Below are 57,671 nucleotides of genomic sequence, written 5' to 3' on the forward strand. Positions count from 1 at the left end.
TCAGTATTCATTCTTTATAAAAATTTAGAAATGATGGTCATTAACTCTTCCAGATATTTTTGATCAACTTCATCAAATGTATTAAGTTGATCGCTATCAATATCAAGAACAAGTGCAACCTCACCATCCTTAAAAGCCGGTAATACAATTTCTGATTTTGAAGCAGAGCTACATGCTATATGCCCTGGAAAGGCTTCAACATCTGGGACCACAATTGTTTTTTCATCTGCCCAAACTGAACCGCAAACTCCTTTTCCTTTCTGAATTCTAGTACATGCAATAGGACCCTGAAATGGTCCTAATACCAATTGATCATTTTTCACGATGTAAAACCCAATCCAGAAATAACCAAAAGTTTCTTTTAAAGCTGCAGTGATATTGGAAAGATTAGCTACTACATCCTCCTCGCCCTCAACTAAGGCTGATATTTGTGGAATTAATGCTTTATACTTTTCCTCTTTTGATGCATTAACATCAATTAATAATGATTCAGACATTCTTTAATTAATTTTTATTATTCTGGTAAATAAACAATTTATCTACCTGATTATGATCTTTAGTGTTTTGCTGTGAAACGAGCACGCCATCTTTAAGTTGAGGTGATTTAATACCACTACCAAATCGATTCGATGATTTAAACACTCTTGCCTCATCCCAAAGTTCAGCCTTTATAAAGCTTTCTAAAGTTTGTGCACCACCTTCAACTAGAACTGATTGAATTTTATTTTGGTATAGATATCCTAAAAGGTCAGATAGAAATTCCTTTTGACTTAATTGAATGAATTTACAAGATTGTGAATCCATAATTTCCTTTTCAGATGAATGGAAACAAATAGTGTTAAGACCATCTGAATACAAGAATTTTTCTTGGTCAACTTCAAGTTTATGACCAATTACAATTCTGATAGGATTCTTACCTGGCCAATCTCTAGCATTCAATTTAGGATTATCATAAATCACAGTATTCTTCCCTACTAAAATAGAATCTAATTCCGTTCTCCACTTATGTACCAATTGCCTTGATAAGCCATTACTGATCCATTTAGAATCAAAATTTTCTCTTGCTACAAAACCGTCAGCTGTTTCCGCCCATTTCAATACTATATAAGGTCGCTTCTTTTGAAAAAAGGTAAAGAACTGCTTATTAATATTGAGGCTTTCCTCTTTTAAAACATCACAAACGACTTCAATTCCTGCATCTTCCAGTATTTTGACTCCTTTTCCGGAAACTAAGGGATTAGGGTCCAGACAACCAATCACCACCTTTTTCAATTGCTTTTCAACTAGAAGTTCAGCACAAGGTGGCGTTTTACCATAGTGAGCACAGGGTTCAAGCGTAACATAGGCGGTTGCTCTTTTTAATAATTCATGATCTTTAACATTTCGTATTGCCAAAACTTCAGCATGAGGCTCACCCGCTTTTTGATGCCAACCTTCCCCGATAATTTTGCCCTCTAAAACAATCACACAACCTACCATAGGGTTAGGCGATACGGTTGGCCTTCCATAAGAGGCCAATTGTAAAGCTCGTTGCATGAAAATTTCATCTTGTTTACTCATCATTGGCAAAACTAAATAAAAAATCATGAACTTTGAGCAAAGCATTATGAAATGAACAGCAAAGCACTTTTTGATAAAATAAAGTCAGAACTAATAAAATTTGAAGCAGAAGCTGAAGCTGAAGCCATCAGTTATTTAATTCTAGAGAATATCTACCAAATATCACGAATGGATATTTTGATAGGAAAAGAAGTTGATGAAAACAGTGAATACTCAAAAAAATTAGAATCTTATTTAATGGAGCTTAAATCAGGAAAGCCCATTCAACATATTATGGGTAGAGTCGAATTTTATGGCCGCCAGTTTTTAGTAAATTCTAATGTATTAATTCCACGAAGAGAGACCGAGGAACTTGTGCATTTAATACTAGAACAAAATCCAGATTTATCAGAAAAAACTATAATTGATATTGGAACAGGAAGTGGAATTATTCCGATTACAATTGCTAAGGAAAGAAAAGAATCAATTTTATATGCGGTTGATATAAGTTCCGCAGCAATCGCCACTGCGAAAAGAAATGCCCAATTAAATCGTGCTGAAATTCAATTCATACATTCTGACATTTTAAGCGAAGATCTAAGCATACCAAAGTGCAGCATTTGGATTAGCAACCCTCCTTATGTAAGGGATATAGAAAAAAATGAAATGCACACGAAGGTACTGGATTATGAGCCTGATTTAGCTCTTTTTGTTGAAGACAACTCCCCACTTATCTTTTATAAAAGAATCACAAAAATGGCATTTGATAATTTATTAAATCATGGAAAGCTATATTTTGAAATTAATGAAGCATTTGGGTCTGAAGTGCAAGAAATATTGCATAATGCAGGATTTGGGGATGTAATTATAAAAAAAGATATGCAGGGTAAAGATCGATTTGTTTATGGAACAAAATCGATTGCATAAAACAATCAGGCAAGTTCATTACTTTTTTCCTAATAAAAATTAACTTTAAGAAGATCTCTCAATACTATCATTCTAAAAAAAATATACACTATGAAAAAAACAGCTTTTATCACGGGCGCAACTTCAGGTATAGGGCAAGCTACAGCAATACTTTTAGGTAAAAATGGTTTTAATATAATTGCCACTGGAAGAAGACAAGAAAGATTAGATGAGTTAAAGAAGGAATTAGAAAAACATACAGAAATCCATACATTAAATTTTGATGTAAGAAAACAGAAAGCTGTTTTAGAGGCAATTGATAGTTTACCAAAAGAATGGAACCAAATTGATGTACTAATTAATAATGCTGGTAATGCTCATGGCTTAGCTTCTATTGAAGATGGTGACATGAAAGATTGGGAAGCCATGATTGATATAAATGTGAAAGGATTATTATATGTTTCACAACCTATTATTCAAAAAATGATTAAACAAGGTGAGGGCCATATTATAAATATTGGTTCAGTTGCAGGAAAAGAAGCATATCCAAATGGAAATGTGTATTGTGCTTCCAAGCATGCAGTAGATGCATTGAACAGCTCAATGAGAATGGATCTAAACAAATATGGTATAAAAGTATCGCAAGTGGCACCAGGTTTGGTTGAAACCGAATTTTCATTAGTGAGATTTAAAGGAGATGAAGAAAGATCTCAATCAGTATATGAAGGCTTCGATGCTTTAAAGGCGGAAGATATTGCTGATTTAATTTTATATATGGCTACTCGACCAAAACATGTAAATCTCGCTGATGTATTGATTTTCCCTAATGCTCAAGCTTCATCCACTATGGTCAAAAAGTCTTAATGCAATTTCTATGAAAAGCAAGATCAAAGCTTACCCTTCTGTGCAATAATCTCATTGATCTTGTTTTTCAATTCTTCCTTTTGTTCCCAGCTTAAAATACTTCCATCTGAAAGTTGAGTACTCATGAGTCTAATAATTTCATCTAATTCTCCACAAGAGGTAAATAGTTTATTCATCAGATCTACTGTAATAGGGTCAGTACTTTCCCTTCTTATTATATCTGTTAATCCTAAAATCCTGGCTAGAGGAGCCCTTAATAAGTGTGAATTGATAAAAGCATATTCCGTTAGCTGATAGTTCCTTTCTTCTAATTCTGCAGTGCGGTTTTTCACCATTAAATCCAAACCGTTATTCATCGATGACAATTCTTCATTAGCATTGTGTAATTCCTCTACCGTTAACCTTAATTCTTCAGTTCTTTCATTTACAAGCTCCTCCAAGCTTGCTGAATACTTCTTCAATCTCCTGCTGTAATTTAACTGTACTAAAAAAAGAGTAACCACCAAAACAGAAGTAGTCAATTCAAAGTACAATGCCTGAGATAATGATGCATAAGAATTTGTAAAGGATAAATCAGTTAATCCTAGAAACTTATTCGAAACAACAAAAATTGGCATTAGAAAAATGTAGTAATACACTACAATACCAACTGCACAGTATGCAATACTTTTTAATACTTTTTCAGGAAAATGCTTTAACAATAAATGATAATAGATACCAAAAAAGGCTAATCCTCCTGCATGCATTAAAATAGTTGAATAAACCGACCCTTGTTCTGGAGTAGTAAGGCTAGAAATAATAACGGTAATAATCAAATAAAATGGGTTTACTATATAAAATACGCTAATTAGCAGAGGTATTTCATTTAAACTACTGATCGCACCGGAAAATCCAGGAATCTCAAATTGAACTAAACTTAAAAGTGCTGATAGCAGCCCGAAAATCACACTTAATATGATATCTTTAAATTCTTTGTTATTTAGTAATTCTTTTATCAAGCTGCTTAAATGTTAGGATAATGATTTTAAATTCAAGATATAATTTCTTACTCTTTAACGTATTCTATCGATACTAATTTATTTAATAAATATAACCTTAATAATTAAAATGTATAACTCATCTAATTTATGTACAAATATTAAGCTTATGAAATATAAGGAATTTTAAAATATTCTTGATAATAAGTGGATGAAACTAATGAAATAAGACTTAAACTTTGAAAAACTATTGAGGGTATCCTCTTGAAAAATGAACATAGTGGTTAAAAACAGATCAGAAATTTTATCAAAACTTAGAATTAAAAGACTGAATTCACTTCAAGAAGAAGTACTTAAAGTTTTCAATGTCTCTGAAGATATTCTAATTCTATCTCCTACTGGAACAGGCAAAACATTAGCCTATTTATTACCTATTTTGGAATCCTTAAATCCAAATTGCAAATATATTCAAGCACTAGTGGTCGTTCCCAGCAGAGAACTTGCCATTCAAATAGAACAAGTTTTTAGAACTATGGGAACTGGATATAAGGCTATTGCAATATATGGTGGTCGTTCTGGTAAAAAGGATACAATAGATTTACAACATCCTCCAGCCTTATTAATCGGTACTCCCGGAAGAATAGCAGATCATATCGAAAGAGAAAGCTTTTCTGTTCAAAACATCAGTATGTTAGTATTAGATGAATTTGACAAATCATTAGAAATAGGTTTTGAATACGAAATGAAATCCATCATTTGGGAACTGCCGCATATTGATAAAAAAATATTGACTTCAGCCACGCATTTAGATAATATACCTGAATTTGTAGGCTTTAGAGATCCATTTATCATTAATCACCTTCATCAAAACAAGCCTGAGATATCTATTAAAGTAATCAATACCCAAAAATCCGAAAAACTTACCGCTTTAATTGATTTAGTACAAAAATTAAGAAATCAAAAAGGTGTCATATTTTGTAATTTCAAAGAAAGCATCTCTTCAGTAAGTGAATACTTATCTAATGAAAATATATCTCACGAGGTCTTTTATGGAGGATTAGAACAAAAAGATAGAGAAAGAGCCCTAATTAAATTTAGAAATGGAAGTAATAACTTATTGCTTGCAACTGATCTGGCAGCAAGAGGAATAGATATAGATGATATCAACTTTATAATTCATCTGGAATTACCTTTAAAAGAACAGGAGTTTATTCATAGAAATGGACGAACAGCCAGAATGAATGAAAAAGGAGTTGTGTATATCCTCCATTCTGAAGAGCTCTATTTACCTGATTTTATTCCCTCCAACTACATTAGCCTTGAAGAAATAAAGGTGGAAAATTCAGAATCTAAAAACTTTACTACCTTATTCATTTCTGGTGGTAGAAGAGATAAAATTTCAAAAGGAGATATTGTAGGTTTATTCCTAAAAGAAGGAAAACTGAGTCAAGATGATTTAGGCTTAATTGAATTAAAACAAGATTGCGCATTTGTAGCCGTAGCTCAAGCTAAAGCTGAAAAACTAGCTAAACTGCTCAACAACTCTAAACTGAAAAAGAAAAAGGTTAGAATTAAGGTATTAGAATAAAAAAAGCCTCAAAATCATTTTGATATTTGAGGCTTTTACTTGTTTACCGTTGCCTTGGTATTTGATAAATTTCTTCTTGTCTTCCATCAATATAATAGATTTCTTCCCCATCGAAAAAGGCTTCTTCTTCCAACATGATACGAATTTCTTTGTTCCATTCTTCAATAAATACCGCTGCATTTAATTCAATTGAATAAGCAGTGTTAGGATATAATGGATAATCGCCACTGCCAGGCACTCCTCCTTGTGAATCCCACATACCGATGGTTGGCCCTGCAGCATGACCGTGATATCCTATGGGATGGGTATAAATAGTAGGCTTTAGTCCATCTGCTTTCGCATCTTTTAAAGCACCTAACAATAATTCATTTCCAGTTTTACCGGTTTTAAATTGATTTGTCAAATGATCTTGTACACGATTCCCTTCTTCAAATGCCTTTACTAAATAATTAGGAATCCCTAATTCTCCTGGTTTTAACACATAAGCATGTTGCTGTGTATCTGTATTCAATCTTAAATATGTAATCCCAAAATCCACATGTAATAAATCACCAGGTCGAATAATTTGCAAATCAGGTCTTTTGCTAAAACTTCTTAAATGATCAAAATTTTCAGGATCAGCTCTTTGAATATCTACTGTAGGATGAAACCAAGTCTTTAATCCTAGTTTATTGATTTCCTGTCTGTACCACCAAACTAAATCATCAGTAGTGCTTACTCCTGGAGTAATTGCTTCTAAGGAAAAGCCTTTCGCGATTATTTTATGCGCTATATTACACAATTGCTCATAGATAATTCTTTCCCGCTCCGTACGTGTTTCAAGCCAACCTACTGCCAGCTTTTCTGCTGAAACCACTTTCTTTTGCTGGTCTTTAGACAGTGATTCCATTAATAAATCATATTCGGATTTCACTAATCCATCCGCATGAGAAAAATCATTTGAAATATTTATGCCTATCTTTTGCGGGTTTCTTTCTTCGATGATTTCAGCTAATCTTTTCCATTGATTGTCCTGGGTATCTGGATTCCATGCTCTTTTAAAAGCTTCACCCACATCATATCTGGCGACCGCTAATGTTTCTAATTCAGCACCTTCTTCAGGCTGATAAATTACTAGCATGGTAGTCCTTCTGGCAGCCATCCAGGTTGACGGCAACATGGTTTTAATCACAGGATCTTCATTATATTCACTTGAAATAACCAACCACATGTCAATCCCTGTTCTTTCCATTATAGCAGGCAGTACGGTTTCAAATCGCTCTTTTAATATTTCATCTTCTAATTTTGCCTGCTCCTCAAGGCTTAATATTTCAGGATATTGCGCCTTTACAGCCATTGAACACAGTAAGGTGATGGCTAGTAGTACTAATCTTGATTTCTTCATATATATATGTTTTAAAACTTTATTTAATATTTATTCTATTTCAGTTAAAACCGTATAGCCACTTAACTTCCCTTTTTTATCATATTGCTCACTTCTCACCACACCAACTTTTTCAGCCACCCAATCAACCGTTTTAGTTTCTCGAGTCATCATGGCTTCAAATTTCACTATTGAATTAATTTTAAAAGCCTCATAGGAACCAGCTGGCACTTCAATTTTTTCTTTTGCCATCACTTTTCTGTCCTGTATTTTCACTGACATTTTAATCGGAATTGGACCATTTACCTTCATATCAATTCCACCGTCTTCTAAATATTGACCCACTTCTAATTCTTCAGGAATAGTAACCGCATCAAATTCGATTTCCACATCCATTTCTTTGAAGCTTTCCATGGTTTCTTGAGGCATATATTTTGTCATATCCATTTGTAAAACACCATCTTTACAAACAAACTCAACCTCCTCCTCCAGTACTATTTCATCTTTTTTATCGTAAGAGGTAAGCATCATTTTGGCTACTAACTTACCGCTTTCTTCTGAAACTTCTAATACCTCGTAATGCTGTTTACCTTGATATTTATCCTTCGCATTATAATTTGCAGTAGTCCATTTCCTTCCTTCTTCTAATAAATAATATGGATTACAATCTGACTGGGCAAAGTTTTTTAATGGCATTAGTATAATAAATGCCATAAGAGCGATTTGTATAAAGTTTTTCATTTTTAGGTATTTTAGTTCATACCCAAATTACAACTTTATCTTTATTTGAACAATGGATATATGAAATGCAAGAAAAAGCATTCAATCAATTCAATATTTCTTTCTGCATTTGATCTACTATTTTCGATTTTAATTCTGGTAAATCTTTCTGGCTTAAGCCTTCGGTAGATACAGGAGAAAGTACTTTTACGTGAATTTTACCAGGTCGCATTACAAAACTGCTTGGCTTCATTAATTTAGCCGCTCCTTTAATTACTACTGGCAGAATAGGTGCCTGAGCATCTATTGCAATTCTGAAAGCACCATCATAGAAATTTTGTAAAGGCTTGTCGGTTCTATTCATTGTTCCTTCCGGAAAAACCAGAATAGAATTTTCATTCTTCAATACCTCATTCAATCTATTTTTACTTTTTTGCCTACTTGCTGGATTTGATCGGTCTACCACTTCGGTTATCATTTTTAGCAAGAATCCGAATACAGGAATTTTTGTTAATTCCTTTTTTGCCAAAGCTTTAAAAGGCGCATCGATAGCTTGTGGAATAGCTGGAGTATCAAGAAATGAAGTGTGGTTTGAGATAATCACGTAGTTTTGTCCCCTTTTAAAATGTGATTTTCCTTCAACTTTATAAATAATACGATTAAAAAAGCTGAAAAGAAATGACCACAACCGAATTGCTTTAAAACTAATCCAAGTACCTTTTTTTGAAATTAGTGATGGTATGATAAAAACAGGAAAAAGGATAATCATAAAAACATGGAACACAATAAGTGCCCAAGCGGTGTAGATGAATTGGAAAAATTTCAACATTGAATCAATAAAATCTTTTCGATGAATGCAAAGATGCCAAAAATAATAGAATCAAGTCTCTTTTATAGTAATTTAAGCTTTTTACACAAAAAAAAGTTACTACTTTCAATTTTAAACTAATACCTTAAAATGAAAAACATCTACCTATTAATTTTACTCACAATTGCTACAATCGATTTTGCTGTTTCTCAAAATCAGAATAAAGAAACTATTTTAAAAGAATGGGAAAGGTTTTCTAATTCGGAAGCAGATCAGATTTTAAAAGAGGGATTAAATCTCAAACCCTATTTATACAAAGGCACTAATCTAAATCGCCAATCCATCAATAATTTTGAAGACTACCCTCAAAAAATCATATTTTACTGGACATCAGAATGCAGGTACTGTAAAAAAGAACTAGATGATTTAGAAAAAATCATTAGCGAGCAGCCTTATTTAAAAGATTCCATCCTTGTTGTCATGCGAGTTGATAAACAAAATAAAGAATGGAGTATTCAAAAAGGCAATGATTTTTATACTCTTTACAAAGAAAAGAAAGATTTTATGACGTTATCAATTCCAATCTTATTTGTATCAGAGAAGATTCTAGATGAATCTTCTCTGAAATCAGCCCCTAATACTTTATTCTTAGATGATAATCAGAAGATAGTATCTATGAAATCGGGTTACATTGTTACCACAAGAAAGTCCGAATTTGATGAAATGAATTATGAATTCTTAAAATGGAAAATAAATAAGCATCTTGATTCAAGAGATTCCGGATAATTTTATTCAAGCCCTATTAGTAGTTTCAATGCAATTTCACTTACTAAACATAATAAATGCACCCCAATAGTAGGGGTGTTTGTATTCATTCAACATCGCTAATTGAGCCGTTCTAAATGCGTCTGGGATGGCTTTCCCGTTTACATTTTCTTTATAAAAACTCGACATGAGCTTTTGAGTAGCAGCATCATCTACTTTCCATAAACTCATGACTAAAGACTGGGCGCCTGCTACAATAAATGCTCTTTGCAAACCATAAACGCCTTCCCCAGCTTTAACATCTCCTTTACCGGTTTCACATGCAGAAAGCACTACCATTTCAGTATTATTAAGATTTAAATTGATGGCTTCATAGGCTGAAAAGAATCCGTTATCACTTTGATTAAAGGATTGACTTGCTTCAGAATTTTCATCATTACCTATGCCAGATAGAATTAAACCTGATCGTAATAATGGATTCTGCCTAATGTATTGAAGTTGTACACCGAATAAATTATTGGAAGCCTTTTCATCCTGCAAAAAGTAACCATGACTCGCTAAATGCAAATATTTAGGTGATTTAACCTTCTTCAAATTCGATTCATTTGCCTCCTTATTGAGATATTTCTCCATTTTCATCTGATTTGAAAGGTATTTTGAAATATTCTCAATTTCTTGTCGGGTCCCAGGAAGTTGTGCAATGCTTGCACTATTAAAATCAGGATCTCCCATTAAAAAGGCAGTACTTTTAGTTTTTCCAGTTGATTTTTCTACCAATATATCATTAGGATGCCCTATATATCTGATGTCATAATCCTGTATTAAGTATCTCCCATTATTTTGTTTAAGAGTATTCATATTTATCTGATTATAAATACCATCAGGTGAAATATAAATGCGGTTAGCATCGCTAGTCTCTTTATTAACCAATTCCCAATATTGAGCAAAAGAATATTGGTCTTCCATTTTTTGGTTGATAACATTATTGTAATAGGCATAATATCTATTCTCTAGCAAATCCCCATCTTCATTTACTAATATTTCAGGTCTCTCATCTTTCTTGAAAATGATATAGGCATAAGCATTATTAGAAGTTAGTTTTTTATCAAAAATAGGATATTGAATAACTTCAACTAAAACTTGTCCATTTTCAAGTCTCTCTAAAATTGTTTTATAATCTGTATTTCTATCTTTATATACTGTCGAAAATGCATCTGACTTCAAAGACAATTCCTTTTCAGTTTGATTTGCGACATTTTGAAGTGAATCGATATTGATAGATTGTTCATCTATTTCCTCATCACTTAAAGTGTAAGCATTAGTCAGTTGCTGCTTTTGATCCAGCCATTGTTCGTATAGCTTTTCCAATTCAGGATCATTTTGATTATAAATTGAATTTCTTAGCGCTGTTGAGGCCGTTAATAATATCCCTTTAGTAGCCAATCTATATTTTATTAGATTATCCAATAATTCTGGATATTCATAATAATTTTCTAGTGCGTAATTATAATAGCGGAAGAATCTAGGCTTCAATTGTTCCCAGTATTTTGTCTTTTCTGCTTCACTTAAAGCAGGAAAATAATCTTTGACAAACTCAAGACTCGTATCCATAACTTTACCAAAGTAATTATTTGCTTGTTTTATTTGGCCCTTAGCCCAAAACCATAAAGCCATATCTTCCTGACTTTTAATTACTTTAGGATGGGTTTTAGATAAATTTCTTTCTCTGGTGTAAAGTGCGGATTGTAATAGTGGTTCAGCTTTATCCAACTCTCCAAGGTATCGGTATAGATTCCCTAAATCAGCTTGAGTTCCCGCTGTGGTCAGATGTTCAGCACCAAGCTCATCTTTATATATTTCTAATGCTAGTATAAGAGCCTCCTCTGCCTTATCTAATTCTCCTTTCTCAACATATAAAGCTGCTATATTTGATTTCATATGAGCATAATCAGGATCATTTTTAGCATTTAGCTTAAATCTACTTTCCTGTAAGTCTAAAACATTTTGAAAGGTGTTTTCTGCGCTTTCCAAATCACCATTTTCTTGTTCTAATATGGCCTTATTTGTTAGAAATTGTAAATAAGTACTGTTTTTATCGGTAAGGCTTTCTTTAGCAATTTCAACACATTGTTCCATTAAATCCAAAGCTTTATCCTTTCTTCCCATATATTGATTTAAAATCGCATGATTATTCAAGAATATTGCATAAGGTAATTTTTCATTCTCTAAATCAGTTTTCAACTTTCCCCCAAGTTTTTGAATTATACTCTCTGCCTCTAAATAATTACCTAGGTTCATTAGAAGAACCGCATAATTATTCAGTTCTGCCAAATAACCGACACTTTCTTTTCCTTGTATTTCTTCCCAACCATCTAAAGCAGTTAGAGTAAATTCTTCCGCTTTATTATATCTACCCATATCATCATAAAGTAAACCTAATAAACCAATAGATTTAAGGTAATTGGGTTCTGAAGTAGCAGATAGTTGTTCATACTTAAGCTTTGCAATTTTAAGATTAGCTTCTGCCATGAAATCATTTCCATTATTATAATTTAAGCGGCCAAAGTCATAAATATCTCTTGCTGCCTCTAATTCAGTTTGAGGATCACCATCACGCAACATAAAATTAGCGGTTTTAACTAAGCGCTCCCCTTTCTGTTGATTTTCGAAAGATTCGGTTTTGTCCAAAAAAGCAATTGCATAATTAAAAGAAAGAGTATCATAACTATCCCTTTTTTCCTCCGTTTTCTCTTTAAGTTTATCTTTTACTAATTCTTCAGCTCTTTTTTTTAAAGCATTACCTATACCGAACTGTGCTGAAGCAGAAAAGCTAAAACAAAACACAAATACTATGAAAGTAGAAAAGGTCAATTTGATTAATCGAAAAAACATAACGACAAGTATTATTGATATTTAAAAGCTAAAATAAAAGAACAATTTTCATAAAAATAAGTAAAATAATTAGTGATATATCAATAAAATATTTCAGCTAATATAAATTTTGTCAATTTTTAATGTATGAGAAAAATTAAAATTCCTAAGATAGTTCCCGATTATAAAAATAAAGAGAAAATTATCTTAAGAGACTTTTTAGCCTTAGAAAGAACTTCGTTAGCAAACGAAAGAACTCTTTTCTCTTATATCAGGACGAGTTTGTATTTAATATTAGGAGGGATTGGTTTAATTCAATTAGAAAGTTTTGTAACAATTCACTGGTTAGGCTATTTATCATTTGCAATAAGCTTAATCATGATTTTTTATGGATTAATCCGCTATTTCAAGCTCAAAAGAAAACTTCAAAAATTCTATGATGAAGATCAAATCAGAAGTTTTGAGGAAGAAGCAGACAAGGAATAGGAAAAATTAAATCATAATGATATTTTATCTCATTTTTAATTAGTTTGGAATTTTACGTTTGTACATTTGTAACCGAATTCAGATTTAATCTTTATGTATCCAATCAGAAAAGTAATAATAGGATTAGACTTAAGTGAACTTGATAAAACTATGGTTGAATTTGCTGACTTTTTGTCGAGAACTTCAGCCGTAGAAGATGTATATTTTGTGAATGTGATTAAGAACCTTCACATTCCTAAAGATGTACTTAAAGAGTTTCCTGATATGGTAGAAAATGCCATCACGGAAAGAAAAACCCAAATGGAAAAGCAGTTTGAAAAGTTCAGATCTGGTGAAGATAAGGCTAATTTCCATTTCCAAGTATTGACAGGTAAAATAGCAGACAATATCTTAAAATATAGTAAAGAAAAAGATATTGATTTGATCGTAATGGGTAGGCGAGAAAAGGCTGAACAAAGTGGGGCTCTTTCTCAAAGATTAGCTAGAAGAGCAGCATGTAGCTTATTAATTATACCAGAAGGCACAAGCCCAAAGATGGATCAAATATTAGTACCTAGTGATTTTTCTCAATATTCTAAATTAGCATTAGAGGAAGCTATTAACATAGCACGATCGAATCAAAATGCTACAGAAATTACAATTCAAAACGTTTATACGGTTCCTACAGGATATCATTATACAGGTAAAACCTTTGAAGAATTTTCTGAAGTAATGAAAAAGAATGCTGAGAAAAACTATAAAAAATTCATCAGCAAAATAGATACAAAAGATGTTAAGCTGAAGGTTGAGTATTCCCAAGATACAAATGAGGATGTTACTACTGACATGATTGACAAAGCACATGAAATGAATGCTAATGCAATCATCGTGGGAGCCAAAGGAAGAACAGCCACAACTGCCTTTTTCTTGGGAAGTATTGCAGAAAGATTAATTCAGCTAGATAATGACATCCCTTTAATGATTGTTAGACCGAAAGGAAAAAATGCTGGTTTCATTGAATTCCTAAAAGAATTATAATGCGTAAAACCATAGAAAAATTCTACGATTGGCTTTTTGCAGATAAGGAAACTGAGGAAGAAGTTCCTTATGCAAATAAGAGATTTATGTTCTGGTTTTCGATCATCAGCTTTGCAGTCGTTTTATTTTTTATCATTAAAGACGTGGTTAAAAACATTCAAAACCTGCAATAGTAATGCAGCATATTTCTCTAACAGACCTCAATTTATTAATTAAGGAAACCTTAAATACTCAATTAGAACCTTCTTATTGGGTGGTGGCAGAAATTGGCGAGTTGAGAGAAGCCAGAAACGGCCATTGCTATCTTGAGTTCATCGAAAAAGATGAAGAAAGTAACCAATTACTTTCTAAAATTAGAGGTACTATTTGGTCTTACAGCTATCGTAACATCAGTGCATGGTTCCAATCTATTACTGGTGAAAATTTAAAAGCAGGGATGACTGTTTTGGCTAATGTTCAAATTCAATTCCACGAAGTGTATGGTTTAAGTTTGAATGTTAAAGACATAGACCCAAACTTTACTTTAGGAGAAAGGGCCAGAAAGAAACAAGAAATTATTCATCAATTACAAGAGGATGGTGTATTCGATATGAATAAAAGTCATCCTCTGCCTTTAGTCCCTCAAAGGATTGCTATTATCAGTGCTGAATCAGCCGCTGGCTACGGTGATTTTATGAATCAAATCTTGAGTAATGATTATCATTATCAATTACATGCCCAACTTTTTGTAGCCACCATGCAAGGTGATAAAGCTGCAAAAACAATTGTATCTGCGCTTCACCAAATCAATGAACAAATTGAGGATTTTGATGCCGTTATTATCATTAGAGGCGGTGGTGCTCAAGTTGATTTGGATTGCTTTGATAATTATGAACTTGCTTCCCATGTCGCACAATTTCCTATTCCGGTATTTACAGGTATCGGGCATGAACGAGATGAAACCATTTGTGATTTGGTAGCACACACCAAATTAAAAACACCAACAGCCGTAGCTGAATTCCTAATTAGAGGTATGCGTATCTATGAGGAAAAACTGAATACTGCTACACAAAATATTTTGGCTAATCTGAGTCAAAAAGTTGAAAGAGAACAACACAAGCTAAACGATAGAAGGCATTCATTAAGGTATTCACTTAAAAAACACTTTAATAAAGCTGAAAATCAACTTTCTCATTATCAGCAAAAATTAAAGTTTGATATTAAAAGGAGTTTCTCAAAAGAAAACCAAAAGCTAGATATTTATCAGAAAACCCTAGAACTAATTAATCCTGAGGCTGTATTTAAAAAAGGATATTCTTACACAAGTTTAAATGGGAAAAGCATTGTTGGCCAAAAAGTTAAAAAGGGGGACTTGTTAAAAACCACTACTGCCAATCAAGAAATACAAAGTACAGTTCAAGAGGTGAAAGAAAAGAAAAAATAATGCGAATTTATTTTCCAAAACCTTCCATTATTCCTAATCCAAAAAGTGCAAAATCATATTTCACAGGATCATTAGCATCAAAATCTTTAAGCGCATCAGTCAATTCTTGAGCAGTTTGCCAATCGGTTTGCTTTCGTTGAATTAAGCCTAATTTTCTAGCTACTCTATCTACATGCAAATCACATGGACAGATTAAATCAGACGTTTGAATTTTATTCCATATACCAAAATCAACTCCTCTTTGGTCATTTCTAACCATCCACCTCAAATACATATTTATTCGTTTACAAGCAGATTTTCGTTCTGGAGTCGCTATATGTTTTCTTGTTCTGTTTGGGGCAATATCAGATGAGAAGAAATAATGATGGAATGCTATCAGACTATTTTTCATGAATTCATCTTCCGACTTAGCTCCTAATAAAAATGCCTCTTCAAGGCTATCATGTTCTTGGTAGAAACTTTTAAAAAAATGAATGAAATAGAGCGTATCAGTATCATTGAATGTCCGATGCTTAAATTTCATTAAGCTCTGTAAATCTGTCTCACTATGATTTAAAACAAACTCATGCGGACTATTCCCCATCATCGTCATTAACTCTTTACATTTATTGATGATGGTTTTTCGTTGTCCCCAAGCTAATATTGAAGCAAAAAAACCTGCTATCTCAATATCTTGCTTTTTACTAAAAACATGTGGAATACTGATCGGGTCTTCATCAATGAAATCAGGACGATTATACAAATCATACTTCTCATCAAGTAAAGATTTTACTTCCTCAATATTATTCATTATCAATCCTTAAGAGGCAGATAACTTATTTCTACAGGGAATTTATAGTCAACTCCACCTAGCTTTTCGAAGGCTTTTTTAGAAATTCTAATGATAACTTTGTCATCCACTCCTGTATCGGGTAATTTACCCAATACTCTGACGAATACTATTTGATCATTTAAATCATTTCTGACCTGCATGATAGTTCCAATTTTAGCGGTGCGGTGTAAAGCCAAATATTTTTCAGTTCCTTCAGAACCTTCTATCACTTCAGCTACCCCTTTTTCTTTTACTTTATCAATTTTTGGAATATCATCTTCCTCAACTGTAAAAAAGGCTTTTGTATCTTTCTTTTGGGGATTTTCTACTATTACTTCCTTGTTTTCCGGCTCTTCTTTTTCAACTACTTTTTCCTCTTCTTCTTTTTTGTTTTCGGCAATCAAAGCATCTGGATTTTGAATATAGAGCTTTTGACCTAGGCTAAGTTGGTAATTTTCTAAACTATTCCATTTTCTTAATTCCTCTACTGTTACTCCATACTTTTCTGACAAACTATATAAGGTCTCTCCTGATTCAACCGTATGAATTCTGTTTTTATTTACTTCAGGGTCAGCAATAGTAACTTCTTCCTTTCTTAATTTTTCTTTCTCCACTTTAGGAGGAACGATTTTTATCACCTCACCACCAGCAAAAGGCTCTTTAAACTTATTCCATTTCTTTAAATCTGACTTATTCAGATTATACATCTTGGCAACACTACTGTAGGTCTCTCCTTTTTTAGCATTATGGAATGTTTGAAGTGTAATCTCTTGGTAATTATTATTTTTATCCTCCGCTTTTTCTGAGACTTTATTTTCTTTGATAATTAATTTTTGACCGACATCAATGTTATTATTCTCTAAACTATTCAGTTTAATGATTTGGCTTTGGGTAATATCATATTTTTTTGAAATACTATAAATGGTTTCTCCTAAGTCAACAATATGGATTACATTTTCGACATTGTCTTGTTTCACAGCTATATTTTCTGTTTCAGTGACTTTCTGTGAAGGCTCACTCACTATGAGCTCTTGACCGATATCTAATGTAGTTGAAGTCAAATTGTTCCATTCCATTATATCATCCTGAGAAATTTCATATTTTCTGGATATTGAATAAATGGTCTCACCAGCATTTACCTTATGCTTTTTAACATTAGCACTATTTTGAATCTTGCCATCAGATTCAAACTCATTTGCTTTGAATGGAATCAATAATTCTCGTCCAATTTGATCAATTTTATAACCATCCTTTTCTTGTGGGTTTACATCTCTTATTTCTTGTATACTAACATGATACCTTCTACCCAAAGAATAAAGGGTTTCCTTTGGCTCTAGTTTATGGATAATGAATTTCACTCCATCCACCTCTTTAATTCCTACAGAATCAACAACAGCTGCTGATACCTTAAATGAGAAAAATCCAAAAATAAAAAAACAAATAAATAATATTTTAATCTTCATGCTCCTGAGAAATACTAATGCTATACAAAAATGGTTATTCTGAAATGATAAGTAAAATAAAACTCAATATAATTCTTTCCACTGAAGTAAACGACCTAAAGTTATACGCATTATACTCTTGTGCTGTTTAATTAAATCGGAAATCAAAACTACTTAATAGAAAATTGATAAATTGCTACTGAATATAATTGTTGCTTAATTACGAATCGCTTAAATTGAAAAACTTAATTTACACGTTAATGAAAAGATCAACCTTAATTCTACTTTTTTGTTCTTTTGTTACTTTTTCATCTTTGGCTGATACCTTATCTCTTAAAAATGAAGTTTTCATTATGGAGATTAAAGATCAAATAGATGCTAGAACAAAACGCTATGTTGATCTTGCCCTAGCGGAAGCAAAGAGCCGAAACTCTAGTCATATTATAATTGAAATGAACACCTATGGAGGTGCCTTGTATGATGCTGATGAGATTCGATCTGCTTTGCTAAATTTAGAAATTCCTGTTTATGTTTTTATTGATAATAATGCCGCTTCAGCTGGAGCATTAATCTCAATAGCCTGTGATAGCATTTATATGGCGCCAGGTGGTAGTATAGGAGCTGCAACTGTAGTAAATCAAACTGGAGAAGCTGCTCCTGACAAATACCAATCCTATATGCGGTCTATCATGAGATCGACAGCAGAAGCGTCTGGAAGAAATCCTCAGATTGCAGAAGCAATGGTGGATGAAAATATTGAAATTGACAGTATAAGCCCAGCAGGAGAAGTCATCACATTTTCAACTTCTGAAGCGATAAAATATGATTTTTGTGAAGGGGAATTTAATTCGACAGATGCATTATTAAATCATTTAAATTTAAACGATTACCAAATATATAGATTTGAAGTAAGCAACACGGAAGCTATTATTTCATTTTTTATAAACCCTTTTATTAGTGGGATTTTAATCTTAATCATAATAGGCGGCATTTACTTTGAGCTTCAAACTCCTGGTGTTGGTTTTCCAATCATAGCCTCCATTATTGCTTTGGTTTTATATCTCATTCCTTATTATTTAAATGGATTAGCAGAGAATTGGGAAATTCTAGCATTCATCATTGGCCTAATCCTAATTGCAGTAGAAGTATTTGTAATACCAGGATTTGGTATTTTTGGAATTCTAGGTTTAATCATCACGCTAGGTTCATTAGTGTTTATGATGTTAAATAATGAAAATTTCGACTTCCAATTTGTTCCTGCTGAAAATATAACCAGAGCATTGCTTACCACCTTAACAGGATTGCTGGGCAGTATTGTGCTGATGTTTATCGGAGGAATAAGATTAACAAATAGTAAGTTTTTTAAAAAAATTGCGTTACAAGGAGTACAGTCTAAAACAGAAGGTTATTCTTCAAGGTTTATCCAGTCTGGGCTTATTGATAAAGAAGGTACCGTATTTTCCGTTCTAAGACCAAGTGGAAAGGTAGATATTGAGGGTGAATTATACGATGCATACACTAGAGGAGAATATCTAGAACAAGGAGAAAAAATAATTGTGATTGAAGAAAGTGGGACTAGTTTGAAAGTTAAAAAAGCAGAAAATTAAAAGTTATGGATATAATTGGAATTATTCCTGCAAGGTATGCTTCCACCCGTTTCCCTGGAAAGCCGCTTGCCGATATTGGTGGAAAAACCATGATTCAACGTGTAATTGAGCAATGCAAAAAAAGTGAAGTCCTCAAAAAAGTAATAGTTGCTACTGACGATGAAAGAATTTTCAATCATGTAAAAGAGCTAGGTCATGATGTATACATGACAAGTGCTGATCACAAAAATGGAACTGAAAGATGCCATGAAGCCTTAAAATTAGAAGGCGGCAGTTACGACTTCGTGATTAATATACAAGGTGATGAACCCTTCATTGAACCAGAGCAAATAAAGTTATTAGCCTCTATTCTCGATAGAAAAACTGAAATTGCGACTTTAATAAAATGTATAGATCATTTAGATGATCTTCAAAACCCTAATATCATAAAAGCTTTAAAAGCTGATAGCGGGTTAGCCCTTTATTTTTCGCGTTCACCAATTCCACATATGCGGAATATTCCAACTGAAGACTGGATGAAAAGTCATCAGCATTATAAACATATTGGGATGTATGCCTACAGAGTAGATATCCTAGCAAGATTGGTAACCTTATCCCCTACTCCATTAGAAATAGCTGAATCTTTAGAGCAATTACGCTGGATAGAAAATGGCTACAGAATTAAAACTGCCATTACTCCAATTGAAACCATTGGAATTGATACGCCTGAGGATTTAGAAAAAGCTATGAAAGAGATGCCGTTATGAAAGAAAAGTTAATCAAGGGACATTCTCATATAAAAATTAATTATGAAAGGCTTGATAGTTCTGATCTTATAAAGAAAAGTCAGAATTATTATGAGCTGATGAACAAAAGAAGGTCAATCCGTGAATTTTCAGATCAAAGTATTCCAAAAGAGGTAATTGAAAATATTGTTAAAACTGCTTCAACTGCGCCTTCTGGTGCTCATAAGCAACCCTGGACATTTTGTATCATTTCTAATTCAGATATAAAGAAAAAAATTAGGGATGCTGCTGAAAAGGAGGAATATGAAAGCTACAAAAATAGAATGAGTGACCAATGGCTGAAAGACCTAGAGCCAATTGGTACCGATTGGGAAAAGCCATTTTTAGAAACCGTGCCCTACATAATAGTAGTTTTCAAAAAGATTTATGATGAGGAAGAAGGGCAAAAGAAAACCAATTATTACGTCAATGAATCTGTAGGAATTGCTTGTGGTTTTCTAATATCAGCCATTCATAATGCGGGACTGGCTACTCTTACTCATACACCAAGCCCTATGAATTTTCTTTCTGAAATCTTAGAAAGACCCAAAAATGAAAGGCCTTATTTATTATTACCAGTTGGGTATCCGGCAGATGAATGTTACGTACCAAAATTAGATCGTAAGCCCTTAGAGAAAATCGCTAAATTTTTCTAAGTCCTTATAACTCTATTTTCTGTTCACCTTTTATTAATTGGATATGGCAACAATCTTTACCAATTACTAAAGTATGCTCTACTACTTTCTCTCCATTTAGCAATCCGATAAAAGTAAGTTTATCCCCTTCGAATGATACTTTATCCATTTCGCCATCAGAAGCAACAGGGTAAATCCCATTAGGGTTGCCTATTAAATCTTTGTCAACTATAATTTTTTTATCTTCAATTTCAGTATAATATTCATCCAATTGCACAGGATTTCCTTCCGAATCAACGATCTCAAGTTTAATTACTTTAAACTCCATTGTGCAAATAATGGTAGGATCACAAGGATTTTCTTTAGTAGTTTTCTTTTGATTCTGGCAGGTAGCTGCTAAGGAAAAAAAGCAAAAAATGACAAATAATTTTTTCATAAATTCTTTAAAATCAATTTAGTTTCTCCTTGAATCAACTCAACATGACAACAGTCATGACCGATTAGCATTTGATGTTCAATAACATTTTTACCCTCTATCTCACCTACGAAAACTAATACTGATCCTTCTTGATTTAATTCTTTCAACTCCGCATCCGTAATTACTGGATAGAGCCCATTTTCTTGCTGAAAAGTATTTCTTGAAAATTCGAACTTTTTCCTAGAATCAAAAAATGTATAAAAGTTATCCAGTTCTACATATTCTCCATTATCATCCACTATTTCCAATTCTACTGATCTAAACTCCTCTGTACATATTCTAGATTCTAAATTACAATCTTCAAGAGAATTAGACTCCTCTTCACAAGAAAAGAATAGGAAAGCTGAAATTAAGACAAATAAGTTGTAGTAAACTTTCATTGATTTTCCATTTGTAACTTAACGATGTCTGCCTTCTAATATTTTGATCACATCCTTTAGTTTGTATCCTTTGGCTTGTAAAAGAATAAGATAATGAAATAATAAATCAGCTGATTCATTCAAGAATAATTCTTCATTATTATCTTTTGCTTCTATAACCACTTCAACAGCTTCCTCTCCGACCTTTTGTGCAACCTTATTTATACCTTTATCAAATAAACTTTTAACATATGATTTTTCATTATCTCCATTCTTTCTCCCCTCAATCACTTGTTCTAATTTATTAAGAAATCCGAATCCTTCATTCTTTTCATCCCAGCAGGTATCAGCACCAGTATGACATGTTGGTCCGTCAGGAATAGCTTTTATCAAAAAAGTATCTTGATCACAATCAAGAGAGATCTCTACAAGATTTAAATAATTTTCTGAAGATTCACCTTTAGTCCAAAGTCTTTGTTTTGATCTACTAAAAAAGGTTACTTTACCTGAAGATTGTGTTTTCGCAAGTGCTTCTTCATTCATATAGCCAAGCATCAATACTTTGCCTGTATTATCATCCTGAATAATGGCAGGTAGCAAACCATTTTCACCTTTTGAAAAATCGGGTTTTAACATATTAAATAGTATTTTATATAAGGATTAAATCCTAGTAGGAATTTTTTTATTCGATAAATAGTTTTTTAGATCTGGAATTCCAATCTCTTTAAAATGGAAAATACTGGCAGCTAATGCAGCATCAGACTTCCCTTTTGTAAAGGTATCATAAAAATGTTGCATATTTCCTGCACCACCAGAAGCAATGATAGGTACGTTTACCAAATCAGAAATTTTCGCGAGTAATTCATCTGCAAATCCTGCTTTGGTTCCATCATGATCCATTGAAGTTAGTAATATTTCTCCAGCCCCTAAATCAACTGCTTTTTTAATCCAATCTTCAGTTTTTAATTCGGTAGGTTTTGAGCCTCCATGGGTATGAACAATGTTTTCTCCATTTACATTTCTTGAATCAACAGCAACTACTATGCATTGTGATCCAAACTCATCAGCCATTTCTTTAATAATAGTTGGATTACGTACTGCTGCGGAATTGATAGAAACTTTATCGGCTCCTGCTGCAAGAAGTAATGAAACGTCTTCAACGGTACTAATCCCTCCTCCCACTGTAAAAGGAATATTGATTGCTTCTGCAACTTTCTCGACTAACTCAACAAGAGTTTTTCGTTTTTCATTTGTAGCTGTAATATCAAGAAAAACAAGTTCATCGGCACCTTCAGCTGCATAAATCTTAGCTAACTCAACTGGATCACCAGCATCTCTTAATTCAACAAAATTAACCCCTTTTACAGTTCTACCATCTTTAATGTCCAAACAAGGAATTATTCTTTTAGTCAGCATAAATTAAAATGATTTGAAATCTGATAAATTAATCCTCTTTTCATAAATAGCCTTTCCTACTATAGCACCGTATAGATTCATCTCCTTCAATATTTTGAGGTCATCTAGATTACTCACTCCTCCACTTGCAATCAATTTAATCTCAGGAAATCGTTTAATTATATTTTCATATAAATCATTAGCTGTACCTTGAAGTGCACCATCTTTTGAAACATCAGTACAAATTACATATTTCAAGCCTTTTGCTAAATAGTGATCAAGAAAATCAAAAATATGCTTATCAGAACTTTCTTGCCATCCATGAATCGCTATTTTTTCATCTTTGACATCAGCTCCTAAAATAATTTTCTCTCCACCAAACTCTTGAATCCATTCTGTAAATAAAGATTCATTTTTAACTGCTATACTGCCCCCTGTAATTTGATTTGCTCCTGCCTCAAATACGGCATTGATATCCTCAGTACTTTGGACACCACCACCAAAATCTATGGTTAGATTCGTTTGATTGGAAATTGTTTTTAAAACGTCAAGGTTGACTACCTTTTTAGCTTTGGCTCCATCTAAATCTACTAAATGTAATCTCTTTAAACCTGCTTGTTCAAATTCTTGTGCTACTTCAAGAGGATTACTATTATATTCTTTTTTTTGATTATAATCACCTTTTGTTAATCTAACACACTTTCCATCAATTATATCTATAGCGGGTATTATATGCATTGATTTATATTTCAAATAAAAAATTTCTTAAAAACTGATCTCCGGCTTCAGCACTTTTTTCGGGATGTGGCTGAATAGCATAGTAATTATCCTTTTTCAACGCATTACTGAAAGGAACCATATAATTAGTTTCAGAAATGGTTTGATCACATACTTCCGCATAGTAGGAATGCACGAAGTAAAAGTATGCAGGTGATGCAATTCCTTTAAATATTGGATCATCTGAAATACTAGCGGTATTCCAACCCATATGCGGAACTTTTAAATCCATTGGGAATTTCTTAACCTTTGCATCAAATATATTAAGACAAGCAGTATCTCCTTCTTCTGTATGGCTACATAGCAACTGCAAGCCTAAACAAATCCCTAAAAATGGATTTTTGATAGACTTAATTACCTGATCAAGTTCTCTCTCCTTTAAATATTTCATAGCCGAAGAAGCTTCCCCCTGTCCAGGAAATATAACTCTATCCGCTGAAAGTATTTCTTCAGGATTATCTGTAAGATGGCCTTCTAACCCCATTCGTTTTAAGGCAAGCATAACCGATTTAATATTTCCGGCATTGTACTTAATAACTGCTACCTTCATCTAGTCTTAAATTTTCAGAAATTATAAAATTTGACAAATATGGTTATGTATAACTCATATTTTTAAAACACAAATTTAGGCTTATCTGTATAGTAAAAAACCTTTTTTAGTTTATTAATTTGAAGTGAAATATTTTAATCTAAAAATGAGTGGATTTTAGAATTAGGTTTTCGTAAATATTCTAATAAAGAAAAAGGGCTTAAATAAGCCCAATGTATCATTGTATTAATATCTTCTTCTTTTAAGAAAATTAAACATACCACCTCTTCCTCGATTTGGTTTTATATTAAATTTCTTACCTCCGACACCAAAAACTTTATTTAAGAATTCACCTTGAATGTAAAACTCAGCTTTTACATTGAAAATCAAGTAATAATCGTTATCCTCAGGGTTCCCTCTTATTTCCCCCCTCCCTGTTGGATCTGATAATGCTAAAGCAGTTATGTCCTCAGGATTATTTAAATCAAATTGATCAAGACTTGGATAGCCTCTTCCGTTTACTCCACTTACATCATCTAAGTAATCCGTGAAAGTTATACGATTACTTACCTGAGCGGTAATATCCATAAAGTCATTTACTTTCACTCGAACTCCAGCTCCAACAGGTATCACAACTGCAAATCTTCCATAGGTATTAGGCCTTTCAGTTTGATATTGTCTTAAATACACCATTTCACCAGCTCTTGGAACAGTTCCTAGCGAATCAACAGGATCACCAGCTTGGTTTCTAACAAATTCAGGCACTTCTGCTTTAGGGGCATAAAATAAAACGCCTACACCTGCAAAAACAAAAGGATTAATCAATCTTCTTTGAGTAAATCTTGTGGCGGTAGGAAACAATGAAATTGAGGCTGTTGCAGTTAATTCCATATTATCAGAAACAAATGACAAGCCTCTGCTTCTTGTATTTAATTCAGGATCAATATCTAAGTCGTTACCAGATAATTGAAAAGCCATATAATTAATACCTGCATGCACTCTATTGGAAAATCTGTAATGAATTCCTCCGATTACATTCAATTTGGTATCAAAATACGAACCAGGATTTGTTAAATCTCCTAAACCTCTAGCATAGCCCAAACCTCCAGAAGCTAGCCATTTTCTATTTATTCTATTAGAATAAAAGGCTTGTCCGTACAGCTCAGTACCAATAAATGCTAAAATCGATATTAGGAGTATCTTTTTCATAATATTCTACCAAGAACAAATATAAATATTTTTTTAGATAATACTTTAAGTGAATACTTTAATCCTTTAATAAATAATACATGAAAATTTATTTGTTGTGTTTTCCTGTATTAATAGATACAAATTAATCTATTTTTTGTTTTTTTGAATATGTTAAAATTAGCTGCTATTGACATTGGCTCAAATGCCATCAGAATTCAACTATCAAGAGTAACAATATTTGAAGGAAACATAACTTTTAAAAGATTAGAATATGTACGTTTCCCTTTAAGACTAGGGCAAGATGTATTTACAACTGGTAAAATAAGCCCTGATTCTGAAGCTAAATTTATAAAACTTATGCAGGCCTTTAAACTTCTGATTGATTTATATGAAGTAGATGATTATATGGGTTGTGCTACCTCTGCCATGAGAGAATCAGACAATGGTAGAGAAATCATTCAAAAGGTAAATGAAAGTTTAGATTTAGAGATTGATATTATTGATGGTGATCAGGAAGCTGAAATGATTAACAAAGCCATATTTCCTTATATGGATGACAAAGCATATTTACATATAGATGTTGGTGGTGGAAGTACAGAATTCAATTTTTATCAGAATAATCAAAAGTTACTTTCTCGCTCTTTTAAAATTGGCTCCGTCAGACATCTGGAAACAAACAGTGCCCATCATATGTGGGATGAAATGAAAAAATGGATTGAACAAAAAGTAATTCAAAAATCTGTTAAAATTCAGGCCATTGGAACAGGAGGTAATATTAATAAAGTTCAAGACTTGACGGGTAAGAAGCCAGGAAAACCAATTAGCCTTAAGAAAGTAAAAGAAACCCAGGCTTATATTAAGGGCTTTAATATGGATGAGCGAATCAATAAACTACAATTTAATCCTGATCGAGCAGATGTAATTATTCCCGCATTAGATATTTACATAAACGCCATGATTTGGTCAAAGTCACAATCGATAATAGTGCCCGATAGTGGTTTAAAAGATGGTATTATGCAGCTACTTTATGAAAGAAATAAAGAAAAACTGAATTGATTATTTAGCAGCTACAGCTTCTACCTCTACTAATAACTCAGGGCGAGCTAGTTTGTAAACCCCGATAGTGGAACGGGCTACCTTATTAGGATTAATTTCATTATTAAAATATTCACCATAAGCTTTAAACCAAGCATCAAAGTCAACTTCACCTGTTGAATCTGGAGCAATATAAACTCTTAAAAAGAAAACATCTTTCATGGTATAGCCTTCCGCTTCAATAGTAGTTTTTATTCTCCTTAAAACCCCGATACTTTGCTCATAGGTATTACCATATTTAGACATATCGCCAGGCTTAGCATTTGGATTTTTGACTTCACTCACCAAACCGGATGTATAAAAAACATCTTTATTCGCAGGAAGATGTACTCCTTTTAATATACTTGATTCAGGGCGATCAACTCTTACAATTTCTTTATTTGCTTCTTGAGATTGACATGCAGCAAGAGAAAGTAATATAAAACAACCTATATATAGATTAATCTTCATTTTTCGATATTTTAAAATTTAATTGCTTAAGAATTGACAACTGCAATATAAAAATATTGTCATTATTATCAGGATTACCGAAAGCTGATATATTATCAAGATAATCAGTCTGTGGATTTATGAAACCGGTTCTAAGTTGAATACCAAATCCGTTCTCCAGGAAATAATAAGCATTAAGAGTAGTGGGTAAAATGAGTGAAAAATTAGCATACTCCTCTCCTTGCGACCTACTATCTAATTGATTTGCTAAATCGAAATTATTTTCATCGAAAACCGTAAACCTGCTAAAACCAAAACCCTGAGAAAGATAAATCGAGTAATTTGATTTCTTTATAAAATGAATACTGGGCTCTATATGAATTGATTGGTAGGTAGTTCTAGCAAAATCATTTATTTTAAATTCACTTTGATCAAAAAAACGAACTTGTCTGTTTTCAGCTTGAATCTCTCCCCCACTTATCCAAAATCCAACATTCAACCATCTGTTTTTATTAAAATGCATAAAAGCTGAGATTTGAAATCCAGGTTGAGAATACTCTGGTTCCAAATCAGTTTTAGGAATAGCAGTTCCAAAACTTAAACCTACAAATTTATTTTCTCCTTGCCCTAAGACAGAAAAAGCAAATAGAAAATTGAAGATTATCAATATCTCTATTTGCTTTCTCATAGTTATAGTATTTAAATTTTATTACTTATTCTTCTTCAATTGTGTGAAGTCATAAGTTTCTAAAAATTTAGTTGTGAATTTACCTGATTTAAAGATTTCATTGTCCATCATTTCGATATGGAAAGGTATTGTGGTTTTAACGCCTTCAATTACAAATTCTTCCAATGCTCTCTTCATTCTAACCATTACTTCCTCTCTACTTTGCCCTGATACAATTAGTTTGGCGATCATTGAATCGTAAAAAGGAGGAATTGTATAGCCTGCATACACATGGCTGTCTACTCTTACGCCATGACCACCTGGTAAATGTAAATTTGTAATTTTTCCTGGACTTGGTCTAAAATCATTTGCAGGATCTTCCGCATTAATTCTACATTCCATCGCATATAGATGAGGGAAGTAATTTTTACCTGAAATGGTTAAACCAGCAGCCACTTTAATTTGCTCTTTGATAAGATCAAAATCAGTAACTTCTTCTGTAATCGGGTGCTCAACCTGAATACGTGTATTCATTTCCATGAAATAGAAGTTATTGTGCTTATCTAATAAGAATTCGATGGTTCCTGCACCTTCATAGCCAACTGCTTCAGCACCAGCTATAGCTGCTTTACCCATTTTTTCTCTAAGCTCATCTGTCATGACAGGACAAGGAGTTTCCTCAATCAATTTCTGGTGCCTTCTCTGAATAGAACAATCTCTCTCAGATAAATGGCATGCTTTACCATTTTTATCACCCACGATTTGAACCTCAACGTGACGTGGCTCCTCTACAAATTTTTCTAAATAAAGCCCTTCATTTCCAAAAGAGGCGCCTGCTTCCTGACGCGCAGAATCCCATGCTTTTTTGAATTCATCTTCCTTATTGACAATACGCATACCTTTACCTCCACCACCTGCTGTAGCTTTAAGAATTACGGGGTATCCCATATCTTTAGCAATCTTCTTACCTTCTTCAATGGACTCAAGTATGCCTTCTGAACCTGGGATTGTTGGAACACCTGCAGCCTTCATAGTAGCTTTAGCAGTGGCCTTATCTCCCATTTTGCTGATCATATCAGGATCTGCACCAATGAATTTTATTCCGTATTCAGCACAAATTTTTGAAAACTCAGCATTTTCAGATAAGAATCCATAACCAGGGTGAATAGCATCAGCATTTGTAATTTCGGCAGCTGAAATTATATTAGGTATATTTAAATAAGAATCTTTACTAGCTGCTGGCCCTATGCATACTGCCTCGTCAGCAAATCTCACGTGTAAACTATCTTTATCAGCCAGTGAATAAACTGCCACTGTACTAATTCCCATTTCTTTGCAAGTTCTGATAATTCGCAAAGCAATTTCACCTCTATTGGCAATTAATATCTTTTTAAACACAATATTTATTTTTTAATGAAACATTATACTTCTCTTGATGAATTTTTATCAAGAAGGATCCACTAAAAATAATGGCTGATCGTATTCAACTGGAGTGGCGTTGTCTACTAAGATTTTAACAATTTTACCTGAAATATCAGATTCGATTTCATTAAAAAGCTTCATAGCTTCTACTATACATACTGTATCCCCCGCTTTAACTGAATCACCAACATTAACAAATGCAGGAGAATCAGGATTAGGTGTTCTGTAGAAAGTTCCAATCATTGGAGATTTAATAGCAACATATTTATCATCATCAGAAGCTGCCGCTTTATCGCCACCACCAGAACTTGGTGCAGGAGTTTCAACAGGAGCAGAAGCCGGTGCTGGTGCAGGAGCTGCAGCTGGTTGAGGTGCAGGTGCTGCTGCTTGAATCACTTTAGCTTCCGTATTCTTTTTAACTTTAATTTTAAATTCTTCTGTTTCAATATTTACTTCATCCAATCCGGACTTAGAAATAAAATCAATAAGGTCTTGAATCTCTTTCGCTTTCATAGCAATTGGTTTAGTTAAAAGTCAAAATTTCTTAAATAATTATTTTTTTACCCTCTCTGAATAAGAACGGGTTCTTGTATCTACTTTAATAACTTCATCTTGATCGATGAATAAAGGCACTTTTACTTCAGCTCCTGTTTCTACTGTTGCAGGTTTAGTAGCATTTGTAGCGGTATCACCTTTGATGCCTGGCTCAGTATAAGTTACTTTCATTTCAACAAATGGAGGCAACTCACAACTTAATGGCTTTTCAGTTTCTGCATGAATTAAAATATCAACTTCTTGCCCTTCTTTATACAAATCAGAGTTTTCAATGTTCTCTTCAGGAATAGAAATCTGTTCGAAAGTTTCTGTATCCATGAAGTGCATTCCTATATCATCCTTGTATAAGAATTGGTGAGGTCTTCTTTCAATTCTTGCAGTAGTTACTTTATGTCCTGAGGAAAATGTGTTATCTAAAACTTTCCCAGTTGTAAGACTTTTTAATTTAGTACGAACAAAAGCAGGCCCTTTTCCTGGCTTTACGTGTTGAAATTCTACTATTGTAAATAAGTCGTTATTATATTCAATGCAAAGACCATTTTTGAAATCTGAAGTATCTGCCATTTTAAAATAAAATTAAATTTAATGATATTAATTTGAATCGTAAGCCCATTTTATATAAACGGAGCCCCATGTAAATCCTCCTCCAAATGCCGCAAGGATAATATTATCCCCTTTTTTCATTTGTTTTTCATATTCCCATAAACATAAAGGAATAGTACCACTGGTTGTATTACCAAATTTATGAATATTGAGCATCACTTTGTCAGAATTGACCCCCATTCGGTTAGCAGTAGCATCTATAATTCTTTTGTTAGCTTGATGAGGAACTAACCAAGCTACATCTTCTGAAGTCAATTCATTTTTAGCCATAATTTCAGCAGCAACTTCTGCCATATTCGTTACAGCAAATTTAAATACTTGACTCCCTTCTTGATATACATAATGTTCTTTAGCCGCTAAGGTCTCAGCAGACGCAGGTTTCCTGCTCCCTCCTGCTTTCATGTGTAAGAACTGTTCTCCAGAACCATCTGAATGAAGTATTGAGTCTTTTATCCCAAAACCTTCTTCATTAGGCTCTAATAAAATTGCTCCGCCACCATCACCAAAAATGATACAAGTCTGTCTATCTTCATAATCAATAATGGAAGACATTTTATCAGCACCCACGACTATCACCTTTTTATACTTACCTGTTTCGATAAATTGAGATCCTGTAGCTAAAGCAAACAAAAAGCCTGAGCAAGCTGCTTGTATATCATAGCTGAAGGCATTAACTGCGCCTACATTGTTGCTAATAATATTTGCAGTAGCAGGGAAAAGCATATCTGGAGTAGTAGTAGCACAAATCAATAAGTCAATATCCTCAGCTTTTGTACCTGTTTTTTCCAATAAACCTTTAACAGCCTCAGTACCAATTACTGAAGTACCTTGGTTTTCACCTTTAAGAATTCTTCTTTCTTTAATGCCAGTACGGGAAGTAATCCACTCATCATTAGTTTCGACCATAGTCTCTAACTCTTTGTTAGTCAACACATAGTCAGGAACCCATCCATGAACTCCGGTAATAGCTGCAGTTATTTTAGTCATTTGTTGATTGTAGTTTCTTTGGCTATTGAATTGCTAATATATATAATATTGAATTGAAGCCCGACAAATTTAGGAGAAATGAATAGGTCAACAATCAATGATACCAGAAACAGGTAAGAATAATCAAATTTTAACCTCTAAGAATTATAAAACTCAACTATTCAAAAAAGTATTGCCAATAAAAAAAGCTTTGCTTGAAAGCAAAGCTTTATATTTCATCTTGACTATAATTAAGCCAATACTTCTTTTTCCATTACTACATTACCTTTGTAGTAAAGTTTACCTTCGTGCCAGAAAGCTCTGTGTGGCAAATGCGCCTCGCCTGTAGTAGGACAAATCGCCAATAATTTTGCCGTTCCTTTTTTGTGAGTCCTTCTTTTATCTCTTCTGGTTCTAGATATTTTTCTCTTAGGATGCGCCATTTTATTCTAATTTTTAATTCTTATTTCTTTTTTTTCAAATCTTTTAATGCTGCCCATCGTGGGTCAATTTCTTCTTCACTTTTTTCCTCCTCACTCGGATTATCATCAGCATTATCTATGTAAACATATTCATTATGCTCTTCATCTTCTCCTAACTCATCGGGGTGAAGCTTTTTTAATGGAATTTGCAAAGCAATAGTTTCATAAATGAAATGGCCTACATTAATCACTTGTGTGTTTTTTGTAATTACCATTACATCCTCTTCTAACTCTTTTTCCTCTTCTCCATATTTATACAGCAACTTTTTGCTGATATCTATCGGGTATTCAAATTCTTCTAAACTTCTATCGCTCACAAGATCAAGATATCCTGAAAAATCGAAAGTGAGCTCCATTAAATTATCTCTTTTATCCAATAAGAGATCAATTTTTACTTCTCCACTATCAATCAAATCCCCTTCAAACTTGCTGAAAAAGTCTTTATCAACAGAAAACTTATATTCATGCAGCTTGTTTCCAAGCTTATATACTTGAATGTCGAATTCTTTCAACTTTTCCATCCCACCTGAATTAAGAGCGCAAAGATAAAAAGATTATTTGATATTACTAAATAGCTTTAAGAATATTCTTTTCTATTCTTAATGATATCGGATGCCAAGAACAAGGCTTGTCGCATAGAAGTTTCATCCGCCTGACCTTTTCCTGTTAAGTCATAAGCTGTTCCATGGTCTGGTGAAGTACGTACAAAAGGTAAACCAGCAGTATAATTAACTCCATTTGAAAAGGCTAATGTTTTAAAAGGAATCAATCCTTGATCATGATACATAGCTAATACAGCATCAAAGTTTTTATACTGTTGATTTCCAAAAAAGCCATCAGCTGGAAAAGGACCAAAAACTAATTTCCCTTTTTCTTTCCTCTTTTCAATTAATGGTTTGATAAAGTCTTCTTCCTCATTTCCGATAACTCCACCATCGCCCGCATGTGGATTTAACCCTAATACTGCTATTTTAGGTTTTTTGATTCCGAAATCCTGCTTTAAAGATTTTTCTAAAACATCTAATTTACTGTCAATTTTTTCTGCTGTAACCTTATTTGCTACATCTTGAATAGGAATATGCCCAGTTACCACCCCTACTCTCAAATCACCATCTACTAATAACATTAAACTGTCTTTAACTTCAGATTTCTGCGCTAAATACTCTGTATGTCCCGCAAAATTAAAATTATCGGACTGAATATTATTTTTATTGATTGGAGCCGTAACAATAGCATCAACATTTCCTGCAAGAGCATCATCAACAGCTTTTTCTATGCTGATAAAAGCATATTTACCTGCTTCCTCAGTAGATTGCCCCATGGTGATATTCACAGTTTCTTCCCATAAATTGAGAACATTCAATTTCTTGTCATTTAGTTCTTCCAATTTTTTTAACTGAAAATAATTGAAATCACGAATGTTTAGAGCTTTTCTATAATAGGACAATATTTTACCTGAACCATACACCACTGGAGTCATCAATTTCAAAATTCTATTGTCTTCTAAAGCTTTAATGATCACTTCAGGAGCAATACTATTTACATCTCCAATAGTAATAGCAATTGTGGGTTTATTATTTTCTTCCATATCTTAAATCAGAACTTGAAGCTGAATTTTGAAATAATTATGATTAAATTCTGTGCAATTTAGTTTTTTTTTATCTGCTTTGAAAAATGAAGGGAGTTCGAGCGAAAAAACATCTAGGTCAACATTTCTTAAAAGACCAAAATATTGCCAACAAAATTGTGGATAGTTTAAGTGGTCATCAATCCTATAATAAATTATTAGAGATTGGTCCTGGCACGGGTGTTTTGAGTGATATTTTAATTCAACAAAATATTTATGATTTATTATTTATGGATGTTGATCAGGAATCCATTGATTATCTAAAAGTTCAACATCCTGATTATTCCGATCAATTCATTTTGGAAGATTTTTTAAGAATGGATGTATCAAAATACTTTAATGAGCCATTCGGAATAATTGGCAACTTTCCATATAATATTTCATCACAAATTTTCTTTAAAGTTTTAGAGTATAGAAATCAAATTCCTGAAGTGGTAGGAATGATTCAAAAAGAAGTGGGAGAAAGGATAGCTGCAAAAGAGGGGAATAAAACTTATGGCATATTAAGCGTATTAATTCAAGCTTTTTATGATGTTGAATATTTATTTTCAGTACCTCCTAATGTATTTAATCCGCCTCCGAAGGTAACTTCAGCAGTATTAAGATTAAAAAGAAATGAAACTGAAACTTTAGATTGTGATGAAAAGTTGTTTTTCAGGGTTGTAAAGCAAGGTTTTAATAATCGTAGGAAAACATTACGCAATGCATTAAAAAGTTTTGATTTAACAACTGAACAAAAGTCACTAGATTTACTTGATAAAAGAGCCGAACAACTCACCGTTAACGATTTTGTAGAATTAACTAATCTGCTAGCAGATGGAGAATCTTGAACAACAAGAACATATTGATCAGTTTGAACTATCGAAAGAGTATTTTGAGAAATTACAACTTGCCATAAATGGAAAGGATGAAAATTTCATAAAAAATACACTAGAAGGGACTAATCCTGCAGATATTTCAACTATCCTGCTTGAATTTAATACTGAAGAATCAAGATATGTTTTGGATGTATTGGAGAACGAAGTCAGTGCTGAAGTCATTAATGATTTAGATGAAGATGTCCGTTCTAAATATCTGAAGGAGTTCGAGACGGTTGAAATCGCAGCCATGCTTAATGAACTCGATTCTGATGATGCGGTGGATATTATTAATGAACTACCGCTTAAAGATCGAGAAGAAGTAATTGCTTCCCTTGATAATAAAGAAAAAGCAAAAAACATTCTGGACTTACTTCGCTACGAAGAAGATGTAGCGGGTGGTTTGATGGCTAAAGAATTGATTAAAGCCAACGTGAATTGGTCAATTAATCAGTGTATAGATGAAATCAGAAGACAAGCAGAAAATGTTGAAAAAATTTATTCTGTTTATGTAGTAGATGATCAAAACATATTATTAGGTAGAGTTTCTTTGAAAAAAATTATACTTGCCGATGATCATTTGAAAGTAAAGGATCTGTATGATGATGATGTGATTTCAGTAGAAACCTATATGGACGAGGTAGATGTGGCTGAAGTAATGCGTAAATACGATTTAGATGCCGTGCCGGTAGTAAATGTGCAGGGAAAATTGATGGGCCGCATTACGATTGATGATATCGTAGATGTTATTACAGAATTGGCGGAGGAAGAAAGACAAATGATGGCCGGTATTTCTGAAGATGTAGAGGAAGATGATAGCATCTGGATGCTAACACGCGCTCGATTGCCTTGGCTAATCATAGGTATGTTTGGGGGATTATTAGGCGCTCAGTTTATTGGTGTATTTGAAGAGGATATTTTGTTGGTTCCCGCAATGGCTTTCTTTATTCCATTGATTACAGCAACAGGTGGAAATGTTGGAATTCAGTCCTCTTCTATAGTTTTACAAAGTTTGGCTAGCAAGTCAGTTTTTGATGATTCCTTCCTTAAAAGAATCACAAAAGTTTTAGTTATTGCTATATTAAATGGATTAGTTATTGCCGGAATAGTAATGGGAATGAATTTAATTTTAGGCCAAGAAGTAAAATTAGCTATTGTGGTGTCAACTGCATTATTTGCTGTAGTTCTGTTAGCCTCTTTTATGGGTACTGTTACCCCAATTGTGCTCGATAAATTTGGCATAAATCCCGCCCTAGCTGCAGGTCCATTTATTACCACCACTAATGATTTATTAGGATTATTGGTTTATTTCTCAGTAGCCCATTTTTTATATTAAGTATTATGAAAGTTCTCATTATTGATGATATGCATGAAAGCATAATCACTTCATTAAATTCAATCAATATTGAAGTAGATTATAAGCCCAATATTACAAGAGATGAAATAATTTCATCAATCCATGGCTACCAGGGTATGATTGTAAGAAGTAAAACCCCTATTGATAAAGAATTGCTCGGTCATTCAACAAATTTAAAATTTATTGCTCGTGCTGGAGCAGGAGTAGATAATTTGGATGTAGAAGAATTAAACAATCGGAAAATCCATTTATTAAATGCACCTGAAGGAAATAGAGATGCCTTAGCAGAACATGCTATTGGAATGATTTTAAATTTATTTAATAATATTAATAAGGCAGATCTTGAAGTTAGAAAAGGGATTTGGGATAGAGAGGGCAATAGAGGGATTGAATTGATGGGAAAAACTGTAGGCTTAATGGGGTTTGGCTATATGGGAGAAGCCTTTGCTAAACGTTTAAGTAGTTTTGGATGTAAAATTCTTGCATTTGATGATCAAAAATCTGGTTTTGGAAATGATTATGTTAAAGAGGTAAGTTTAAAGGAATTTAAAGCAGAATCTCAAATACTAAGCATACATATTCCTATGAATAAGCATAATAAAGGAATAGTTAATTATGAATTTCTAGATCAATTCAAAAAACTCGATTATATTCTTAATACGGCAAGGGGAGAAGTTTTAGTTTTAAAAGACTTAGTAAAATTATTGAAAGAAAAGAAAATAAAAGGCGCAGCCTTAGATGTTCTTGAAAACGAGAAAATTCAAAAATTAAAAAGTGATGAATCATCTGTTTTTCAAGAACTTATTAAATTCAATCAAGTATTATTAACCCCACATATTGCAGGATGGTCATTTGAATCTTATAAAAAAATCAGTGAAGTTTTGTATCAAAAAATCAAATCATTGGTTAAAGAAGAAGATTTTGTATAGTTTTAAATAACTTTCTTACAAAAAATCTACAAAAGTGAGATACTGAGCTATTAAAAGTCTATGGACATTAAAGAATACAGAAATAAGGCAGAGGAAAAGATAAAAGAGATAATTGAGAAGCCAATTATGACTTCTTTTATTGTTCTTATTATTCTTACCATAGTAGTTCTAGGATTAAGTGCTCCATATTATTTTGATAACTTCCGCGACTTTTTCAAAGAAGTAATGGCTGAAGCCCACGGTATGATTTTCGATATCGCGATCATAGGTATTCTAATTTACTGGCTAAATGCTAACGGTGAAAAACAGCTCAGAATAAGAATGTATAAAGATGAAATTGATGACTTTAGGCAATGGGAATCAGAAGAAGCTGCTTTTAGAACTGTTGGTAACATCAAAAGGCTTAACCGACACAACATTACAGAAATAAATCTAGTAAACTGCCATTTAACCAAAACCAATATGAGTCATGTTGATTTAACAGGCTCAAACTTAAATTCCTCAAATTTCAGTCATGCTAATGCAATAGAATGTAATTTTACTGGCACTAGGGCGAATCAAACAAATTTCGAAAATGCTAAAATGAATCAAGCTAACTTCGAGGGTGCTTTTGCAAGTGGGGCTAATTTTAAGGATGCATTTTTGATTAAAGCTAATTTCAAAAACGCGTTTTTAATAAAATCAGATTTTACAAATGCTTATCTAATGGAATCTGACTTAAGCAACTGCCATTTAACAGGAGCTGTATTTGACGAAGCCAGTTTGTATAAAGCAAATTTGAAAGGTGCTGAAGGATTAACTTTAGACCAGCTTAAAAAAGTAAAAACTCTATACTTAGCTGAACTTGATGAAGACATCAAGAAAGAAATTCAAGAACATTATCCAGAACTTTTAGGTAAGTAGAACGTTAATGCATCGTCTTGTTTTCAAGATTTAATTCATTTATATTTGTGTCAAATATTCAGAAAACAAAAAAGACGGCTCATGCAAAATTGTGCCGTTTTTTATTTTATAGAAATTTCAATTTTTTTTAAAACAATGAGTAAAGTATCATACTACACAGAAGAAGGTTTGAAAAAAATGAAGGATGAACTTCATCATTTAAAAACCGTGGAAAGGCCAAAAGCTTCAGCTGATATTGCAGAGGCCAGAGACAAAGGAGACTTAAGCGAAAATGCAGAATATGATGCAGCTAAAGAAGCTCAAGGTTTACTTGAAATGAAAATCAATAAACTTGAAACCGTAATTGCGAATGCAAGAGTTATTAAAGAATCAGACGTTGATACTTCTAAAGTAGGATTACTAACCAAAGCTAAAATTAAAAACAAGAAAAATGGCATGGAAGTAACCTACACTATGGTTTCAGAAGAGGAGGCCAACCTCAAGGAGGGTAAAATTTCAATTAAATCGCCTATAGGGAAAGGGCTAATGGGGAAAAAAGTTGGTGAAGTTGCTGAAGTAGATGCACCAGCCGGAAAAATGGAATTTGAAGTTTTAGAAATCAGTTTGTAAATTATTTAGCCGAGTCATAAGATTCGGCTTTTTTATTAACATTATAATTATGGCTACTATATTCACTAAAATCATTAACAGAGAAATTCCAGGACATATTGTTGCTGAAGATGACAACTATATTGCTTTTCTTGATATTAATCCTCTCGTAATGGGGCATGTTTTAGTTGTACCAAAACAGGAAACGGACTATATATTTGATTTGGATGATGATGTATTAGCAGGTCTCCATGTTTTCTCAAAGAAGGTAGCTAAAGCCATTGAGAAATCTGTAAAATGTATTCGAATTGGGGTAGCTGTTATTGGTTTAGAAGTACCTCATGTTCACGTGCATTTAGTTCCTCTTAATTCCATGAATGACATTAATTTCAGCAAAGAAAAATTAAATCCTTCTCAAGAAGAATTAGAAAAAGTAGCGAGTGAGATAAAGGCTAATTTGTAAATAAAAAAACCGCAATGACTTTTAGTTCACTGCGGTTTTGGACTATATTAATTTAAACTATTACTCTATTTCTACATCTTCAACATTTTTGAAGGCAATTTCTCCATTTTCCATTTCAACCAATACTGTACTATCATTTGATATCTCTCCACTTAAAATTTGCTTAGAGAGTTCGTTTAGGATAGTTTTTTGCATTACTCTTTTCAATGGTCTTGCTCCAAATTGTGGATCGTACCCTATCTCACCTAGATAATCTAATACATCCTGTGTAGCATCTATCTGGATTCCGTTTTCTTTCAATCTTCTTTGAACATCTTTCCATTGGATGTTTACAATTTTTCTCAAAATTTCTTCATTCAACGGTTCAAACATAATGATTTCGTCAATTCTATTCAAGAATTCTGGTTTAACTGACTTCTTCAATAATTCAAAAACCTCATTTTTAGTATCTGATAGAATTTGTTCTTTCTGCATCTCATCACCATTATAATTTTCTGGGCTTAATCTTTCCTGAATTAAGCTTGAACCAATATTGGTAGTCATGATGATGATTGTATTTTTAAAATTAGCCAAGCGGCCTTTATTATCGGTTAATCGACCATCATCCAAAACCTGTAACAATATATTAAAAGTATCTGGATGTGCTTTTTCAATCTCATCTAGAAGAATTACAGAATATGGTTTTCTTCTTACCGCTTCGGTAAGTTGACCACCTTCATCATAACCGACATAACCTGGAGGCGCTCCAACTAATCTGCTGACAGAATGCCTTTCCTGATATTCAGACATATCAATTCTGATCATCGCATTATCATCATTAAAGAGATATTCAGCTAAAGCCTTTGCTAACTCTGTTTTACCTACTCCCGTTGTACCCATAAAGATAAATGAGCCTATTGGCTTTCTAGGATCTTGTAAACCCGCCCTACTTCTTCTCACTGCATCTGATAAAGCTGCTATGGCTTCTTTTTGCCCTGCCACTCTTTTACCTAATTCTTCTTCAAGATGTAATAATTTCTCTCTGTCGCTTTGCAGCATTTTTGTAACAGGAATACCTGTCCACCTAGCCACTACTTCAGCAATTTCTTCAGAACCCACTTCCTCTTTTAAAAGGGTCTGGCTAGAGCTTTGCATTTCTTTCATTCTAGCTTGATACTCATTAAGCTTTGCTTCTGCTTCAGAAAGTTTACCGTATCGAATTTCCGCTACTTTTCCAAAATCACCTGATCTTTCAGCCTGCTCTGCTTCTACCTTAAGCTTATCGATATGTTCTTTCTGCTTTTGGATGCCTTGAATTACTTCTTTTTCACCCTCCCACTTCGCTTTTAAGTCTTTCCGCTTCTCTTCAAGGTCTGCTAGTTCTTTATTAACCGTTACTTCTTTATCCCTATTTTTTTCTCTCCTCATTGCCTCACGCTCAATTTCTAACTGCATGATTTTCCTATTCAACTCATCCAATTCTTCAGGCAATGAATCAATTTCAATTCTCATTTTTGATGCCGCCTCATCCATTAAATCAATGGCTTTATCAGGCAAGAATCGATCTGAAATATATCTACTTGAAAGTTCTACTGCCGCGATTACCGCATCATCTTTAATGCGAACCCCATGGTGAACTTCATACTTATCTTTAATACCTCTTAAAATTGAAATAGCATCTTCTTGAGAAGGTTCATCAACATTTACAGCCTGAAATCTTCTTTCTAAAGCTTTATCCTTTTCAACATACTTTTGGTATTCCTTTAAAGTTGTAGCACCTATTGCATGTAACTCTCCTCTAGCCAATGCTGGTTTTAGTAGGTTTGCGGCATCCATAGCGCCTTCTCCTCCTCCAGCTCCTATTAGCGTGTGAATCTCATCTATAAATAAGATAATTTGTCCATCAGAATCAGTTACCTCTTTAATAATAGATTTCAATCTTTCTTCAAATTCACCTTTATACTTGGCTCCGGCTACTAATAATCCCATGTCTAATGAGATCAAAATCTTATCTTTAAGATTTTCAGGTACATCACCGTCAACAATTCTTTGTGCCATTCCTTCCACAATGGCAGTTTTCCCAACACCCGGCTCACCTAATAGAATAGGATTGTTTTTGGTCCTTCTTGAGAGAATCTGAAGCACTCTTCTAATTTCTTCATCTCTACCAATTACTGGATCAATCTTACCCGCTTTAGCCTGATTATTTAAGTTAATGGAATATCTTTCCAATGATCGATACTTAGACTCTGCATTTTGATCCTTTACAGAATCACCACCTCTTAATTCCTTAATGGCTTTTATAAGATCTTTTTCAGCATAGCCAGCATCCTTTAATAATGCAGAAGTTTTATCGCCCGCTTTCAATAAGCCTAATAATAAATGCTCAATTGCAACGTAATCATCCTTAAAATCTTTTAAGAATTTCTTTGCCTCTGTCATTGCTTTATGTGCATCATTTGACAAATAAGGTTGAGAACCACTAACTTTTGGATAGCTGTTCACTAACTCTTCTAACTTATTATCAATTAAGGTTTTATTTATATTTAATTTCTTATTTACAAAAGACAATACATTCTCATCTGTTTGCTGAATAGCTTTCAACAGATGCCCGGTTTCTATGGCTTGCTGACCATTAGCCATAGCAATCTCTGCCGCTTTTTGAATGGCCTCTTGCGATTTTATGGTATATTCATTTAAGTTCATTTTTGTAAGATTTGATTACAGTTTTTTTCTTATTCTATGCAATTCTTTTACCAATACTGAAGCTCTGCCTTTATGACTTATTCATAGTTATAATTTAAACATTTCAAGACTTTTTGACATTTACTTAAAAAAATGAATAGAAATATTCTGTCAAAAATTGTAGAAGAGTATTAAAATCAGTTATAAAATTGAAGGGATTATAAGGTAAAGGAATATTTAAAATTGAATTATTTCAATATATTTACAAATTGTATTTATCCAAAACATGAGATGAAACTAAAGTATCTCCTTATCTTTTTAATCTTCAATATTCAAGCACTTTTAGCACAAAATGGAGATTTGCCCTTAACGCATTATGAGATCCCTATTCCGTCTCAAGATTTAAAATTCAATGATCTAAAAATTGATAATCAAGGTCGATTAATACTTGCTTATGATAAGGGATTACTACAATATGATGGTAATTCATGGCTTAAAATTGAAATCAATAGCAGTCCGTTAAAATTTTTAGATATAAATGAAACACCATTTTTAATAGCAAAAGATGGGATTTATACTTTTAAAGAAGATGCATTTCATCAAAATACTTTACACAAAAAAGTATCATTATCAATAAATTCTTCTTTTACTGACTTAGTATATCATCAAAACAAATTCTATTTATTGATTGATGAAGAAATAATTGTTTATGATGAGGAATTCAATAAAGTCGATGTTTTCCGTTCGAATTTGGGTTATAAAGACATATTTACATTTGATGATAAACTATTTGCTTTTGAAGATAACTATTTACTCGAAAATGTTGAGGGTACCTGGGTTGACTTAAACTTATATGCACCAGAAAATACAGACTTCCTCTTTTCTTTTAAAGGCAATGATATATTATACTTTGCTTATGATAATGGAGAATTTTATTCATTTAACGGAAAAAAATTTGAAACCTTTTCCGATGAAATTAACCAATATCTTAGTGACAATTTTGCAATCTCGGGTAAATTCTATGAAGATAAACTAATCATCTCGACTTTAAGCGGTGGTGTACTCTTAATCGATGAGAATTCAAAAAAAATCTCTTCCACTATTCAAAAATATAATGGTTTACCTACCAATGAAGTAAGCGCTGTAACCATGGACCTGCAAAATGGTTTGTGGTTGGCTCATCCTTTTGGACTATCCCGTGCATCTCTTAATATACCATTATCGGACTTCCAATATTACCCTGGGATTGAGGGCTTACCTGAAACCAGCATCTTACATAATGGAAAATTATGGGTGGGTACAACAAGAGGGTTATTTTACTTAAAAGAGGTGAAGGATTATGAGACCTTAACAAAAAAATATATTGAAAAAGTAAAAGTATCCTCTAATCAAAAACCAGAAGATGAAGGAGACGAAAACTTCTTTGAAGAACTATTCAGTGTTGAAAATAATAATGCTGAAGTCGAGATATATATAGAGAAAGAACTCAACAAATTTAAAGAAATATACAAAGAAAAAGGAATTCGATTTTTAGCCTTAAGAAGAAAACTAAATGAGAAGGAAGAACAATTACGAGATTCTATACGAAAAGCGAATAAGGGTGAACCTAAAGCTAATCCTGAGTATAAAACCGTTATTAAAACCACCAACATAAGTAAGCTTAAATCCATTGATTATGAATATGAGAAAATATCAGAAATTGATGACCATATTGAAACATTAATTCCATTTAAAAACAGTTTAATTGCTAAAAGCAATACTGGAATTTATTTGATAAAGGATTTTAAGGCTAATAAAATATCCTCTTTAAAGATGATTAATAAGCTTTATTTCGAAGTAAATAAGAACAGATTATGGATAGCAAACGATCAGGGACTTTTCAGCTTATCAATAAAAGATGATAATTATAAAGTCATAAAACATAGCGACCACATTTTTAATGATATGCTAATTATTAGAAATCAACTAATTGCTGTTGGTAGTAATCAGATTGAAATATTTGATATAGTCGAAAATGACATAACATCAAAAAAGAAGATTGAAATTAGCAACAATTTTTCAGAGGAATTAGCAGTGTTTAATTCAGGTCAACAAATTAAATTATTAAGGTCAGATGCTATTCTTGACTTGAATTTAAAATCATTTAAACTAAAGATAGACTCAACATTTGAGAATCCTTTAAAATATTTCTTAAAAGATCAGAAAGAAAATATGTGGATTATTTCATCTGACAACCAATGGACAGTTTTAAATAAAAACATTCAAGAACAGGCCCGAAAATGGTTCAGAATTTTACCTTCCATAAAAAATATAAATTTCATTAATGATGAGAAAATATTCTTTATTTCTAATAACAGAATTATTGAATGGCTTTCAACTCCACTACAAAATTACACTACACCTAAAAGTTTTATAGATGGAATTAAAATTGAAAATAAATGGATAGAGGATCTTGACAAGATAAAGTTAAAACATAATGAAAATAACCTACAGGTTCTACTCAGTACTCCTGAATATTTATTTACAGATGATATTGAATATCAATATTATGTAAAGGGCCTTATGGATGAATGGTCAGGATGGTCTAAAAACAAGGAAATAGATTTTCCTTACATCCCTACCGGGAATTATAAACTACAAATTAAAGCAAGAACCATTCTTAGTAATGAAATCAATAATTTCAGTTTAGATTTTAAAGTCACACCTCCATACTGGCAAACCTGGTGGTTTTATCTACTAGAAATTGCTTTCTTCAGTATTCTAATATTTATCTCTATTAAATTAAATACAACTAATCAAAGTTCATTTTTAACTAAAACCTTTACATTTTTAACTTTAATTTTATTTCTTGAATTCATAGCAACGATTCTTGAAAACAATTTGGAAGGATACGTTGATGATTCACCGGTTTATACCTTTATCATTAATGTAATTCTTGCGGTATCGATTTCTCCAATAGAGCGAGGTATTTCAAAAATCTTAGTAATCTGGAATTCCGCAAGAAGTAAAAGTTTAATTTCTCAAATGAGAAAAAATCAACAGAAAAAAGAAAATGAGCAGAATCAAGATTGAAGAACCTGATAAGTATTTATTCACCGCCAAAATCACTACCCGAATTACCGATTTAAACTATGGTGGTCATGTTGGTAATGATAGAATATTTGCCTTCATGCATGATGCAAGAGTTCAGTTTTTCAAATCATTAGGTTATAAAAGTGAATTAGATTTTGATGGCTTAGGAAATATTCAAAGTGATGCTGCCATAACTTACAAAGCAGAGATTTTTGCCCATGAAGAAATTTCAATTGAAGTTGGCGTAAAAGACATCAATAAATATGGATGTGATTTTGTTTATAGGTTTTTGAAAGAAGACGGAAAAGTAGCTGCTGTAGGAAAAACAGGGATAATATTCTTTGATTATGAACAAAGAAAAATTGCCAATATGCCTGAATCATTCCTAGAAAAAATAAAATAGTAAATATAGTCAGTTTACTATCTGACTACATTTACCCCACCTCTTTGCTCGTAAGTTCTACTATTTTCTTCCGTTCCTTTGTAATTGATCACATAAGCATATAAGCCTTGTGGAACTTGTACACCATTCAAGTCAGTAGCATCCCATTCGAACCCCTTATCATTCGATTGAAATACAATGGTTCCCCATCTATTAAAAATGATGATTTGGAAATCCCCTACGTAATCATTTGCAAAAACCTTGAAGATTCTATTTTCTGCAATTGAACTACCAGGACGAATCGCAGTTGGCGCAAAAACTTGTGGTTGACAATCTTCTAAAACTGTGGTTGAGATATTATATTCACAGCCAGCAGCAGTTAGAACTGCTCTATATTCACCTGGCTCATTAGCTATTACTGTCCTGTTCGTAGAAGTATTTCCATTTGGAAGAGTCCAAGTATAACTTCCGAATGAACCTGGATCTAAAACCACTGATCTTACAGATTCAATACCCGTAGAACAGATATAATAAGTTTCTTCAATTTGAGGTTGGAATATCTCTTGAACCGTTAAATCTCTGGTAATGATAATTGGATCACAACCACCTGGCCCTGTATCTGAAACAGTTAAGGTATAAGTATCTGTTTCAATAATCTCCCATTCTAATGCAGCTTGAGAGTTATCAATGGTAGGGATTTGTGTGCCATCTGAATTTGTTAAAACTACATTGTAATTTCCACTTGCTCCGCTTGCAATAGCAGTTGCTATAATTGTTCCATCTTCACAATTCACTTGTGTTTCAAGACTTGCATTTAATGGCTCAAAATTTTCAGCTACATCAACTGATGATTGTGCAGCACAAGAAATATTCCCATTAGGTGCAACAGTAACCGTATAAGTTCCAGCTTGATTTACTGTAATACTCTGTCCTTGAGCCCCATTACTCCAATTAAAGGTGAAGTTATTCGGATCTTGACCATCTAAAATTACAGTTAGGTCTCTACCTCCACTACAATTTATTGTGTTTTCTATATCTAAAATATTTGCTTGAGGACTTATTTGTAAATTAATAGTTGCAGTATCAGCACATAGAACTCCAGTAGTGTCGGTTGCAATAATTGAATAAATACCCGCTGTAGCACTGGATAAATCAATATTTGGAGTTACTGAATAGACAATATCATTTGTATGGGAAGCAAGTTCTTGAAGATATGATAGCAAATCATAATTTGAACCACAACCAAATACATTATCATCAGGATTAAAATTTATTTGCTGGGCTGGATTTAAGGTAAATGAAGAACTTGCCAAACATCCATTGGCATCAGTTACCTCAATACTGTACGATCCTTCATTTAAACTATCTACTGTAAATATTGAATCATTCGTAACACTACTTGCAATAATAGATCTTGTTTGATCTAATATTTCCCATTGAAATGCGGGCCTCAAAATATCGCCACTCGCATTTAATGTAATTTCAACTTCCTGTAAATTAGGATCACAAGATGAGGCAATTTGTACAGCCGATGCAGTAAATGTAGCATTACTTAAACTCACAGTTTCAGTGGTACTACAATTAGTAAGGTTATCTATAACTGTCACATTGTAACTGCCCGCCCCAAGTGCTGTAGCATTTGTTGTTCCGGCATTAACAGTAGTTGGTCCATTCCAGTTGATTGTATAATCTCCAGAGCCTCCACTCAGAGATATTGAAATTGAACCGTCATTAACTCCACATGAAGGTTCAGCTGTATTGTCAATCGTAATTATAGGATTTTCGTTTACAATCACTTCAATTTCATCGGAAGCAAAACAATTAGGATCAATTGGGTCTGGAATTTCTACCCTAATCATAAAAGTACCTGGAGTAGAGGTGTTAACATCAAAATTCTGTCCGCTAGCTGTTTGTTGCACATCATCAACAAACCATCTGTAAGTTGATGCGCTTCCATCCGCATTTAATCTTAAACTTGCATCTTGACAAACTATTCGATCACCTCCGAGGTCTACTTCATATGGCGGACCTACAAATATATCAGCTGTTGAAGTACAGCCATTTACAGAAGTAATCGTAACAGAATAATTTCCTGTTTCAGTTACATCAATTGTTTGAGTAGTATCTCCAGTATTCCACACGTAAGTATGTCCTGGTTCATCTACTATATCATCTCCTAGTGTTAAAGTAGTACCGCAGAAAGTTCTGGTATTGGAAACATTACTAACATCAGGGCTTGGATATAATTCAAAATTTTCGACAAGAAGATTATCATATCCACATTCATTGGTAATTCTTAATGAAGCTTCATATTGACCTGGATCTAATTGGATATCTAAAGTATCATTCTGGCTATTCGATGTATAGACACTATTTGTACTTCCAATCGGTGTAATAGTCCAATTAAATTGGTCAAAATTAGTAGTTCCATTCCCTTGCAAAATAATTTGATCTGATGTACATGAAGCTATCACTGCTATCGAAGGTTCTTGACTTGGGGTGGATAAATTCTGAACAAAATTAGGCAAGCCTAATCTACTTGTTCTACCCGCTAAATTAAATGGCTGTAAACTTGATGCCAGATTAGCTCCATCAGCTGGATCATATCGTTGGTCTGGGGCTCCAATTGTATAAACATCAGGACTATTATTGGCTGCTATGTATATTTGGCCATTTGGTCCAGTTTGCAATGCTCCTGCTTCAAATCCTAAGTCAGCAACTGTCACACTATCTGGATTTTGAATATCATCAATTGAATAATCATCATCTATCGGAATTTGCAATAACAATGAATTAGCTCCATCATTAATAGTTGCATACAATAAGTTACTGCTAGGAGAAAATTCAATTCCATAAACTGTTCCACCGAAATTAACATCAATCAATGCTTCTTCCCATCCATTCACACTATCGCGCCTGATGTAATCTATAAAAGCACCACCAGAATTGTAGGCTTGTGCAATTTTATCTCCACCAGCTGCGTACTTTAAATATCCGTTTGCTGAAGAATTCGAAAAATAGTTGCTTCCTTCGGATATAAATTCAGCTGCATTTATTCCTTGATCATTAACTGGGTAATATCTGAAGCTATTACTTCCAAGCTCATGAGTTAACACGTTCGTATTTTGAACCCCTTGAGCAGCCACTTTTTCAGTACTCCTACTATAGATTTTTCTCCCTTTCAATACAACATCTCCTAATCCATTATTAAGTTTCATATCTATTAAAGCATAGGAGAAGATGTTACTACCAGTACTTGCATCTTCATTCAAGAATAAATAATATAATGAAGGATCAGAACCATGCGTTACTGCAACCACTCCCTGTGAAGCAGCGGGATCTCCACCCAGATCGGTTCCATTCGCCATCACATTGTGTTGAGAGTCCCAAATAGTCTCCCCATTGGTATAGAATAATAAATCACCATTATCATCAGAAACGGTTGTACACCCTTCCTCTGCTTGAATATTACCGTCAGTAACAGCAACTGGTCCCCCATCGCCACTAAAATCTATTCCTGCACCTTCCCCGAAATACCAAAAATTAGCAACTTGCTTTTGCTCTTCAAATAAGGTCAAGGTAAAGCTAGCTGTAACGGTGCAGTTTCCAACAGTAACTGCAGCTGTATAAACTCCAGAAGAATCGAAAGTAGCTGTTCCATCACCATTATCGGTAAACTTAGTTGTGTCAGCATTGATCCAAACGACATTATCGGGTTGAGAACCATCTGACAATGTTGGTCCATAATTTTCAAGAGGTAATTCACAAACAGTAGTATCCTGGAGCTGAACTTGAGAGTTAAACTGTTCTACTGTTACTTGAGAAGAATCAATAAAAATATTTCCTCCTACATTTACCGTTAGGGTAACATTATAATTACCCGGCTGATCAAAAATCACATTAGGGCTTATTGCATTGGATGATTGTCCATTTCCAAAATCCCAGTTTAAAGAAGTTACATCATTAAAATCTCCATAATCAGCAAAAAAGGAAACGGGGTTATTTTGACATATACTCGTGTTTAACTGGGAAGTATACCAGTCAAAACTTACGGCACCATCCACTATTGCAGGAGGTGCTATATTTGGAAAACTATTAGCTTGTCCATAAGATGTTACACTAAACAATTCCCATTCAATTCTCAAAGAATCAGGGATTGAATCTGCTCTTAATATTCTACTTAAATAACTCTCTGCTCCATTATTGTAAAGGAAATACATATTTCCATCAGGGCCGTTCTGTATGGAATTAACGGTAGCTACAGATCTATTTAATACATTTTCTGAAGATGCACTATCTAAATTCACTTGAATCAAGCTGGCTTGCCCACTAGAATTATTTCTGGCATAATATAAGTTTGTTCCCCCTATTGACCATTCGACATCTGAAATAGTTTGATTTACTGCCCCAGTATTAGTTAATGAATTTTCATTTTGAAATAAAGGATTTAAAGGATCCGAAAGGTCTAAATCTAGTAATACAATATTTTTTGGAGTTCCACTTACGTTATCAGAGGAAAGTGCTAATTGTGGATTAGTACCAGAATTGGGTCGAAAGGATAATCCATTTAAGCTAAAACTAATGGAGAAGTTATGACTTGCAACAGAAGCTAATGTCCCATCTGCTTGAACCTGTGCTAGTTCTAAACTGTTACCAGACTGAAAAATGAGGAAATAATTATCTCCAAATTTATAAGAATTGATAAAGTCGCTCAGATTAGCGAAACCTGTTCCTTGAGCTGAAGCAGTAACTTCACCATAAGTACCTAAAGACATGTCTACGCTAAGGTATTGTAATTCTCCTGCATCATTAATAATGTACACATAATATATGTCGCTATTAGCATTTGGTGATGGAGAAATCGCCACTGGATGACGCAAAGTATTATCCCCACCTATTGCTGTCCCACCCGGTATAGCATTATGATCTTTCCCGTAAATTAAATCTCCATCTGTGTAGAATAATAATTGACCATCAATCGCATTGGTTGCAACAGCCGCTCCAGAATTCCCGAAAGGAGTAGCTTGATCATCAATTAAAAAAGATTGACGGGCATTATTTCTATCAAATCTTACAGCATTATTATTATCGCCAAAATACCAGAATGTTTCTGAGAAATTTTGAGCCAAAGCTACTTTTACACTAAGTAAAAAGACAAGAAAAATAGATTTAAGTATTTTATTATTCATATATTCGGGAATTGTCAGCTGATTACTAACGAAAAACAATCGAAATAAATTTTCTTTATTTTAAAATATGTTTTTCGATTTACAGACGTTAAATGTACCAAGTCGAAATTTATAAAATAATAGATAAAGAAGTGAACAATTTAATCATTTTCAGTTTTTTAAGTAATTTTTATATTTTTTTTTAATTAGGTGCGTCCCCTTTTCTGACTTATTTTATATATTTCGATGATTTTTGAATTTTAAATTTGTGTTGTGCTAGAGAGTTTTATAAGAAATAGTTTACTGATTTCAATCATCTTGGCTGCCTTTTTTCTAAGGCCAGAAATTGCAAAGGCCCAAGATCCGCAATTTTCACAATTTTATGCGGCACCCTTATATTTAAATCCTGCTTTTGCAGGAAATACTCAAATGAGTCGTGCTGGTATCAATTACAGAAATCAGTGGCCAAGTATTAATGCAAACTTTGTAACCTATTCAGCCTATTTCGATCATTATTTTGATAGATTAAAAAGTGGTGTAGGTTTAATTGTGACTAGAGATGAAGAAGGATTGGTGGGTTTAAGATCTACTTCTGTAGGTGCTCAATATGCCTATCAATTAAGATTATCAGAAAAATTAACTTTTAGGCCTGGTGCTCAAATTGGTGTATACAATAGAAATTTAAATTTTGCTGAACTTACATTTGGCGATCAATGGGATCCTGAAACTCAAAGTTTTCAAAACCCAACTGGGGAAGTTGCAACAGGTCAAAGTAAAACCTTTCTCGATCTATCATTCGGAGGTGTACTATATTCTGACAATTTCTGGTTCGGATACTCGGTTTTTCATCTAAATCAGCCTAATCAATCAATTTTAGGTGAAGAAAGTATACTTCCGATGAAACATTCATTCCATGCTGGGTACAAAATACCTATCAACACAGGTTACCGAAAAGGTTTTAGTAGAAATGGAGATGAAAGAAGTATAACGCCCACTGCTCAATATAAAATGCAAGGAGGTTTTCAGCAAGCTGATTTAGGTCTTTATAGTACATTAGAACCTATGGTGGTAGGACTTTGGTATAGAGGTATTCCTTTCAATACTCCAAATGGATTCTCTTCTTCGGAATCTTTAGTCCTTTTAGTAGGATATTCTTACCAAAAACTTGCAGTGGGTTACAGCTTTGATTACACTCTATCAGACTTGGGAATCAGAAGTGGCGGAGCCCATGAGATTTCAATATCTTATGTACTATCATTAAGGGATCCACGCAGACCACCTGCCGACAAACTTGTGATTCCGTGCCCTAAATTTTAAAATACTTTATGATTTTAACTTCAGATCAATTTTTTGCGATCATTTTAATGGTGGTAGCTATTGACTATGCACTTAATACTGTAGTAGACTTACTAAACTTCAAAAGAGCTAATTCAAAACTACCAGAGGATTTACAAGGTTTTTTCAATCAAGAGAAATATTCAGAAGCAGTTAAATACCAAAGAGTAAACACTAAATTCGGTTTATGGAGCGGATTATCTAGTTTGGTAATCATGCTTATTGTATTACTGTTTGGTCTATTTGGAGAATTAGATGATTATGTAAGAGTTCATTTTAATTCTGTTATCACCCAAACATTAGCCTTCTTCGGAATTATTTTTATTGTAAACGATATATGGAATATTCCTTGGCAATGGTATTCTACATTTAAGATTGAGGAAAGCTTTGGTTTTAATAAAATGACATCCACCTTATTTTGGAAGGATAAAATCAAATCATACGTTTTAACAGCAATAATTGGAGGAATCCTATTGTCTATTTTAGTATTTCTGATTACCTGGATAGGCCAATCTTTTTGGTGGATTTTTTGGATTGTGATAGCAATATTTATGATTGGTGCTAATTTTTTTTACACTAGCTGGATATTGCCTCTTTTCAATAAGTTAGTGCCTTTAGAAGATGGAAGTTTACGCGAGAAGATAATGTCATATGGTAAATCTGTAGAATTCCCTATTCAAAATATTTATGTTATGGATGGCTCTAAAAGATCCGCAAAAGCTAATGCCTTTTTCTCAGGTTTTGGTAAAAGGAAGAAAATTGTACTCTTTGACACTTTATTAGAAAAGAATACAGAAGAGGAGTTAGTTGCCATTTTAGCTCATGAAGTAGGTCACTACAAAAAGAAACATACAATTTCCGGTCTGTTCAGTGGTATTCTTCAAACCGGTGCTATGCTATTTATCATGTCATTTATGATATTCAACCCTGAATTGAGTAAAGCACTGGGTGCGGCTCAGCTAAGCTTCCCTGTTAATTTTATTGCATTTGGAATTATATATACACCTATTAGCTTGATTTTATCATTGTTTTCAAACTTTATTAGTCGAAAACATGAATATCAAGCTGATGAATTTGCGACAATTACTTACAATGGTAATGCTTTGCAAAATGCTCTTAAAAAGCTTTCTGTGGACAGTTTGAGCAATTTAAAACCACATAAGTTGTATGTATTCTTTCATTACTCACATCCCCCGCTCTTAGAAAGACTAAAAGCTATCGATAAGCTCAAATAAAGATTGTTATATTTTTAAAGAAAAAAATTATCTTTATGCCATAAGAGTACTAATACCGCTTTAAATGATTATATTTCTTAAACAAATTGACGAAATATAATATTATTTTGTAGTGTTATTAAAGCTATCAACAAGCTTATAATTAATTAAAAGCAAATTATTATGAAAAAATCACTTATTGTATTATTCTGTTTAAGCATCTCTACTATGGTTTTTGCTCAACAGGATAAAATAGATGGCTTAATCTATAGGGGTGAAAATCTTTTTAAAATAAAGAATTACGAAGGAACAGTTAAATCATTAGCTGAAGCCGTAGAACTAGGTGCAAACGAGCCCTATGTTAATTATATGTTAGGAGTATCATATTTAATGATGCCAAATGCAACCGACCAATTAAAAGCTGCACCTATTTTTTCAAAATTGGAAATGCAAGGCAGCTTTTCTGATCTACCCCAAGATGCTTACTACTATATGGGACAAGCATTCCATAAATCTTTGGAATTGGAAAAAGCGACTAAATATTACAACCAATATTTAAATAGCTTAAGTGATTCCCAAAGAAAAGAAAGAGCGGATGTAGAGTTAGAGATCGCGAAAGTTGAAAATGCTAAACGATTATTAAGCCAGAAAAAAGATATCAATATTCAAAGAATGGCTCCTCCTATCAACTCAGAATTCACTGAATATAATCCAGTGGTTTCTGCAGATCAGTCGGTAATGGCATTCACCTCATTAAGACCTAACCAAAGAACTGGAAGATCATCTGAAGATGTATATATCACTTACAAAAGCTCAGGCGACTGGGGTGAGCCTCAAAAAATTGACATCAGAACTGACGAAAACGTGGGTACTGCTGGTATCTCACCTGATGGCCAACAAATGCTAGTTTTTATTGGATCAGGAAACACTGGAAACCTTTATATCATGAGAAAAGAAGCTGATGGATGGAGTCAGCCATCAGCTATTGAAGGATTAAATTCTCGTGATTTAGAAAGTACTGGTTCAATCACACCTGATGGAAAGAAAATCTATTTTGCGAGTAACAGGCCAGGTGGTTATGGTGGAATGGATATTTGGGTAGCTGAAAGCTTAGGAAACGGAAAATGGGGAAATGTAAAAAACTTAGGTGCAGAAGTGAACAGTAAATATGACGAAGATGCTCCTTTCATTCACCCTGATATGAAGACTTTGTATTACACTTCTAATGGTATAAATTCCATGGGAGGAAGAGATATTTTTAGAACTAACCTTGTGGGTGGAAAATGGACTTCACCACAAAATATGGGATATCCAATTAACACTCCGTTAAATGATAATTACTTTACCTTATCAGCAGATGGAAGTAAAGGATATTTCTCATCTGATAGACAGGGTGGATATGGAGGACAGGACATCTACATTTTTGATATGCCTGAAAAATATGCCAATATTCCTCTTACCATGCTAAAAGGTAAAATTACTGCAGGTGAGGATGAACAACCCGTTCCTACTAAAATCAAACTAATTGATAATGAAAATAACACTAAAGTAGATTATGTGTACGATCCAGATCCTAATACAGGTAATTATCTAATCATTTTACCCCCAGGTAAAAATTATGACTTGATAATTGAATCAGAAGGATATCTTCCTTACACCTTAAACATCAATGTACCTAACCAGACTTATTTCTATGAGCTTTATCAGAAAATTAATCTAAAGCTTATAAAGCAGTTTGATGTAGTGGTAGGACAAGAAGTTTCAGTTAACAATGCATTTTACGATACCAAGCAAGAAGGGACGTACTCTCCTAGACAGGCAAATGAGGCTATGTTAGTACAAAGTGATAGTTTGGATGTTTACGATATGATGGATGCGATAATTGCCGCTGAAGATACTGCAGCTTTTAATTATATGATGGATTTAATGTACTCAGTAAATCCAATTGAGGATGTTGATTTCAGCGCGAATGAAGATGAAATGGAAATCGCTAGTAGAACCTATTATTATGATGAAAGTGATACTACTACCTTAAAAAGTAGAGTGGTTGAAGGTGAGACTATTTACTCTCTGCCGACAATGTATGTAACGGAAGAAGCTGAGCAACAAAAGAAGGAAAAAGCACAGAAAGCTGAAATCACATACGACAAATCTTTACTTGAGCCTGTTTACAAAATCTATTTTGATGTAGGGGAAGCAAAGTTTGCAGATAAATACAATTCTCAATTACAAGAGATTTATGAGCAATTACAGAAGCATGATGCGCTGGGGATTCAAATTTCAGGATATGCTTCAGCTGAAGGAGACCCCGAATTAAACAGGAAATTATCGAATAAAAGAGCTATTGAAGTAGTAAATTTCTTCAACTACAAAGGAGTTGTTAGGAGAAGAATTATTGCAAAAGGATACGGCTCTACTAAATCAGACACTAAAAATCCAGCTGAAAACAGACGTGTAGAAGTTCAAATAATTGATCTTAATAATGTTGACAGGTAATTAATTGAAACAAAAGTTTAAAGGCTATCCAAACAGATAGCCTTTTTTTATGCTTAATATTCATAGTTTGAGGCTAAAAAATTCGTTTTTCGTTCAACACATTCTATCTTTGAAGGAATATAAGTTGATCATACTATGGCAAAAAACGACATACAAAAAGCTGTTTATACTAAACCTACCAATAAGGAAAAAAACGAGCTATTAAAAGAAAAAAATGCTGCTGCACTAAAAGGTGGTGGTGAAGATCGAATAGAAGCTCAACATAAAAAAGGCAAACTTACGGCCAGAGAAAGAATTGATCTTTTAATGGATGAAGGTTCTTTTGAGGAAATTGGCAAGTTCGTGATGCATCGTTGCAAAGACTTTGGATTGGACAAACAACATTATCCAGGAGATGGTGTAGTAACAGGCTATGGAACTGTAAATGGTAGATTAACCTATGTATTCAGCCAAGATTTTACTGTTTTTGGTGGCTCACTATCTGAAACCCATGCAGAAAAAATAGTGAAAATCATGGAAATGGCTATGAAAAATGGGGCTCCAGTAATTGGCTTGAATGATTCTGGTGGAGCTAGAATCCAAGAAGGGGTCGTTTCTTTAGGGGGGTATGCTGATATCTTTTACAGAAACGTTAGAGCATCTGGGGTTGTACCACAAATATCAGCTATAATGGGGCCATGCGCTGGTGGAGCGGTATACTCTCCTGCCATGACAGATTTCATTATGATGGTTGAAAATACAAGTTATATGTTTGTGACTGGGCCAAATGTTGTAAAGACAGTAACTCAGGAAAACGTAACTTCAGAAGAGCTTGGTGGGGCAAGTACGCATAGTACTAAGAGCGGTGTAACACATTTCTCTTGTGCTAATGAATTAGAATGCATCAATAATATTAAAACATTATTGAGCTATGTTCCTCAGAATTGTGAAGATCCTGTTCCATCTGTTCATTATGAATTAAAAGAGGATGAAACAAGAAAAGGATTAAATGAGATAGTTCCTGACAATCCTAATCAGCCTTATGATATGAGGGAAGTGATTGAAGAAACTGTAGATGAAAATAGTTTCTTTGAAGTTCATAAAAACTATGCTGAGAATATAGTAGTTGGTTTTGCTCACTTAGCAGGAAGAAGCATTGGTATAGTTGGAAATCAACCTGCATCATTAGCTGGAGTATTGGATAATGATGCTAGTAAAAAAGCTGCCCGATTCGTTCGTTTCTGTGACAGCTTTAACATTCCTTTATTAGTATTTGAAGATGTACCAGGTTTCTTACCAGGAACAGATCAAGAATGGAATGGAATTATTTCGAATGGTGCAAAACTGCTATATGCTTTCAGTGAAGCTACTGTTCCAAGAGTAACCGTTATTACGCGTAAAGCGTATGGTGGCGCCTATGATGTGATGAACTCTAAGCATATAGGTGCGGATATGAATTACGCATGGCCAACTGCTGAAATTGCCGTAATGGGTGCTAAAGGTGCATCAGAAATCATTTTCAGAAAGGAAATTGCAGCAGCAGATGATCCTGAAGCTAAATTAGATGAAAAAGTACAAGAATATACCGAAAAGTTTGCTAATCCTTACAGAGCAGCACACAGAGGTTATGTGGATGAGGTGATATTACCATCTGATACAAGAAAGAAACTAATCAAAGCTTTCTCAATGTTGGAAAACAAAGTAGATACACTGCCTAAAAAGAAACACGGAAATATTCCATTATAATCTAAGCCTCCACATGGAGGCTTTTTTATTGAGTTAAAAAGTTATATGTAACTTTGGTTACATTTAATCGAACTGCTTTATTTCTATATTCGTTATAGTTTGAAAATTTAGATAATGGAATACATTGATATCTTTATCACTTCATTTAAAGACTACGCGAGATATGTAGGAAATGAAGTAATTAATCCACATTGGGGTAATTATTTATACTGGCTGATTGGAATATCGCTATTCTTCTATGCATTAGAACTAATCATGCCTTGGAGGAAAAACCAACCTAAAATTAGAAAAGACTTCTGGTTGGATGCTTTTTATATGTTCTTCAACTTTTTTCTATTCTCTTTAGTGGGATATTATGCAGTTTCAAATGTATTCGTTGAGTTATTTAATGATTTCTTAGCTTTGTTTGGAATCGAAAATTTGGTAGCCATTGAAATCAATACCTGGCCAGTATGGGCTCAATTACTTACCTTATTTTTAGTTCGAGATTTTATTCATTGGAACGTGCATAGATTACTGCATGCTGTGCCTGCATTATGGGAATTCCACAAAGTCCATCATTCGGTTGAACAAATGGGATTTGCAGCTCATTTAAGGTTCCATTGGATGGAAACTATAGTGTATAGAACCATTGAATATATTCCACTAGCCATGATTGGTTTCGGAATACAAGAATTTCTATTGGTTCATTTATTTGCATTGGCAATCGGACACTTTAATCATTCTAATATAAAAGTCCCATTAGGTCCTTTAAAGTATATATTCAATAATCCGCAAATGCATATATGGCATCATGCTAAGCATATACCATCAAAAACTGGAGTGAATTTCGGGATTTCATTAAGTATATGGGATTATATTTTTGGCACTCATTACATACCAAAAGAAGGAAGAGATGAGCCATTAGGTTTTGATGGTATGGATAAATTTCCTGAAAATTTAAAAGATCAATTAATCTATGGGCTTAAACCTCATAAAGAAAATTCAAAATAATTGATTAATTCCTTCGATATCTATTGCGCAATTACCTGCAATTCCGTAACATTGCAATCCGAAAAACAGAGAGTTTCAAAACTCTAGTTTTTAGGGCCTATAGCTCAGCTGGTTAGAGCACTTGACTCATAATCAAGGGGTCCCTGGTTCGAGCCCAGGTGGGCCCACTTTCAAAAATCATTTTGATACAAAAAGCCTTAAATCTTACGATTTAGGGCTTTTTTATTTTTTATCATTCAATAAAAACCAATTAATATCAAATAAAAAGTGTCCATTTGGTGTCCATTTTGAAATTGTATATTTTTGAACACTCGGCCCTTTCAAGCAAGTAGAGGCCGTTTTGCTGTCTGTTGTAATTATTTCT

Annotated in this window: 53 protein-coding genes and 1 tRNA gene (1 of these 54 cut by a window edge); 26 read left to right on the forward strand and 28 right to left on the reverse strand. The window is 33.4% G+C overall.

What is annotated here, in order from left to right:
- The 3 genes in view from hemF to ribD are tightly spaced (at most 7 nt apart) and all read right to left on the reverse strand, a layout consistent with a single transcriptional unit that may run on beyond the window.
- Nucleotides 1-11, reverse strand: the 5' end (the start) of a protein-coding gene (gene hemF / locus QYS47_RS14895) for an oxygen-dependent coproporphyrinogen oxidase (RefSeq protein ID WP_322346965.1). It extends 907 nt beyond the left edge of the window; only the first 11 of its 918 coding nucleotides appear in the window; it begins with the start codon at nucleotides 9-11; its stop codon lies beyond the left edge, outside the window.
- Between the two features lie 3 nt (nucleotides 12-14).
- Entirely contained in the window at nucleotides 15-497 is a 483-nt protein-coding gene (locus tag QYS47_RS14900) for a GAF domain-containing protein (RefSeq protein WP_302123458.1), read from the reverse strand.
- A 7-nt stretch (nucleotides 498-504) separates the two neighbouring features.
- Nucleotides 505-1,563 (reverse strand): bifunctional diaminohydroxyphosphoribosylaminopyrimidine deaminase/5-amino-6-(5-phosphoribosylamino)uracil reductase RibD, encoded by a 1,059-nt coding sequence (ribD, locus tag QYS47_RS14905; protein ID WP_322346966.1) that lies wholly within the window; start codon nucleotides 1,561-1,563, stop codon nucleotides 505-507.
- 48 nt (nucleotides 1,564-1,611) lie between these two features.
- Here ribD and prmC point away from each other — a divergent pair, with 48 nt between their 5' ends.
- Both prmC and QYS47_RS14915 read left to right on the forward strand, forming a co-directional pair.
- Nucleotides 1,612-2,466: a peptide chain release factor N(5)-glutamine methyltransferase gene (gene prmC / locus QYS47_RS14910; protein WP_322346967.1), complete on the forward strand. Its 855-nt coding sequence runs from the start codon at nucleotides 1,612-1,614 to the stop codon at nucleotides 2,464-2,466.
- A gap of 90 nt (nucleotides 2,467-2,556) precedes the next feature.
- Complete coding sequence (locus QYS47_RS14915; protein WP_322346968.1) at nucleotides 2,557-3,309, forward strand: SDR family NAD(P)-dependent oxidoreductase; 753 nt, start codon at nucleotides 2,557-2,559, stop codon at nucleotides 3,307-3,309.
- 23 nt (nucleotides 3,310-3,332) lie between these two features.
- Here the strand turns inward: QYS47_RS14915 and QYS47_RS14920 are convergent, their stop codons facing one another.
- Entirely contained in the window at nucleotides 3,333-4,307 is a 975-nt protein-coding gene (locus QYS47_RS14920) for a phytochrome family protein (RefSeq protein WP_322346969.1), read from the reverse strand.
- Between the two features lie 250 nt (nucleotides 4,308-4,557).
- On the opposite strand from QYS47_RS14920, the gene QYS47_RS14925 reads away from it, so the two are divergent.
- The gene (locus QYS47_RS14925) at nucleotides 4,558-5,874 is read left to right on the forward strand and encodes a DEAD/DEAH box helicase (protein WP_322346970.1); all 1,317 of its coding nucleotides are present in this window, start codon (nucleotides 4,558-4,560) and stop codon (nucleotides 5,872-5,874) included.
- A 43-nt stretch (nucleotides 5,875-5,917) separates the two neighbouring features.
- On the opposite strand, the gene QYS47_RS14930 is transcribed toward QYS47_RS14925, so the two are convergent.
- The 3 genes from QYS47_RS14930 to QYS47_RS14940 all read right to left on the reverse strand — a co-directional run bounded on the left by QYS47_RS14930 (nucleotide 5,918) and on the right by QYS47_RS14940 (nucleotide 8,786).
- Entirely contained in the window at nucleotides 5,918-7,258 is a 1,341-nt protein-coding gene (locus tag QYS47_RS14930; RefSeq protein ID WP_322346971.1) for a M24 family metallopeptidase, read from the reverse strand.
- Nucleotides 7,259-7,288: 30 nt separating this feature from the next.
- Nucleotides 7,289-7,978: a TapB family protein gene (locus tag QYS47_RS14935; protein ID WP_322346972.1), complete on the reverse strand. Its 690-nt coding sequence runs from the start codon at nucleotides 7,976-7,978 to the stop codon at nucleotides 7,289-7,291.
- A gap of 85 nt (nucleotides 7,979-8,063) precedes the next feature.
- Nucleotides 8,064-8,786, reverse strand: a complete 723-nt coding sequence (locus QYS47_RS14940) for a lysophospholipid acyltransferase family protein (protein WP_322346973.1) — start codon at nucleotides 8,784-8,786, stop codon at nucleotides 8,064-8,066.
- Nucleotides 8,787-8,915: 129 nt separating this feature from the next.
- Here QYS47_RS14940 and QYS47_RS14945 point away from each other — a divergent pair, with 129 nt between their 5' ends.
- Nucleotides 8,916-9,551 carry a hypothetical protein gene (locus tag QYS47_RS14945; protein ID WP_302123434.1) on the forward strand — a complete coding sequence of 212 codons (636 nt, stop codon included), beginning with the start codon at nucleotides 8,916-8,918 and terminating at the stop codon, nucleotides 9,549-9,551.
- Between the two features lie 36 nt (nucleotides 9,552-9,587).
- Here the strand turns inward: QYS47_RS14945 and QYS47_RS14950 are convergent, their stop codons facing one another.
- On the reverse strand, nucleotides 9,588-12,422 hold the full coding sequence (locus QYS47_RS14950; protein ID WP_322346974.1) for a CHAT domain-containing tetratricopeptide repeat protein: 2,835 nt from the start codon (nucleotides 12,420-12,422) through the stop codon (nucleotides 9,588-9,590).
- Between the two features lie 126 nt (nucleotides 12,423-12,548).
- Here QYS47_RS14950 and QYS47_RS14955 point away from each other — a divergent pair, with 126 nt between their 5' ends.
- The 4 genes from QYS47_RS14955 to xseA all read left to right on the forward strand — a co-directional run bounded on the left by QYS47_RS14955 (nucleotide 12,549) and on the right by xseA (nucleotide 15,327).
- Complete coding sequence (locus tag QYS47_RS14955) at nucleotides 12,549-12,887, forward strand: DUF202 domain-containing protein (RefSeq protein WP_308355928.1); 339 nt, start codon at nucleotides 12,549-12,551, stop codon at nucleotides 12,885-12,887.
- Nucleotides 12,888-12,980: 93 nt separating this feature from the next.
- A complete protein-coding gene (locus tag QYS47_RS14960; protein WP_308355927.1) occupies nucleotides 12,981-13,904 on the forward strand; it encodes a universal stress protein in 924 nt (307 codons plus the stop codon).
- Entirely contained in the window at nucleotides 13,904-14,077 is a 174-nt protein-coding gene (locus QYS47_RS14965) for a hypothetical protein (protein ID WP_308355926.1), read from the forward strand. Before QYS47_RS14960 ends, QYS47_RS14965 begins: the two co-directional genes overlap by 1 nt.
- A gap of 2 nt (nucleotides 14,078-14,079) precedes the next feature.
- A complete protein-coding gene (gene xseA / locus QYS47_RS14970; RefSeq protein ID WP_322346975.1) occupies nucleotides 14,080-15,327 on the forward strand; it encodes an exodeoxyribonuclease VII large subunit in 1,248 nt (415 codons plus the stop codon).
- A gap of 7 nt (nucleotides 15,328-15,334) precedes the next feature.
- On the opposite strand, the gene QYS47_RS14975 is transcribed toward xseA, so the two are convergent.
- Nucleotides 15,335-16,117, reverse strand: a complete 783-nt coding sequence (locus tag QYS47_RS14975; RefSeq protein ID WP_322346976.1) for a TIGR02757 family protein — start codon at nucleotides 16,115-16,117, stop codon at nucleotides 15,335-15,337.
- Nucleotides 16,118-16,119: 2 nt separating this feature from the next.
- The gene (locus QYS47_RS14980; RefSeq protein WP_322346977.1) at nucleotides 16,120-17,601 is read right to left on the reverse strand and encodes a LysM peptidoglycan-binding domain-containing protein; all 1,482 of its coding nucleotides are present in this window, start codon (nucleotides 17,599-17,601) and stop codon (nucleotides 16,120-16,122) included.
- Nucleotides 17,602-17,840: 239 nt separating this feature from the next.
- Between QYS47_RS14980 and QYS47_RS14985 the strand changes: the two genes are divergently transcribed.
- Genes QYS47_RS14985 through QYS47_RS14995 form a run of 3 tightly spaced genes read left to right on the forward strand, consistent with a single transcriptional unit; the run spans nucleotide 17,841 to nucleotide 20,607 of the window.
- Nucleotides 17,841-19,187 (forward strand): NfeD family protein, encoded by a 1,347-nt coding sequence (locus QYS47_RS14985; protein WP_308355922.1) that lies wholly within the window; start codon nucleotides 17,841-17,843, stop codon nucleotides 19,185-19,187.
- 5 nt (nucleotides 19,188-19,192) lie between these two features.
- Entirely contained in the window at nucleotides 19,193-19,933 is a 741-nt protein-coding gene (kdsB, locus tag QYS47_RS14990) for a 3-deoxy-manno-octulosonate cytidylyltransferase (RefSeq protein ID WP_308355920.1), read from the forward strand.
- Nucleotides 19,930-20,607 carry a nitroreductase family protein gene (locus QYS47_RS14995; protein ID WP_322346978.1) on the forward strand — a complete coding sequence of 226 codons (678 nt, stop codon included), beginning with the start codon at nucleotides 19,930-19,932 and terminating at the stop codon, nucleotides 20,605-20,607. Before kdsB ends, QYS47_RS14995 begins: the two co-directional genes overlap by 4 nt.
- A gap of 4 nt (nucleotides 20,608-20,611) precedes the next feature.
- Here QYS47_RS14995 and QYS47_RS15000 read toward each other — a convergent pair whose 3' ends face one another.
- From QYS47_RS15000 to QYS47_RS15030, 7 genes are all read right to left on the reverse strand, one after another.
- Nucleotides 20,612-21,022 (reverse strand): hypothetical protein, encoded by a 411-nt coding sequence (locus QYS47_RS15000; RefSeq protein WP_322346979.1) that lies wholly within the window; start codon nucleotides 21,020-21,022, stop codon nucleotides 20,612-20,614.
- Nucleotides 21,019-21,444 carry a hypothetical protein gene (locus QYS47_RS15005; RefSeq protein WP_302123394.1) on the reverse strand — a complete coding sequence of 142 codons (426 nt, stop codon included), beginning with the start codon at nucleotides 21,442-21,444 and terminating at the stop codon, nucleotides 21,019-21,021. The genes QYS47_RS15000 and QYS47_RS15005 overlap by 4 nt, the downstream gene beginning before the upstream one ends.
- 18 nt (nucleotides 21,445-21,462) lie before the next feature.
- Entirely contained in the window at nucleotides 21,463-22,059 is a 597-nt protein-coding gene (gene hisIE / locus QYS47_RS15010; RefSeq protein ID WP_322346980.1) for a bifunctional phosphoribosyl-AMP cyclohydrolase/phosphoribosyl-ATP diphosphatase HisIE, read from the reverse strand.
- Between the two features lie 24 nt (nucleotides 22,060-22,083).
- On the reverse strand, nucleotides 22,084-22,839 hold the full coding sequence (gene hisF / locus QYS47_RS15015) for an imidazole glycerol phosphate synthase subunit HisF (protein ID WP_322346981.1): 756 nt from the start codon (nucleotides 22,837-22,839) through the stop codon (nucleotides 22,084-22,086).
- Between the two features lie 3 nt (nucleotides 22,840-22,842).
- Nucleotides 22,843-23,556, reverse strand: coding sequence for a 1-(5-phosphoribosyl)-5-[(5-phosphoribosylamino)methylideneamino]imidazole-4-carboxamide isomerase (gene hisA / locus QYS47_RS15020; RefSeq protein ID WP_302128915.1), 714 nt, complete (start codon nucleotides 23,554-23,556; stop codon nucleotides 22,843-22,845).
- Between the two features lie 4 nt (nucleotides 23,557-23,560).
- A complete protein-coding gene (gene hisH / locus QYS47_RS15025; protein WP_302123392.1) occupies nucleotides 23,561-24,145 on the reverse strand; it encodes an imidazole glycerol phosphate synthase subunit HisH in 585 nt (194 codons plus the stop codon).
- A 225-nt stretch (nucleotides 24,146-24,370) separates the two neighbouring features.
- Nucleotides 24,371-25,333, reverse strand: a complete 963-nt coding sequence (locus QYS47_RS15030) for a hypothetical protein (RefSeq protein ID WP_308355913.1) — start codon at nucleotides 25,331-25,333, stop codon at nucleotides 24,371-24,373.
- 150 nt (nucleotides 25,334-25,483) lie between these two features.
- Between QYS47_RS15030 and QYS47_RS15035 the strand changes: the two genes are divergently transcribed.
- Complete coding sequence (locus QYS47_RS15035) at nucleotides 25,484-26,371, forward strand: Ppx/GppA phosphatase family protein (RefSeq protein ID WP_322346982.1); 888 nt, start codon at nucleotides 25,484-25,486, stop codon at nucleotides 26,369-26,371.
- Here QYS47_RS15035 and QYS47_RS15040 read toward each other — a convergent pair whose 3' ends face one another.
- The 9 genes from QYS47_RS15040 to pdxA all read right to left on the reverse strand — a co-directional run bounded on the left by QYS47_RS15040 (nucleotide 26,372) and on the right by pdxA (nucleotide 33,122).
- Nucleotides 26,372-26,860: a RidA family protein gene (locus tag QYS47_RS15040; protein ID WP_322346983.1), complete on the reverse strand. Its 489-nt coding sequence runs from the start codon at nucleotides 26,858-26,860 to the stop codon at nucleotides 26,372-26,374. It lies immediately after the preceding gene.
- Complete coding sequence (locus tag QYS47_RS15045; RefSeq protein ID WP_322346984.1) at nucleotides 26,850-27,527, reverse strand: hypothetical protein; 678 nt, start codon at nucleotides 27,525-27,527, stop codon at nucleotides 26,850-26,852. Before QYS47_RS15045 ends, QYS47_RS15040 begins: the two co-directional genes overlap by 11 nt.
- Before the next feature lie 21 nt (nucleotides 27,528-27,548).
- Nucleotides 27,549-28,904: an acetyl-CoA carboxylase biotin carboxylase subunit gene (gene accC / locus QYS47_RS15050; RefSeq protein WP_308355909.1), complete on the reverse strand. Its 1,356-nt coding sequence runs from the start codon at nucleotides 28,902-28,904 to the stop codon at nucleotides 27,549-27,551.
- Between the two features lie 48 nt (nucleotides 28,905-28,952).
- Nucleotides 28,953-29,441: an acetyl-CoA carboxylase biotin carboxyl carrier protein gene (gene accB / locus QYS47_RS15055; RefSeq protein ID WP_322346985.1), complete on the reverse strand. Its 489-nt coding sequence runs from the start codon at nucleotides 29,439-29,441 to the stop codon at nucleotides 28,953-28,955.
- Between the two features lie 39 nt (nucleotides 29,442-29,480).
- Entirely contained in the window at nucleotides 29,481-30,047 is a 567-nt protein-coding gene (efp, locus tag QYS47_RS15060) for an elongation factor P (RefSeq protein WP_308355907.1), read from the reverse strand.
- Nucleotides 30,048-30,074: 27 nt separating this feature from the next.
- Nucleotides 30,075-31,073 (reverse strand): beta-ketoacyl-ACP synthase III, encoded by a 999-nt coding sequence (locus QYS47_RS15065; protein WP_308355906.1) that lies wholly within the window; start codon nucleotides 31,071-31,073, stop codon nucleotides 30,075-30,077.
- A gap of 230 nt (nucleotides 31,074-31,303) precedes the next feature.
- The gene (gene rpmF, locus QYS47_RS15070) at nucleotides 31,304-31,495 is read right to left on the reverse strand and encodes a 50S ribosomal protein L32 (RefSeq protein WP_013455314.1); all 192 of its coding nucleotides are present in this window, start codon (nucleotides 31,493-31,495) and stop codon (nucleotides 31,304-31,306) included.
- 20 nt (nucleotides 31,496-31,515) lie between these two features.
- The gene (locus QYS47_RS15075) at nucleotides 31,516-32,055 is read right to left on the reverse strand and encodes a YceD family protein (RefSeq protein ID WP_322346986.1); all 540 of its coding nucleotides are present in this window, start codon (nucleotides 32,053-32,055) and stop codon (nucleotides 31,516-31,518) included.
- A gap of 56 nt (nucleotides 32,056-32,111) precedes the next feature.
- The gene (gene pdxA / locus QYS47_RS15080) at nucleotides 32,112-33,122 is read right to left on the reverse strand and encodes a 4-hydroxythreonine-4-phosphate dehydrogenase PdxA (protein WP_308355904.1); all 1,011 of its coding nucleotides are present in this window, start codon (nucleotides 33,120-33,122) and stop codon (nucleotides 32,112-32,114) included.
- An 86-nt stretch (nucleotides 33,123-33,208) separates the two neighbouring features.
- On the opposite strand from pdxA, the gene rsmA reads away from it, so the two are divergent.
- From rsmA to QYS47_RS15110, 6 genes are all read left to right on the forward strand, one after another.
- Nucleotides 33,209-33,991 carry a 16S rRNA (adenine(1518)-N(6)/adenine(1519)-N(6))-dimethyltransferase RsmA gene (gene rsmA, locus QYS47_RS15085; RefSeq protein WP_322346987.1) on the forward strand — a complete coding sequence of 261 codons (783 nt, stop codon included), beginning with the start codon at nucleotides 33,209-33,211 and terminating at the stop codon, nucleotides 33,989-33,991.
- Nucleotides 33,978-35,354, forward strand: coding sequence for a magnesium transporter (mgtE, locus tag QYS47_RS15090; RefSeq protein ID WP_322346988.1), 1,377 nt, complete (start codon nucleotides 33,978-33,980; stop codon nucleotides 35,352-35,354). Before rsmA ends, mgtE begins: the two co-directional genes overlap by 14 nt.
- A 5-nt stretch (nucleotides 35,355-35,359) precedes the next feature.
- A complete protein-coding gene (locus QYS47_RS15095; protein WP_322346989.1) occupies nucleotides 35,360-36,304 on the forward strand; it encodes an NAD(P)-dependent oxidoreductase in 945 nt (314 codons plus the stop codon).
- A gap of 60 nt (nucleotides 36,305-36,364) precedes the next feature.
- The gene (locus tag QYS47_RS15100; protein ID WP_302101824.1) at nucleotides 36,365-37,207 is read left to right on the forward strand and encodes a pentapeptide repeat-containing protein; all 843 of its coding nucleotides are present in this window, start codon (nucleotides 36,365-36,367) and stop codon (nucleotides 37,205-37,207) included.
- 135 nt (nucleotides 37,208-37,342) lie between these two features.
- Complete coding sequence (gene greA, locus QYS47_RS15105; RefSeq protein ID WP_302101825.1) at nucleotides 37,343-37,816, forward strand: transcription elongation factor GreA; 474 nt, start codon at nucleotides 37,343-37,345, stop codon at nucleotides 37,814-37,816.
- Nucleotides 37,817-37,865: 49 nt separating this feature from the next.
- Nucleotides 37,866-38,258: an HIT family protein gene (locus QYS47_RS15110; protein ID WP_322346990.1), complete on the forward strand. Its 393-nt coding sequence runs from the start codon at nucleotides 37,866-37,868 to the stop codon at nucleotides 38,256-38,258.
- Nucleotides 38,259-38,318: 60 nt separating this feature from the next.
- On the opposite strand, the gene clpB is transcribed toward QYS47_RS15110, so the two are convergent.
- The gene (gene clpB / locus QYS47_RS15115) at nucleotides 38,319-40,943 is read right to left on the reverse strand and encodes an ATP-dependent chaperone ClpB (RefSeq protein ID WP_322346991.1); all 2,625 of its coding nucleotides are present in this window, start codon (nucleotides 40,941-40,943) and stop codon (nucleotides 38,319-38,321) included.
- Nucleotides 40,944-41,213: 270 nt separating this feature from the next.
- Between clpB and QYS47_RS15120 the strand changes: the two genes are divergently transcribed.
- Both QYS47_RS15120 and QYS47_RS15125 read left to right on the forward strand, forming a co-directional pair.
- On the forward strand, nucleotides 41,214-43,994 hold the full coding sequence (locus QYS47_RS15120) for a triple tyrosine motif-containing protein (RefSeq protein WP_322346992.1): 2,781 nt from the start codon (nucleotides 41,214-41,216) through the stop codon (nucleotides 43,992-43,994).
- Nucleotides 43,975-44,397 carry a thioesterase family protein gene (locus QYS47_RS15125; RefSeq protein WP_302123364.1) on the forward strand — a complete coding sequence of 141 codons (423 nt, stop codon included), beginning with the start codon at nucleotides 43,975-43,977 and terminating at the stop codon, nucleotides 44,395-44,397. The genes QYS47_RS15120 and QYS47_RS15125 overlap by 20 nt, the downstream gene beginning before the upstream one ends.
- A gap of 17 nt (nucleotides 44,398-44,414) precedes the next feature.
- Here QYS47_RS15125 and QYS47_RS15130 read toward each other — a convergent pair whose 3' ends face one another.
- A complete protein-coding gene (locus tag QYS47_RS15130; RefSeq protein ID WP_322346993.1) occupies nucleotides 44,415-49,565 on the reverse strand; it encodes a PKD domain-containing protein in 5,151 nt (1,716 codons plus the stop codon).
- Nucleotides 49,566-49,817: 252 nt separating this feature from the next.
- On the opposite strand from QYS47_RS15130, the gene QYS47_RS15135 reads away from it, so the two are divergent.
- From QYS47_RS15135 to QYS47_RS15160, 6 genes are all read left to right on the forward strand, one after another.
- Complete coding sequence (locus QYS47_RS15135; protein ID WP_308355894.1) at nucleotides 49,818-50,861, forward strand: PorP/SprF family type IX secretion system membrane protein; 1,044 nt, start codon at nucleotides 49,818-49,820, stop codon at nucleotides 50,859-50,861.
- An 8-nt stretch (nucleotides 50,862-50,869) separates the two neighbouring features.
- Nucleotides 50,870-52,114 carry a M48 family metallopeptidase gene (locus tag QYS47_RS15140; RefSeq protein ID WP_322346994.1) on the forward strand — a complete coding sequence of 415 codons (1,245 nt, stop codon included), beginning with the start codon at nucleotides 50,870-50,872 and terminating at the stop codon, nucleotides 52,112-52,114.
- 162 nt (nucleotides 52,115-52,276) lie between these two features.
- Entirely contained in the window at nucleotides 52,277-54,589 is a 2,313-nt protein-coding gene (locus QYS47_RS15145) for an OmpA family protein (RefSeq protein ID WP_308355892.1), read from the forward strand.
- A gap of 135 nt (nucleotides 54,590-54,724) precedes the next feature.
- Nucleotides 54,725-56,314 (forward strand): acyl-CoA carboxylase subunit beta, encoded by a 1,590-nt coding sequence (locus tag QYS47_RS15150; protein WP_322346995.1) that lies wholly within the window; start codon nucleotides 54,725-54,727, stop codon nucleotides 56,312-56,314.
- A gap of 114 nt (nucleotides 56,315-56,428) precedes the next feature.
- A complete protein-coding gene (locus tag QYS47_RS15155) occupies nucleotides 56,429-57,307 on the forward strand; it encodes a sterol desaturase family protein (protein WP_308355890.1) in 879 nt (292 codons plus the stop codon).
- Nucleotides 57,308-57,400: 93 nt separating this feature from the next.
- Nucleotides 57,401-57,474 (forward strand) — tRNA-Ile (locus tag QYS47_RS15160).
- Nucleotides 57,475-57,671: the final 197 nt, after the last annotated feature.

Source organism: Marivirga arenosa (genome assembly GCF_030503875.2).
GTDB lineage: Bacteria > Bacteroidota > Bacteroidia > Cytophagales > Cyclobacteriaceae > Marivirga > Marivirga arenosa.

Coding starts and splice junctions, on each gene's coding strand:
- rpmF (WP_013455314.1), bottom strand. CDS start 31,495: ATGGCGCATCCTAAGAGAAAAATATCTAGAACCAGAAGAGATAAAAGA.
- QYS47_RS14955 (WP_308355928.1), top strand. CDS start 12,549: ATGAGAAAAATTAAAATTCCTAAGATAGTTCCCGATTATAAAAATAAA.
- QYS47_RS15005 (WP_302123394.1), bottom strand. CDS start 21,444: ATGAAAGTTTACTACAACTTATTTGTCTTAATTTCAGCTTTCCTATTC.
- kdsB (WP_308355920.1), top strand. CDS start 19,193: ATGGATATAATTGGAATTATTCCTGCAAGGTATGCTTCCACCCGTTTC.
- xseA (WP_322346975.1), top strand. CDS start 14,080: ATGCAGCATATTTCTCTAACAGACCTCAATTTATTAATTAAGGAAACC.
- QYS47_RS14935 (WP_322346972.1), bottom strand. CDS start 7,978: ATGAAAAACTTTATACAAATCGCTCTTATGGCATTTATTATACTAATG.
- QYS47_RS15130 (WP_322346993.1), bottom strand. CDS start 49,565: ATGAATAATAAAATACTTAAATCTATTTTTCTTGTCTTTTTACTTAGT.
- ribD (WP_322346966.1), bottom strand. CDS start 1,563: ATGATGAGTAAACAAGATGAAATTTTCATGCAACGAGCTTTACAATTG.
- pdxA (WP_308355904.1), bottom strand. CDS start 33,122: ATGGAAGAAAATAATAAACCCACAATTGCTATTACTATTGGAGATGTA.
- hisH (WP_302123392.1), bottom strand. CDS start 24,145: ATGAAGGTAGCAGTTATTAAGTACAATGCCGGAAATATTAAATCGGTT.
- QYS47_RS15145 (WP_308355892.1), top strand. CDS start 52,277: ATGAAAAAATCACTTATTGTATTATTCTGTTTAAGCATCTCTACTATG.
- clpB (WP_322346991.1), bottom strand. CDS start 40,943: ATGAACTTAAATGAATATACCATAAAATCGCAAGAGGCCATTCAAAAA.
- efp (WP_308355907.1), bottom strand. CDS start 30,047: ATGGCAGATACTTCAGATTTCAAAAATGGTCTTTGCATTGAATATAAT.
- QYS47_RS15030 (WP_308355913.1), bottom strand. CDS start 25,333: ATGAAAAAGATACTCCTAATATCGATTTTAGCATTTATTGGTACTGAG.
- QYS47_RS14930 (WP_322346971.1), bottom strand. CDS start 7,258: ATGAAGAAATCAAGATTAGTACTACTAGCCATCACCTTACTGTGTTCA.
- mgtE (WP_322346988.1), top strand. CDS start 33,978: ATGGAGAATCTTGAACAACAAGAACATATTGATCAGTTTGAACTATCG.
- QYS47_RS14960 (WP_308355927.1), top strand. CDS start 12,981: ATGTATCCAATCAGAAAAGTAATAATAGGATTAGACTTAAGTGAACTT.
- QYS47_RS15065 (WP_308355906.1), bottom strand. CDS start 31,073: ATGACTAAAATAACTGCAGCTATTACCGGAGTTCATGGATGGGTTCCT.
- QYS47_RS15150 (WP_322346995.1), top strand. CDS start 54,725: ATGGCAAAAAACGACATACAAAAAGCTGTTTATACTAAACCTACCAAT.
- QYS47_RS15000 (WP_322346979.1), bottom strand. CDS start 21,022: ATGAAAAAATTATTTGTCATTTTTTGCTTTTTTTCCTTAGCAGCTACC.
- QYS47_RS15155 (WP_308355890.1), top strand. CDS start 56,429: ATGGAATACATTGATATCTTTATCACTTCATTTAAAGACTACGCGAGA.
- QYS47_RS14965 (WP_308355926.1), top strand. CDS start 13,904: ATGCGTAAAACCATAGAAAAATTCTACGATTGGCTTTTTGCAGATAAG.
- QYS47_RS14915 (WP_322346968.1), top strand. CDS start 2,557: ATGAAAAAAACAGCTTTTATCACGGGCGCAACTTCAGGTATAGGGCAA.
- QYS47_RS14950 (WP_322346974.1), bottom strand. CDS start 12,422: ATGTTTTTTCGATTAATCAAATTGACCTTTTCTACTTTCATAGTATTT.
- QYS47_RS15125 (WP_302123364.1), top strand. CDS start 43,975: ATGAGCAGAATCAAGATTGAAGAACCTGATAAGTATTTATTCACCGCC.
- QYS47_RS14940 (WP_322346973.1), bottom strand. CDS start 8,786: ATGTTGAAATTTTTCCAATTCATCTACACCGCTTGGGCACTTATTGTG.
- hisA (WP_302128915.1), bottom strand. CDS start 23,556: ATGCATATAATACCCGCTATAGATATAATTGATGGAAAGTGTGTTAGA.
- QYS47_RS14980 (WP_322346977.1), bottom strand. CDS start 17,601: ATGAAGATTAAAATATTATTTATTTGTTTTTTTATTTTTGGATTTTTC.
- rsmA (WP_322346987.1), top strand. CDS start 33,209: ATGAAGGGAGTTCGAGCGAAAAAACATCTAGGTCAACATTTCTTAAAA.
- accB (WP_322346985.1), bottom strand. CDS start 29,441: ATGAAAGCGAAAGAGATTCAAGACCTTATTGATTTTATTTCTAAGTCC.
- QYS47_RS14925 (WP_322346970.1), top strand. CDS start 4,558: ATGAACATAGTGGTTAAAAACAGATCAGAAATTTTATCAAAACTTAGA.
- QYS47_RS15140 (WP_322346994.1), top strand. CDS start 50,870: ATGATTTTAACTTCAGATCAATTTTTTGCGATCATTTTAATGGTGGTA.
- QYS47_RS14975 (WP_322346976.1), bottom strand. CDS start 16,117: ATGAATAATATTGAGGAAGTAAAATCTTTACTTGATGAGAAGTATGAT.
- QYS47_RS15120 (WP_322346992.1), top strand. CDS start 41,214: ATGAAACTAAAGTATCTCCTTATCTTTTTAATCTTCAATATTCAAGCA.
- QYS47_RS15035 (WP_322346982.1), top strand. CDS start 25,484: ATGTTAAAATTAGCTGCTATTGACATTGGCTCAAATGCCATCAGAATT.
- QYS47_RS15110 (WP_322346990.1), top strand. CDS start 37,866: ATGGCTACTATATTCACTAAAATCATTAACAGAGAAATTCCAGGACAT.
- QYS47_RS15045 (WP_322346984.1), bottom strand. CDS start 27,527: ATGAGAAAGCAAATAGAGATATTGATAATCTTCAATTTTCTATTTGCT.
- hisIE (WP_322346980.1), bottom strand. CDS start 22,059: ATGTTAAAACCCGATTTTTCAAAAGGTGAAAATGGTTTGCTACCTGCC.
- QYS47_RS15100 (WP_302101824.1), top strand. CDS start 36,365: ATGGACATTAAAGAATACAGAAATAAGGCAGAGGAAAAGATAAAAGAG.
- greA (WP_302101825.1), top strand. CDS start 37,343: ATGAGTAAAGTATCATACTACACAGAAGAAGGTTTGAAAAAAATGAAG.
- QYS47_RS14900 (WP_302123458.1), bottom strand. CDS start 497: ATGTCTGAATCATTATTAATTGATGTTAATGCATCAAAAGAGGAAAAG.
- hisF (WP_322346981.1), bottom strand. CDS start 22,839: ATGCTGACTAAAAGAATAATTCCTTGTTTGGACATTAAAGATGGTAGA.
- QYS47_RS14985 (WP_308355922.1), top strand. CDS start 17,841: ATGAAAAGATCAACCTTAATTCTACTTTTTTGTTCTTTTGTTACTTTT.
- QYS47_RS14995 (WP_322346978.1), top strand. CDS start 19,930: ATGAAAGAAAAGTTAATCAAGGGACATTCTCATATAAAAATTAATTAT.
- QYS47_RS15095 (WP_322346989.1), top strand. CDS start 35,360: ATGAAAGTTCTCATTATTGATGATATGCATGAAAGCATAATCACTTCA.
- QYS47_RS15075 (WP_322346986.1), bottom strand. CDS start 32,055: ATGGAAAAGTTGAAAGAATTCGACATTCAAGTATATAAGCTTGGAAAC.
- QYS47_RS14945 (WP_302123434.1), top strand. CDS start 8,916: ATGAAAAACATCTACCTATTAATTTTACTCACAATTGCTACAATCGAT.
- QYS47_RS15040 (WP_322346983.1), bottom strand. CDS start 26,860: ATGAAGATTAATCTATATATAGGTTGTTTTATATTACTTTCTCTTGCT.
- prmC (WP_322346967.1), top strand. CDS start 1,612: ATGAACAGCAAAGCACTTTTTGATAAAATAAAGTCAGAACTAATAAAA.